Below are 57106 nucleotides of genomic sequence, written 5' to 3' on the forward strand. Positions count from 1 at the left end.
TGCCGTCGAGGTCGCTCTGGATGAAGACGTAGCGAGGCTGCTCCTTGGGCAATCTGCTGATGGCACTGGGGAGGTCGGTCTCGAAGGTAAGGCTTTTAGGAGACTGAATGCGCAGGCTTTCGATAAGATCGAGTGCACGTTCATCACTGGCTATGAAGAAGATCTCAGCCATTCAATACCCATTACTTCTGAAGGAGGTGAGTAGATCATGCCTGGAAAACCTGATGTAGCCGTACAGCTTGAATCTGAAGTGTTGGACGCTGTTTGTTTTTAATATAAAAATAAGCAAACGTCAAAATTATTTTAGACTAATACGCTGAGTAAGTGCTCATGAGGCTAGCATTTTTGATTAGCAGTAGGGCGATAAAACTGTATGGCATTTGTGCAGAGAACTTTGCGGGCAAGATCTATGTCGAGCGTGTCGATTATGAGAGTGAGGTCCTGGTCGCGGTAGGGGCGCGGCGCACGGGTGGAAGGGAGGTCGGTGCCGAACATGAGGGCGTCGGGGTTGGCGCGGCAGATGTCGCGCACGGCGCCGGCCACGTCGAAATCGACCCTGCCGAAGCCGGTTGCTTTCACGTGGACCCCGCGCTCCACCAGCGCCAGCAGGTCGGGCAGCCCGCTTGCGGAGAGCCCGAGGTGGTCGATGCTGACCGCGGGGAGCTTGGCCAGGACGGGTGCCAGTTCCGGAAGTTCCCGGGCGTCGACGTAAAGCTCGACGTGCCAGCCGGCAAGTTCGTGGACCCGGCGTGCCATCAGGTCCAGGTGCTCCACCTTTTCGGACCCGCCGCGCTTGATGTTGAAGCGCACCGCGCGTACCCCCAGCCCGTTCAGTCGCAGCACCTCTTCGTCGCTCACGTCCGCCGGCAGTTGGGTCACTCCCACGAAGCGCGGTCCCAGCGCGGCCAGCGCGTCCTCCAGGTAGGACTGATCCAGGGCCTGGAACGAGCCGGAGACGATGGCGCCACCGGCGAGGTTCATCGTCTCCGTGCGGCGCAGGTAATCATGGCAGGTGAAGTCGTCGGGGAGAAAACCCTGGTTTTCCACCAGGGGAAAGCGGCGGTCGATGATGTGGAAGTGGCTGTCGAAGACGGGAAGGTCCATCTGCTGCCTCCTCCGGCGCTCTCAGTGGCGCCGGCTTGCATCCTGGTTGGGACCGATCTGGAGACTCGCCTTGGCGATGAAGATCTCGCGCAGGAAGCAGACCAGCCCGGACACCATGAGGATCATACCAACGATGAAAAAAAGTGCGACCGGAAGCGAGATGTCGTAGCGCAGGTAGTCACCTATGAAGAGCATGGCGATGACGGTGCAGACCAGGACCGCGGTGGCGGTGCACAAAAAGATGGCGTGGCCGATCAGGTCGGCGCGGCGCTTGAGCACGGCGAGGGCGGCATGCAACCGCGGGAGTGCGTCGGGCTCGGCGTGCTCCAGCTTGGACTCGTGGAATCGGGCGCGGTCGATGACGCGCGCCAGCCGGTTGGTCATCACGCTCAGCATGGTGCCGATGGCGGTGAGCAGGAAGACCGGGGCGACCGAGAGCTGGATGACGTGGGCCATGGTGCCGATGGTTTGAGAATCGCGCAGCATCAATGTATCTCCTTGTGGATCCTCTTCAGGTCTCGAAGCGCTGTTCCAGTTCCGTTCTGAACTGGTCCATGTCGATCCCCTTCAACCTGATCAGGTCCTTCATCACGGGATCGAGCATGGCATTGGCGGTGTTGAGCGCCGCCCTCTTGGTGCGGATTTCCCGCAGCGCCCGGTCACGCCCCTCGCTGGTCAGCAATAGGTCGGAGCGCTCGTTGTAGAAGCGGTGGATCAGGAAGTTCCTTGCCCTGAGCGCCTTTCTGAGCGCGTGCACCGACTCGTCGGTGAAGCCCACCTTCTGTTTGATCTCCTCCATGAGGCGCCCCATGGTCTGGGCCCCCAGCGACTCCATCGAGCCCCGGAACTCCTCCTCGGTCAGGTCGCCGTCGCTCAGGTCGATCAGCAGCGTAACGATGAAGGAGATGTACAGTTCGATTCTCTGGCAGTCCTGGACCGCGGCCCCCATTTCCAGGTAGATGGGGTTCAGTGCTGTGAGGTCGATTCTGGTTTCCTGCATGGCGGCACCTTCTGGCGTGCTCCGGCCGGGAGCGGTCGGGTGATGAATCCAATAACACAATTCTTGAGCGCCATAAACAGGTATTTGCGGGGTGCCATGCGGGATGCCATGCGGGGGGGCTTGTGAGTGAGCGAGTGGCAGCCTCCATGTCCCCTCTCCCTTTGGGAGAGGGTGCCCGAAGGGCGGGTGAGGGTGAACTTGCGGCCTCACCCACCCCCCGTCCCCCTCCGTCAAGGGAAGGTGGACGGCCACTGCACCCGCCAAACCGGGCAACCCCGTGGGCGTCCAAGCGCCGCCCGTGCCCCACGTCCTCCCCTTTGCGAAGGGTAGACAGAGGGGATTTGATCCCTGGCGCAGCTAGTATAGGCCGGCCGAATTTCCGCGGCTGGTGCCGCGCACCAGCGACGGCGCCCGGGTAACTGCTTGAACCTCCACGATATTTCATGTGTCTTGCCGCTGCCGCATCCTCATGTGCACCCTTTCGTTCCCCCTTTCAGGGACGACGGGGGAGACCTGCGCTGCACAATGCCGCGTGGTCACTATGCTTTTTTATGTGCGAGAGAAAAAAACTCTGCTATAATCACTCGGTTTTCATTAACCTTGCCAGCCCCGGATGCTTATCCGGGGATGCATATAAAAGAAGACACGACCGGCCGCTGCCGGCGTGAAAACAAACTGGGCGCGGAAGGTGCCTCGGTCCCTAGATGACCGGCCCCGCAGCCTCAAAGGAAAGGGAACAGCGAATATATGTCAAAGAAGATGCTGATCAATGCGCTTCACGCTGAAGAAGCGCGGGTGGCGATCGTCGAAGATGGCCGCCTGGTGGACCTGGATGTCGAAATCGCCGGCAATGAACAAACGCGCGGCAATATCTACAAGGGGGTGGTGGTCCGCGTTGAGCCGGGCCTGCAGGCCGCCTTCGTGGATATCGGGCTCAAGAAGCTCGGTTTCCTGCAGATGGGGGAGCTGCACCCGGAGAACTGGAAGTGGCGTGAGGACATTCCCGAGGAGCAGCGCCACCGCCGTCCGCGCATCCAGGAGGTGCTGAGAAGGGGGCAGGAGCTGATCGTCCAGGTGGAGAAGGGGGAGCGCGACAACAAGGGCTCGGCCCTCACCACCTACATCTCCCTGCCGGGTCGCTACATGGTGCTGATGCCGGGGAGCGACTCTGCCGGCATCTCCCGCAAGGTGGAAGCGGAAGGGGAGCGCAAAAAACTCAAGGAAATCATCGCCGAGATGACCATCCCGGAAGGGTACGGCTACATCATCCGCACCGAGGCGATGGGACGCACCCGCGAGGAGCTGCAGAAGGACCTGGACAGCCTGGTCGCCCTGTACGAGGGGATCAGGGAGCAAGGGACGGTAATGAAGGGCGCCGGCATGGTCTACCAGGAGTCCGCGCTCATCATCCGCACCATACGCGACTACTTCTCCGCCGACATCGACGAGGTTCTGGTCGACAGCAAGGACGTCTTCAAGGACGTGCGCGACGCGCTCAAGGAGATCGACCCGGCCTTCGAGAAGCTGGTCAAGATGCACCAGGAGAAGCGTCCCATCTTCTCCCGCTACCAGTTGGAAGAGCAGATCGACCTGATCTACGAGAAGAAGGTGCCGCTGAAATCCGGCGGGTCCATCTTCATCGAACCCACCGAGGCACTCGTTTCCATCGACGTCAACTCGGGCAAGTCCACCGGCGAGAAAGGGGTCGAGGACACCGCCTTCAAGACCAACCTCGAGGCAGCCGAGGAGGCGGCGCGCCAGTTGCGCCTGCGCGACCTGGGCGGGCTCATCGTCATCGACTTCATCGACATGCGTGACAGAAAGCACAACGCCGAGGTGGAGAAGACCCTCAAGAGCGCGCTCAAGGCGGACAAGGCGCGGGTGAACGTGGCGCGCATCTCGGAGTTCGGGCTCCTGGAGATGTCCCGCCAGCGCATCCGCCAGACCCTGAACCAGGCCAGCACGCTGGAATGTCCCCACTGCGACGGCCGTGGCAAGGTGAAGTCGGTCGAGGCCATGGCCCTTTCCTTCCTGAGGAAGGTGCACGCCGCTGCCGCCAAGGGGACCGTCGGCGAGGTGATCGGCAGCCTGCCGCTCGAGGTCGCCTACTATCTCTTGAACCGCAAGCGCCACGAGCTTTCCCAGATCGAGAACGACTACGACATCGAGGTCACGGTGAAGGGGAAACCCTCCTACCTGTTGAACCAGATGGAGCTGGAACTGGTCAAGCGTGAGAAGCTGCCGCAGGAGGAACTGCCCCAGGAAAAACCGCAGGGGAAGGCGCCGGCCAAGGAAGAGCAGGGCGCCGAGTCCGCCGACGGGCGCAAGAAAAAGAAGAAAGGGAAGAAGGCCCAGGAGCCGGAGGCCGCGGTGCATGCCGCCGAAGCTGCTCCGGTCGCTGCACTCGCTTCGGTCGTCGAAGAGACTGCCGGCGCAGTGGACGCGGCGACGCCGGAGGCTGAGCCGGAGGAGCACAAGAAAAAGCGCAGGCGCAAGCGCAAGCGCGGCAAGGGCGGGGCTGCCGAGGCGGGGGGCGAGCACGCCGCTCCGGAGGCGACGGCCGAAGTCGCAGGCGCAGCCCCGGCCGAGGTTTCCGAGCCGAGTGCCGTAACGGAGCAGCCCGCGGCGCAGGGCGCCGAGCAGGCGCATCCTGAAGGCGGCGAAGAAGTGAAGAAGAAGCGCCGCCGCAAGAGACGGCGCGGCAAAGGGGGGCACGACGCCCACGCGGCAGAGCTGGCGCAGGGCGAGGTTCCGCAGGCGGTAACCGCCGCGCCGGTGGAGGCCGCACCGGTTGCCGAGGCCTCTGCCCCGGCAGCAGATGGGGCCGAGAAGAAGCCTGCCCGCAAGAGACGTGGGCGCGGCAAGGGAGCCGCAGCCGAGGGCGCGCCCGAGGCGGTGGTTGCCGGCGTAGCGGCTAACAGCGCCCAGGCCGAGGCGCCTGCCGTGCAGCAGTCCCTGCCGGGTGAGGCCGCGCCTGCTGAGGCAGGAAAGCCCGAGAAGAAAGCCCGTGCTCCGCGTAAGGCAAAGGAGGCCGCTGCAGCAGCCGAAGCACCGGCGGCCCCGGCGGCACCCGCCGCACCGGTTGTCGAGCCTGCCGCGGCCGAGAAGAAGCCGGCCCCGGCGAAAAAGAGAAAGAGCGCCAAGCCTGCGGCAGCAGAGGCGCCGGCAGCGGCTCCCGTCGTAGCAGTCGCGGCCGCGCCGACTGCGGACCCTAAGGCCGCCAAACCTGCCAGGAAACCAAAGGGAGCCAAGGCAGCGCAAGAGACGGAGCCCAAGGGAGCCAAGGCCGAACCGGCCCAGGCGTCCGCAGAGCCTAAAAAAGCCAAGGCCGCCAAGGAGCCGAAGCAGCCTAAAGCTGCCAAGGCACCCAGGGCGCCCAAGGAATCCGGCGCGGGCGCCCCTGCTGCCGAGGCAAAGCCTGCCGAGGCGGCCCCGGCCAAGGACAAGGCTCCCGCCAAGCGCGCCAGGAAAGCGGCTGAGCCAGCCTCCGTGGCCGAGGAGAAGCCCAAGAAGCCGCGGGCTCCGCGCAAGAAGAAAGAAGAGACGCCTGCCTAGATCATGAGGATGCAATGAGGACACTCCTGTTCGCCGTCATCGTCCTTTGCTGTGCCCTCCCTGCCGCGGCGGGAACGCTGGAAGAGCTGACACCGTATTTTTCTACGCAGTACTTCACCTGGCAGGAGCGCATCAACGGCAGGAGACTCTTGAAAGAGGAAGGGCCCTTGTTCTCGGCAGGGGTCCGGGTGGGTGCTGTCACCGATACCGCTTTCACCCTGAGAGCCAAGGGGGAACTGTTCGGGTCCGAAGTCCGCTACCGCGGCGAGACGCAGGCACCCGATCCGGCCCCGATACATACCAGGGTCACCTACCTCGGCACCAACGGTGAAGCGGACTTCGGCTACCGGTTGCGCTCCGTGGCCGGCGACCTGGAGCCCTTCGGCGGCATCGGCTACCGCTACTGGCTGAGGGACCTGCAGGACTCCAGCACCGCCGATGGCACCCGGGTCTACGGCTATACCGAGCAATGGACCATGGGGTACGCCCGGGTGGGAGCCCGCACCGCAACCACTGCGGCCGGGATGAAGCTGACCGCCTGCGGCGGCGCGAAATATCCCTTCTACGTGGGCAACACCGTCGACTTCGCCGGCAGCGGCGAAACCACCTTCCGCCCCAAGGGGAGGTGGAGCGGGTTTGCCGAGGCCGGCGCCCGCTATCGCTCCTTGAGCATGAACCTCTTTTACGAGGGGTTCCGTTTCCACCAGTCCGATCTCAAGATGGTGCAGGGGACCGCGTACTTCCAGCCCGACTCCTCCTCCGATATCTTCGGGGTCAAGGTGGGGTGGACCTTCTAACTTCCGACACTACGGTTTCTTCATGGAGCAGGCACTCTACATAGCCCTTCTGGGCGCGCTCGGCTGCTTGTCGCGCTATTTTCTCTCCGGTTTCGTGTACCGGGTCTGCGGCAACGCCTTTCCCTACGGCACCCTGGCGGTCAATGTAATCGGCGCTTTCCTGATCGGGCTCATCATGGAGTTCTCCATCAGGAGCGCCCTCGTCCCCCCCACGCTGCGCTTCGCCCTCACCGTGGGCTTCCTCGGCGGGCTTACCACCTTCTCCACCTTCAGCCTGGAAACCTTCCGCCTTATCGAGGAGGGAGCGTTGCTGCTTGCCTTTGCCAACATCATGCTGAGCGTGCTTTCCTGCCTTGTCTGCACCTGGCTCGGCATCATGGTGGCGCGCTGGCTTTAAAACTTTTTCTCCCAAGGAGCGACATATGAAGGACAGGGACATGAGCCAGGAGAGTGACCGGAAAGGGATGCTGGGCGAGCAGGTGCTGCTCAGGATCTTCATTGGAGAGCGGGACAAGTACAAGCACATACCGCTCTACGAGGCGCTGGTGGAACTGTTCCGCACCGAGGGCTTCGCCGGCGCCACCGTCCTGCGCGGCGTGGCCGGTTTCGGGGCGCACAGCATGTACCACACCGACCGGCTGCTGCGGCTCTCCACCGACCTCCCCATGGTCATCGAGGTGGTCGACGAGCGGGTGCGCGTGGAGGCGGTCCTCCCCACCGTCGAGACCATGATGGACGGCGGCATGATCACCCTGGAGAAGGTACAGGTCTGGCGCTACGCCAAGAAACGCTCGGCTTGAAACGACGAACCCATCTGCTACACTCTCACCTTGTTCATGAAAAGGAGCGGATAGATGGGCATATTAGAAAATCTGACCCCCCAGTGGATCGAGAGCCAGTACGAGCTGTGGAAAGAGGACCCGCAGCAGCTTTCCGAAGAATGGCGCGCTTTCTTCACCGGCTTTGAACTGGCGGAGGCGCGTCCCGCCGGCGCCGCGGTAGCCGCCGAGGGCGATGAGGCGCTGAAGCAGTCCGGAGTCCAGTCTCTCATTTACCGTTACCGGGACATCGGTCACCTCCTCGCCTGTACCGATCCTCTTTCCCCCTGCAAGATCGAGCATCCTCTGCTCTCCCTTTCCGCCTTCGGGTTGGAACCCGCCGACTTCGACAAGACCTTCGTCACCAGGCGTTTCATGAGACGAAGCGCCACCCTGAAGGAGATCCTGCAGGTGATGCGCAGCACCTACTGCGGCTCGGTCGGTGTCGAATTCATGTACCTCCAGGACCCGGACGAGCGTCAATGGCTCATCGACCGCATGGAGCCCGGCGGCAACCGCGGCTTCTTCACCCCCGACCAGCGGCTCTTACTGCTTAAGAAACTGAAGGAAGCGGCCCTTTTCGAGCGGGAGTTGCACAAGAGATTCCCGGGGCAGACCAGGTTCTCCCTCGAAGGGGGCGACATCCTGATACCGATGCTGGATGCCGCCGTGACCAAAGCCGCCTCGCTCGGCGTCACCGACGTCGTCTTCGGCATGCCGCATCGCGGCCGCCTCAACGTCCTGTGCAACATCTTCGGGATGCCCTACGAGAACATGTTCGCGGAGTTCGCCGACAACGCCGAGTACGGCGTGGTGGGGGAGGGGGACGTCAAGTACCACAAGGGCTTCTCGGTGGACCTCCCCGTTGAAGGGGGCGGGACCGTGCATCTCACCCTCACCTCCAACCCGAGCCACCTCGAGGCCATCGACCCGGTGGTGCAAGGGAAATGCCGCGCCCGCCAGGACCGCATCGGCGAGGAAGGGGAAGGGCGGGTGCTGCCGCTGCTCATCCACGGCGATGCCGCCTTCTCAGGCCAGGGAGTGGTTGCCGAGACGTTGAACCTCTCGCAGTTGGCCGGTTACCGGACCGGCGGGACGCTCCACATCGTGCTCAACAACCAGATCGGTTTCACCACCAGCGCCGCCGATGCCCGTTCCAGCCACTACGCCACCGACGTCGCCAAAATGGTCCAGGCGCCGGTGTTCCACGTCTACGGCGACGATGCCGAGGCCGTGGTGCACGTCACCGAGCTCGCCGTCGCCTATCGTGACCGTTACCGCAAGGACGTGGTGGTCGAGGTAATCTGCTACCGCAGGCACGGGCACAACGAAGGGGACGAGCCCTACTTCACCCAGCCGCTCATGTACCAGCAGATCAAGCTCCGCCCGCAACTGCACTCGCTCTACGAGATGGAACTCCTGGGCGATGGGTTCCCCGAGGAGGAGCTGAAGGCGATCGAGAACGAGGTGGTGCAGCGCCTGACACAGGCGGGCGAGCGGCAGGCCGCACCGGTCGAGTCGGCGTTCCTGGCCCGCTGGAGCGGGATGAAGCCGGGAGTGGCCAAGGTTGCCGTCCCCACCGCCGTGGCCGCCGCGACTCTCCTGGAGCTCTCCGAACAGCTCTCCCGCATCCCCGATGATTTCCAGCCGCATCCCAAAGTGGCCGCCGTGCTGCAGAAGCGCCGTGATGCCGTGATCAAGGGCGGCCCGCTCGACTGGGGCAACGTCGAGACTCTCGCCTACGCCTCGCTTCTATCCACCGGCGTCTCGGTCCGGCTTTCCGGCCAGGACGTGCGCCGCGGCACCTTCAGCCACCGTCACTCCACGCTCTTCGACCAGCAGACCGGCGAGGCCTACCTGCCGTTTTGCAGCGTACTGGACAAGGGGGCGCGCTTCTGCGCCTTCGACAGCATGCTGGCCGAGTTCTCGGTGCTTGGTTTCGAGTACGGCTACTCGCTGGAGGCCCCCGATGCGCTCACCATCTGGGAGGCCCAGTACGGCGACTTCGTCAATGGCGCGCAGGTCATCATCGACCAGTTCCTGGTGAGCGGCGAGGCCAAGTGGGAGCGCTCCAGCGGCCTGGTCCTCATGCTGCCGCACGGTTACGAAGGGCAGGGGGCTGAACACTCCAGCGCCCGCATCGAGCGCTTCTTGGAACTCGCCGCGGCCGGGAACATCCAGGTGGTCTACCCCACCACCCCCGCCCAGCTCTTCCACGTGCTGCGCCGGCAGATGCTGCAACCCTTCCGCAAGCCGCTGGTCCTCTTCACTCCCAAGAGCCTGCTGCGCCATCCCGACTGCGTCTCCCGTCTGGAGGAACTCAGTGCCGGCACCTTCCGCGAGGTGATCGCGGAGCCTGCCGTGGGCGAGTCGGTGCGCCAGGTGCTGCTCTGCAGCGGCAAGATCTACTACGACCTGTTGGGGCGGATCAGGAAGGACCAGTTGCAGGGGCATGCCCTGCTTAGGATCGAGCAGCTCTATCCGCTTCCCGTCGAGCAGTTGCGGGACGAGTTGCAGCGCTATCCCTCCGGTGCCCGTTTCACCTGGGTCCAGGAGGAACCGCGCAACATGGGGGCGTGGCGTTTCATTCACGAGTCCCTCATCGAGCTTTTGGGGGCGGTGCCGAGGTACGTCGGCCGTCCCGATGCCGCAGCGCCCGCCTCCGGCTCGCACCGCCTGGACCGCGTCGAGCAGGAGCGCATCGTGGATGAAGCTTTAACAATCTGAAACACGTTCAAGGTTCAACGTTCAACGTCACCCGGCATAGTCACGGGGCGAGCCTCCCCGTTACGGCGCCTCCTGCTGTTGGAACACGTCGGGAGAATGCGGAACGAAGAGGAAAGGCAAGTCGAACGTTGAACGTTGAACGTTGAACGGCTTTTAAGAGAAGGGAGAAGCGCATGGAAATCAAGGTACCCGCGGTTGGCGAGTCGGTGTACGAGGCGGTGATCGCCAGGTGGCTCAAGAAAAGTGGGGACGTCGTCTCCAGGGACGAGGCCCTCTGCGAGATCGAGACCGACAAGATCACCCTCGAAGTCACCTCGGAGGCGGACGGCGTACTGAACATCACCGCGGCGGAAGGCGAGACGGTGAAGATCGGTGCCGTCATCGGCACCATCGACGCCCGCGGCCAGGGGGCTGAGCCCGCGCAGGGAGGGGGCGACAGCGCCGCTGCCGCCAAACCTGCCGCGAAGCCTGCCGCCAAGGCCGAGGCGAAACCGGGGACGGCCGCTCCCATGTCTCCCTCGGGAAGAAAGCTGGCGCGCGAGCTGGGGGTCGAGCCGGGCGCCGTCCAGGGGAGCGGACGCGGCGGACGCATCACCAACGAGGATGTGCTCAAGGCTCAAGGCGCAAAGGCAGAGGTCGCCGAGCCTCCCAAAGCTCCGGCGGTGCCGATTGCCCCGGCCGCACCCGCCGCGGCTCCGAAACCCGCCGAGCAGGCCAAGCCGGCCCAGCCGCCCAAGGCCGCCGTGCCGCCGGCAGATGAGTCCGGGCGCGTACTGCGCAAGCCGATGTCGCAGATCAGGAAGCGCATTGCCGAGCGCCTGGTCTCGGTGCGCCAGCACACCGCCATGCTCACCACCTTCAACGAGGTGGATATGAGCGAGGTGATCAAGCTCAGGAAAAAGCACGGCGAGCACTTCCAGAAGCGCCACAACGTGAAGCTCGGTTTCATGTCCCTCTTTGTGCGCGCCTGCTGCGCCGCCTTGCAGGAGTTCCCGGACGTCAACGCCAGCATCGACGGCGACGACATCGTCTACCACAACTACTGCGACGTCGGTATCGCGGTGGGGAGCGAGCGCGGGCTGGTGGTGCCGGTATTGCGCAACGCCGAGAAGCTGAGCCTGGCGCAGATCGAGCAGGCCATCGCCGGCTTTGCGGAAAAGGTGCGCAGCAACCGTATCGCCCTTGCCGACCTCGAAGGAGGAACCTTCACCATCTCCAACGGCGGCATCTACGGCTCCATGCTTTCCACCCCCATTCTCAACCCGCCCCAGTCCGGCGTGCTCGGCATGCACAACATCCAGGAGCGCGCGGTGGTGGTGGATGGCCAGGTGGTGGTTCGGCCCATGATGTACGTCGCCCTTTCTTACGATCACCGCATCGTCGACGGCCAGGGCGCCGTCGGCTTCCTGAAGCGGGTCAAGGAGTACATCGAGGACCCGGAGGAAATGCTGCTGGAGTGCTGAGCCGGCATTAGCCGCGGCCCCTCCCCAACCCTCCCCCTCCGGGGGCGGGAGCCGTTCTTTGCTCTGCGAGAACGGCGGGTCCATTCTCTCCTCCCCCCGGAGGGGGGTGGCCGGGAGGGGGGCTCCCATGCAAACCCACGCCGCACGCAACACTTGGAGGGAAAAGATGTCTGAAGAAACTTTCGATCTCATCGTCATCGGCGCCGGCCCCGGCGGTTACGTCGCCGCCATCAGGGGGGCGCAGCTCGGTATGAAGGTGGCCGTGGTGGAAAAGCGCGGCTCCATGGGTGGCGTCTGCCTGAACGAAGGGTGCATCCCCAGCAAGGCCCTTCTCGACTCCAGCGAACTCTATCACCTGGCCAAGGACCGCTTCGCCGTCCACGGCATAGAGGTGCAGCCGCCGGCCTTGAACCTCGGCCAGATGATGGCCCGCAAGGAAGACGTGGTCAAAAAACTCACCGACGGCATCGCCTTCCTGTTCAAGAAAAACAAGATCGTCAGCTTCCTCGGCACCGCCGCCATGCTCTCCCCCGAAAACGGCACCCACCGGGTGGAAGTGAAAGGCGAGGAGACCAGGGTGGTCAGCGCCAGGAAGGTCATCCTTGCCACCGGCAGCGAAGCGGTGCAGGTCCCGACCATGCCCTTCGACGGCGACTCCGTGGTCAGCGCCCGCGAGGCGCTCTCTTTCCCGGCGGTGCCTGAGCACCTCCTGGTGGTTGGTGGCGGCTACATCGGCCTGGAACTCGGCTCGGTCTGGCTGCGCCTGGGCGCCAAGGTGACCGTGGTGGAACTTCTCCCCAGGCTGGTCGCCGGCAGCGACGGTCAGGTGGCCGAGGCCCTCTTGCGTTCACTGAAGAAGCAGGGGATGACCTTCATGCTGGGCGCCAAGGTGGCCGGCGTGGAAAAGAAGGAGGGCAAGCTCGTGGCGCGCGTCGAGGCCGAGGGGGGCACCCAGGAGATCGCCTGCGACAAGGTGCTCGTGGCGGTGGGGCGCAGGCCGCTGACGGCCGGCTTGAACCTCGAAGGGCTGGGCATCGCCATGGACGGCAGCCGCATCCGCGTCGATGCAGACTACGCCACCAACGTCGCCGGGATCTACGCCATCGGTGACCTGATCGCCGGTCCCATGCTGGCGCACAAGGCGATGGAGGAGGGGGCGGTCTGCGTGGAACGGATGCACGGCGAGCCGAGCCAGGTCGATTACGGCTGCATCCCCGGCGTCTGCTACACCTGGCCCGAGGCGGCCTCGGTGGGCAAGACCGAGGAGGCCCTCAAGGAAGAGGGGATCGCCTACAAGACCGGCAAGTTCAGCTTCATCGCCAACGGCCGCGCCAAGTGCATGGACGAGACCGAAGGGTTTGTCAAGCTGCTCACCGAGGCGGAAGGTGGGCGGCTGCTCGGCGTGCACATCCTGGGGCCGCGCGCCTCGGACATGATCGCCGAGGCGGTCACCGTGATGGCTTTCGGCGGCAGCGGTGAAGACATCGCCCTTACCGTGCACGGCCATCCCACCCTCTCCGAGGTGATGAAGGAGGCGGCGCTCGACCTGGACAAGCGCGCCATCCACGGCTGACATGGTCGTTCGCGATGTCGGCTTGATCGAGTACCGGGAGGCGCTCGCGCTGCAGGAGAGCCTGGTCCACGAGGTACAACAAGGAGGGGCGGAGACGCTGCTCCTCCTCGAACATCATCCCGTCTATACCATCGGCGCCGGAGGCAATTCCGGCAACGTGCTCGACCCGGGGATAGAGGCGCACCGCGTCAACCGCGGCGGCGACGTCACCTACCACGGGCCCGGGCAACTGGTGGGCTATCCCATACTCGACCTGGGGCGGCGCGGGCGCGACCTGCACCGCTACCTTCGTTTTTTGGAACTGTTCCTGGTGGAGCTGTGCGGCAGCTTGGACGTGGCAGGCTTCACCGTTCCGGGCAAGACCGGCGTCTGGACCGCAGCGGGGAAGATCGCCGCCATCGGCGTCGGCGTCAGGCACTGGGTCTCCATGCACGGCTTCTCGCTCAACGTAGCTGCAGACGTGTCAGCTTTTGGTAATATCAACCCCTGCGGCATGCCCGAGTGCCGCATCACCTCACTCACCCTCGAGCGTCGGCAGGAGATCACCGTAAAGGAACTGAAAGCCTTGGCCGGAGAACGATTCGCAGCGCTGCTCGAATCGCACCTGCCACGCAGTTAACCGTTGCAGTTGCTCGCAAGGAGGCTCCCGTGTCCGAAACCGATTGCCGAGTCCCTGTTGAGAAGCTCCGCTGGGTCTGCGACCCCGCCCTCTTCAATTTCAAGACCACCGAAGAGATAGCCGGCCTGGAAGGAAACATCCGCCAGGACCGGGCCCTGGCCGCCATCGAGTTCGGCCTGGGCATGTCCAACAACGGCTTCAACATCTACCTCGCCGGCGACCCCGGCACCGGCAGGACCTCCACCATCCGGCAGATACTGAAGAAGTTCGTCAAGGATACCTGCCCCCCCAGCGACTGGTGCTACGTCAACAACTTCCACACCCCCGACGCGCCTTTGGCCATCGCCCTCCCCGCCGGGATGGGGCGCGGCTTCGCGGCTGACATGCGCGAGCTTTTGGACTACATGCGCGCCAACGTCCCCACCGCCCTGGAGAGCAAGGAGTACGAGACCAACCGCGTCTCCATCATCGAGCGCTTCCAGGAGAAAAACGGCGAGATCTTCTCCGACCTGGAACAGGAGGCGGGGGAGAAGGGATTCGCACTGCAGCGCACCGTCTCCGGCCTGGTGATCGTGCCACAAAAGGACGATCGCAACTTCACCCAGGAGGAGTACGAGACGCTCGAGAAGGACGAGCGGGAAAAGCTGGACACGGTGGGGCGCGAGCTGACCGAGAAGTTGAACGACGCGCTGCGCCAGGTGCGCGACAACGAGAAGGCGCTCAGGGACGCCCTGGCGCAGTTGGACCGGGAGCTGGGGCTCTCGGCGGTGGGCCACCACCTGAACCCGCTCAAGGAGAAGTACCAGGGGTTCGGCAAGATCCAGCAGTACCTGGAGGACGTCCAAGAGGACCTGCTCCTGAACCTGGAGGATTTCAAGCCGCAGGTCGCGCCGCCGCAGATCCCCGGGCTCAAGATCCCGAAGCAGGAGCCCACCTTCGAACGCTACGAGGTCAACGTGCTGGTGGAGAACAACCCGGACAACGGCGCCCCCGTCGTCTTCGAGTCCAACCCCACCTACAACAACCTGTTCGGCCGCATAGAGAACGTCATGCAGATGGGGGGAATGGCCACCACCAACTTCACCCTGATCAAGCCCGGCGCCCTGCACCGCGCCAACGGCGGCTACCTGATCCTGGACGCCCGCGAGGTGATGATCAACCCCTTCGCCTGGGAATCGCTCAAGCGCTGCATCAGGAACATGGAGATCAAGATCGAGGACGTCCTCGAGCAGTACCGCTTCATGACCGTGGTCTCGCTCAAGCCGGAGCCGATCCCGCTCAACGCCAAGATCATCATGATCGGCTCGCTCTGGATCTACTACCTGCTCTACTACCTGGAGCCCGACTACAGAAAGTTCTTCAAGGTGAAGGCGGACTTCGACAGCCAGATCAACCGTACCCCCGAGGTGATGCAGGATTACGCCCTGTTCGTCGCCGCCCACTGCTGTAAGGAGGGGCTGCTCCCCTTCGATCCCACCGGCGTCGCCGCGCTCCTGGAGCACGCCTCGCGCCTGGTGGAGGACCAGGACCGGCTCTCCTCCCAGTTCATGGAGCTCTCGGACCTGATCCGCGAGTCGAGCTTCTGGGCCACCAAGGAAGGCGCGCAGGTCGTGGACCGCAGCTGGGTGAAGCGGGCCATCCAAGAGAAGACCTACCGCTCCAACCGTATCGAGGAACGGATCCACGAGTACCTGGCCCAGGGGGTCATCCTGTGCGACACCAAGGGGAGCGTGGTGGGGCAGATCAACGGCCTCTCCGTGATCACCATGGGGGACTACACCTTCGGCAGGCCCTCGCGCCTCACTGTCCGTGTTTCCCAGGGGCGCGCCGGCATGGTCAACATCGAGCGCGAGGTGAAGCTCTCCGGCCCGATCCACGACAAGGGGGTGCTGATCCTGACCGGTTACCTGGCCGGCAAGTTCGGGCAGGAACAGCCGCTCTCCTTCTCCGCCCACATCTGCTTCGAGCAGTCCTACGAAGGGGTCGAAGGGGACAGCGCCTCCTCGGCGGAACTCTACGGGCTCCTCTCCGCCTTCTCCGGCCTTCCCGTCAAGCAGGGGATCGCCGTCACCGGCAGCGTGAACCAGCACGGGCAGATCCAGCCCATCGGCGGCGTGAACTACAAGATCGAAGGGTTCTTCGCGGTCTGCAAGGCCAAGGGGCTGACCGGGGACCAGGGCGTGGTCATCCCCAAGATCAACGAGCACAACCTGATGCTGAGCGACGAGGTGGTGCAGGCGGTCTCCGAAGGGATGTTCCACATCTGGAGCGTATCGCAGGTCGAGGAGGGGATCGAGATCCTGACCGGCGTGCCGGCCGGCAGGGCAGGCGACGACGGCAGCTATCCCGAGGGGACGGTCAACTTCCTGGTGCAGAAGAAGCTCAAGACCATGCTGGACAGCATGCGCAAGCTGCTGTCGCAGGACAAGGAGGGGAAAGAGGAGCCGGTGAAGCTGCTGGAATAGCCAGGGCGCTTAAGCTCCTCCCCCCGGAGGGGGGAGGCTGGGAGGGGGGAAGCCTGCTGGGCCGAGGTTGGATCCCCCTCCCTGGCCCTCCCCCTCCGGGGGAGGGGACGAGGCTAAAACTGTTGTAACCTTTTCATCTTTTTGCTACCTTCCGAGGGCCGCGACCGCGGCCCTTGCCATTTCCGCACCGCCGCAAAGAGGTGACCTCTTGTCCAGACGCTGTTTCCTGATCGTGAATCCCACCTCCGGGACCTACTCGCAGCAAAAAGTCGAACGCATCATGACCGGACTCACCGAGCGCGGCCTCGCCCCGGAGCTCCTCCCCACCCAAAGCGCCGCCGACCCGGCCCGCTTCGCCGCGCGCATCTGCGCCGAAGAGAGCGAGCCCTTCATCGTGGTGGCCGGCGGTGACGGCACCATCAACGGCGTGCTGAACGGCCTGGCCCCGGGAGCAGCCACCCTCGGCGTGGTCCCCCTGGGCACCTCCAACGTGCTTGCGCGCGAGCTGGAGATCGAGTCCGTGGACGATGCCCTGGACCGCCTGGCCCGGGGCGAGACGCGCCCCATTTCCGTCGGCGAGATCGTGCGCGGCGGGGAGCGCAGGCGTTTCCTGCTCATGGCCGGCGCCGGCTTCGACGGCGCCGTGGTGCGCGACGTGCGCCTCTCCGAGAAAAGGACGCTGGGGAAGGGGGCCTACGTGCTGTCGGCGCTGCGCACCTTCTGGAACTGGGACGGCTCGCAACTGTCGGTGAGCGGAGGCGGCCGGAGCGTCTCCTGCCACGGCGTCATCGTCTGCAACGCCTCCAAGTACGGCGGCAACTTCGTGCTCGCCCCGGAGGCCGACCTGTTCGCCCCCGGCTTCCAGGTGCTCTGCATCTCCGGGGGGCGGATGGCCTACCTGGGGCTCGCCCTGGGACTTTTAAACGGCACCGCCGTCTTCAGCAGCCACGTCACCTCCTTCTGCGCCGCCTCCCTGGAGATCACCGGGGACAAAGCCGTGCAACTGGACGGTGACTACGTCTGTCCCACACCCCTTGCCATCCGGAGCGTGCCGGACCTGGTGCAACTGGTGGTGTGATAACCCATACCCGACTTTTTCCGTTGACAAAGGCGAGCCGATATTTATTAATGTGCGAGTCTGACCCGTTCGGCATCATCCCGCGTGAAACACCTTTCAATACCTGAGTGGGGAGAGTGGCGTGGCTAAACCTAAGATCCTATTGGTGGACGATACCAAGCTGATTCTGGAACTGGAGAAGAGCTTTCTCAAGGTTTCCAATGTCGACGTCATCACTGCAGGCGACGGCGTCGCGGCGCTGGAGCTGGTCCGCAAGGATGCTCCCGACCTGATCTTCATGGACGTGAACATGCCGCTCATGGACGGCATCACCTGCTGCAGGCTCCTGAAGAGCGATCCCTTCCTTTCCGCCATCCCCGTCGTCATGCTCACCACCCTCGGCAACGACGAGGACCGCCAGCGCGCACACGAGGCCGGCTGCAACGACTTCCTCACCAAGCCCGTCGACCGCCGCCTCTTCCTCGACATGGCCCGCAAGTACACCGACGCCGTGGACCGTCGTGATCCGCGCATTCCCTGCCAAATCCCGGTGCTGTTCCTGCTGGACGGCAGCCCGGTCGGTGCGCATGCCCTCGACATCGGCGACGGCGGCCTCTTCCTAGCCAGCCGTGAGGAGGTGCAGCCCGACCAGGAACTGAGACTCGCCCTTTTTCTGGAGACCGAGCAGGCGCCGCTTTTGGAGCTGAAGGGGAGGGTGGCCTGGGTGAACCGGGAGGGGAAACGGGTGCATGCCGGTCTTCCCACCGGGTTCGGGGTGGAGTTGATTGAGCCGGCGCAGTGGCAAGCCGACGAGCTGAAGAGATTTATCGAAGCCGCCCGCAGCGCCCAGCCTTAACCTTAGTCTTAATCTCAGTCTTAATCTGCTTCTCTACAGCGCGGCCAAAAGCGCCAGCCGGAACCAGAGCCAGGTCAGCAGGGCGGCCCCCAGGTCGCCCCCCTTGTTGTCGATGAGCCGCCCCAGGACGCGGTCGTGAAGGTCCAGAAATTTCCCCCCTCTCCCTGCCTCCCGTATGCCACCGGTCACCACATCCAGGAAGAAAGGAATCTGCCAGGCGTTGCCCCGGACGTAGGCGCCGGTGCGGTACCACAAGCGGCGTCGCTCCCCTGCGTCGAGGCTGCCGATCGCCTGGTGCAGCGGCTCCAGGAAAGGGCCCAGTTTCAGCTTTCCGGTGGCATCCTGGCTGCGGTAGCTGGCCTGCAGGCAGCGGACCAGGGAAAGCTGCCCGGTGTGGGCCAGGTTCATCAGTATGGCGTTGAGGGTTTGCCTGGGGAGGAGCCCTTCGGCGAGGAAGCGCCGGGGCGACGTGGTGATGCTGGCCGGCAGGAGGAGCCAGCGTCCCTCCCGTCGTACCCGCTCGGCCAGGAAGGTGTCCTCCATGAGCGGCAGCGAGGTGTCGAACGGGCCGACCTGCGCGAAGAAGTCGCGCCGGATCAGGAAGCCCTGGTCGCCGTGGGTGCATCCGGGGCGGTCCAGGGCGGCCTTGGCGCCGTAATATCGGTAAGGTAGCGGGATGGTGCCGGGGAAGCCGAAGCGGAGGGCGAAGCGCCCGGCGACCCGTTCGCCGGCGCCCAGGGCAGCACCGAGAGCGTCCAGCGCTTTCCGGAGTGCCAAGGGATCGTCGAAGCCCGAATCGATGTGCAGGAAAAGAAGCGTCTCGGCGCGGGCCGCGTCTGCGCCCCGGTTCAACTGCCCCCCTCTGCCCTTGGTCCCCTCGATGATGGTGAGCGGGAAGGGGAGCCCGGCGCGCATCTGCTGTGCGATTTGAAGACTGCGGTCGCTGGAAGCGCCGTCCGAGAGGATCACCTCCAGACGGACCCCCTGCTGCCGGGCGAGTGCCGTGAGGAAGGAAGCTACGTTCCCCTCCTCGTTATAGACCGGCACTACGACCGACAGTTCGGGGTACGACTCATAGGGCAAGGGTATCCGCCTTCTGCACGAGGTTGGGGAGGTCGGGCTTGGTAAGGATGTCGCTCGCCCCCAGGTTGCGCCATTTCATCTTGTTGTCGTCGCTGGCCAGAGACGAGAATATCACCACCGGCAGTTCCCCGAGGTCGGTCTCCTTCCTGATCAGCGCGGTGAGATGCAGACCGTCCATGCGGGGCATCTCGATGTCCGTGATCACCATGCTCAGCAGTTCCTTGAGCGGCTGCCCGCTCTCAGCACATTTCTGGCGTACCGCCTGCACGTGTTCCCACGCTTCCTCGCCGTTCTCCGCTTCCACCACCTGGTAACCCGCTTCCCTAAGCGACCCGCACATGGTCCTCCTGATGAAGGCCGAGTCGTCGGCGACCAGGATGGTCCTGGTGCTCCGCTTCAGGGCGGAGTTGGCCAGCATCAGGTCCTCGCTCGGTGCCGCCAGCGCCATGGTCGAGGAGAGCTCCCCGATGATTTTTTCGAAGTCGAGGATCAGGATGATCCGGTCCTCCATTTTCACCACGCCGGTGATGTTGGCGTCGTGGATCGCCTTGACGGGGGGCTCCACGTTTTCCCAGGAGATGCGGTAGATGCGGGAGACCGAGTGCACCTGGATGCCGACCACGATCCTGTTGAACTCGAGCACGATGACCCGGTCCGCCGGGATCCCTTCCGTGTTCTTGTTCAGCGAGCGGGAGAGGTCGATCAGGGTGATCACCTGGTCGCGCAGTTTGATCATGCCGCTGACGCAGGGGTGGGAATTCACCACCTTGCGGGTTTCGGGCAGTCTGATGATCTCGCGCACCTTGGCCACGTTGACGCCGAAGTAGCAGGGGACCACGTTCCCCTTGCCGTCCACCTCGTCGATCCTGAATTCGACTATTTCCAGTTCGTTGGTGCCGCTTTCCAGCAGAATCTTGTTGTTCGGTTCCATACGCCCCCCGATTGTTTATTGCCGTTGCTTCTCATTACATCGGCAGCCGGAGGGAAATCATGAGACAAAAACTGCGAAGCGGAGACGCCGGAAACCTTCTCTTCGCGCCTCTGCACTCCGGGTTGGAGCCCCTGATTACAGACTTAACGCAAAGGCGCCAAGGCGCGAAGACGCAGAGAGATTCTCTTTACTGGAACAGACAAGGGCTTTACCTGCCGCTTTTTCTTTGCGTCTCCGCGGCTCCGCGCCTTTGCGTTAAAGCTTTTGATTGTCACTTACCTGCCCGCACATCGACGCGATTGTCGTAGAAGGTGCTGCCGCCGCCCAGGTCGGTCAGGCGCTGCGAGGTGAGGGCGTTCACCGAGCGCTCGCCCGGCGCATAAGCCAGCCACCACACCCCCTCGGCCACCACCACGCCCCGCGGCACCTTGGACGTTACCTGCAGCCGGAAAGTGACCTCACCTAGCTCGTTCCAGGCCACCACCTCCGCGCCGTCGGCAAGCCCCTTATCCGCCGCGTCCGCCGGGTTCATCTTGAGCTGCATCCCCCCCTGGCTCTGCCGCAGTTCCTCCCGCTCGTAGAAGGTGGCGTTCAGCGCGTAGGGGGTGGGCGCGGTCATGAGCCGGAAGGGGAGTTCGCCCTGCTCCTCGTGGGTGGCCAGGTAGCGCGGCAGCCTCTCGGGGAGTCGCTCGTTCAGGATCTCGATCTTGCCCGACGGGGTCAGTACCCCTCCCGGCCGTGGCGCCAGGGTCACCGGACGTCCGTCGGCAAGTGCAGCCTCGTCGATTCCCGCCCGCAGCGGCTTGGGCACCGCGAGCAGCCGGTCGATCATCTGGTCCGCGCTGAGGGTGAAGATCTCCTCCTCGAAGCCCATCGCCTGGGCCAGAAGGGAGAAAACCTCCCAGTTGGGCTTGCTCTCCCCCACCGGATCGACCACCGCCTGCGCACGCTGGATGCAGTAGGTGCCGTAGGAGCGGTAGATGTCGCTGTGTTCCAGCGAGGAGGTGGCCGGGAGCACGATGTCGGCGTAGCGCGCCGTGTCGGTCAGGAAGCGCTCGTGCACCACGGTGAAGAGGTCATCCCGGGACAGCCCCTTGAGCACGGCGTTCTGGTCCGGAGTTACCGCGGCCGGATTGGAGTGGTACACGTAGAGTCCCATGACCCGCGGGTTGTCGACCTGGTTCAGTGCGGCACCCAACTGGTTCATGTTGATGAGCCGGGTCTGCCCCGGGATCAGGTCCTCCCTGGTCAGGATCTCCATCGGGAACGCAGCCCCGGTCGCAGTGTCGGGGAAGCACCCGGCGCCGTCTTTGCCGTAGGCGCCGACCAGGGCCGGCAGGCAGCAGATCGAGCGCACCGTCATGGCGCCGTTACCGTAGCGCGACAGCCCGCTCCCCAGGCGGATAAAGGGAGCCTTGGCCGCAGCAAAGGCGCGTGCCATGGCCACGATGGTGTCCGGCTCAAGCCCGATGATCCCGGCACAACGCTCCGGAGTCATCTCCGGGAGCACCTCGGCCGCCAGTTCCTCGAAACCGAGCACCTGTTGCGCAAGAAACTCCCGGTCGACAAGTCCCTCACGCGCGATGACGTGCATCATTCCCAGGGCCAGCGCACCGTCGCTGCCCGGGCGCACCAGGAAGGTGCGGTCGGCCACCGAGGCGGTCGGGGTCTCGTAGGTGTCGATGAGCCAGATCTGCCCCCCCTTTTGCCGCACCTCGTGCGCCTGGTTCAAAAAGTGGATGCTGGTCGCGGCGGCGTTGATCCCCCACAGGATCAGGAGGTCGCTCCTGCCGGCCGATTCCGGCGGCGGGGTCGCCGTCTTGCCCATCACCGCCTCCCATCCCGCCCCCTTGGCGGGAGAGCAGATGGTGCGGTCCAGCCGGGACGCGCCCATGCGGTGGAAGAAGGGATGCCCTGCGTTTCTCTGCACGATACCCATGGTCCCCGCGTAGGAGTAGGGGAGGATCGCCTCCCCCCCGTGCGCCGAGATGATGGCGCGCCAGCGCTGCGCTATGGTGGCGATGGCCTCGTCCCAGGAGATGGGCGCGAATTCGCCGCTCCCCTTGGCGCCGGTCCTCTTGAGCGGCGTCGTCAGGCGCAGCGGCGAGTGGACGCTTTTCTCGTAGTGGCGCATCTTGGGACAGAGGGTGCCGCGGCTGAAGGGGTGCAGGGGGTCGCCCTGCACCGCGACGGCCTTGCCGTTTTCCACCTGCACCAGCATGCTGCAGGTGTCCGGACAGTCGAAGGGGCAGACCGATCTCCTGGTGACGACGTTCATCTATTGATCTCCTCGTGTAGGTGGAAAGCTGTGGGGAAGCGTTGCTGCGGCTCTTCTTTTTAAATCTATTTGCAGGGGGAGATCAACAGAAAAGGAAGGGGAAGGAGGCTGCGCCCCGGCAACCGGAGCGCAGCCCGAAAAGGCGTACGGCTACTTCTTGTGGCACTTGGCGCAGTTGCCTGCGGGCTTGAAGGCCTTCTTGCCGTTGTGGCACTCACCACAGTACTTCCCGGCATTGATGTCGGCCATCTTCATCTGGGTGGAACCCTTCTTCATCTTGAAGATCTTGGTGTGGCACTCGTTGCACTTGAGCCCCTTGCCGGCGTGGTCATCCCCCTTGAAGGTGACTTTGCCCATCGAGGTCGGCCATTCCACGGTCTTGCCGGCGGAAACCGCCATGGCCTGTGCCGCTGTCATTACCACCACCATCGCCGCCGCTGCTATCGCCATTCTCTTCATAGTCACTCCTCATTCATTAGTAAAAAAGCCTCTACTGTGATAGCACAGCTCCCCGCAATGTCAAGGCACCCCTCCGGTTGGCTGGGTAAAATCGGAAACGCTCTTTCGCATTCAAGGACTTGCAATTCAGCGCGGCTGCAGTTTAATGGGATAGTCCCCTCATTCTCTTATTAAAATATCATCCGGATTCGGCATGGAAGACGATTACAGCGAATACCGCCAGGTTCTCGCGCCGGGCATGCGCATCGAGATCGGCATCCCGCTCTCCGGCGGCGGCGTGTTCCGGGACTGGGGCGTCATCAGCGAGTCGGGGGGCGACCTGCTGCAGCTGCAGATCTCCCGCGACGTGCTTCCGGCCAACGTGCGGGTGGACATCGGCTTCATCCTCGATGTCAGCGTCTACCTCGGTAAGGACAGCTATACCTGCAGCGGCATCGTCACCGACCGGCTCGGCGAGCGGGTGCTGCAGATACGGCTTTTCGGCCGGTTCACCCTGCGCGAGCGGCGCCAGTTCTTCAGGACCGACATGGCGTTGCGGGTCCGCTACGACATCGTGGACGAGTCGAGCCGCAAAGAGGTGGAACGGGATTGGGAGGTACGCAAGGAGCGCGAGCAGATGAAGTTCCAGGGGTACGACGACTTCGTCATCGCCGCCCAGATGGCGCGCTTCAAGCCGGCCACGGACATCGTCTGGCGCGACCTGCTCCGGGCCCAGCTGAACCTGGGCGGAGGCGGCATCTGCCTGCGCATGCCCACCACGGCCCGGCCGGACCAGTTGGTGAACATGGAGCTGTACCTGCCGCTGGAGCCGCCGCGGCTGGTGCATGCCGTCGGCCAGGTGATCCACGTCAAGCCCCCTCTTACGCAGCGTGACGGTTCCAGCCGCTACGATGTCGGCATGGAATTCCTTTTCCTGGACGAGCGGGACCGCGACTTGATCTTCAAGCAGATCTCGTCGGTCCAGATCGCCCACCTGCGCCGGGTAGCCGACAAGCGGGACATGGATGAGCCCTCCGATGCTCCTCCGGTTGCGCTGTCCCGCAGGCAGTACCTGGTCCGGGCCCTCTGGGTGCTGGTTGCCCTGATCCTCGCTTACGCCCTGGGCCGCTACTTCATCTCCTACAGCCAAGCTCCCCCCGAAAACGAGATCCAGAAGACCTACGAAGAATCCATCCGCAAGTACCGCCACCTGGACAAGCAGCCCTGATCTGCTGCTATCGTGTTGCCTTGGAGTGCAAACTCTACTATGATGCCCCTCCGCGGCAGCCCGTCTGCCGTCGGGAAGTATCGCATGGTGAGGAGTGCAGATGACCAACATGATCAGTGCCGAAGGGCGTAAACGATTGCAGGAACGCTACGACTTTCTCTGGGAGACCGAGCGGCCGCGCATGGTGAAGAACATGGCCGACGCCGCTGCCGAAGGGGACCGTTCCGAGAACGCGGAGTACATCTATTCAAAGAAGAGGCTACGTGAGATCGACCGCGAGCTGAAGCATCTGGGTGACCGCCTCAAGGTGCTCAAGGTGGTCTACCCGCCGCTGAACCCGACCTCGGTCAGCTTCGGCTGCTGGGTCACCTACGAGGACGAGGAGGGGGAGGAACGCTGCTATCAGCTGGTAGGACCCGACGAGTTCGATGTGAGCCTTGGAAAGATCAGTATCGACTCTCCGGTCGGCAAGGCGCTGCTCGGCAAGAAGGTCGACGACGAGCTTACCATCAGGAGACCGGCGGGCGACCTTACCGTCACCGTGATCTCCATCACCTCAAAGAAACCGTGAGTAGTCTGAGTCAAAGGGGGCAGCTCTGCCTCGAAAACGGTTTGACCTTCTTTGGTGAGCGGTTATAGTGTAGCAGGCTCATCTCCGAAGCGATCTCCACTGAATGAAGCACCATCCAAGGATACATGTCAGACATCAAGATCCTGATAGTCGTAAAAGATAGTGAAGCCGGTGACGCCTATGCCCATGCCGTAACTGAAATCGGCGTTGCCTGTGACGTAGCGCGCTCCTTTGTGGAGATGTCGCAGATGGCGACGGACAACCGCTACAACGGCTTCCTCGTCGATATCCTGACATTGGTGCGCTGCAGCAAGGAAGAGAAGGTGATCGCCTATGAGTGTATCAACCTCTTTCCGGTGCTGCGGGTGAAGTGGGAGGCGAGGCACAAAAAGATAAAGCTGAGCCCGCTGGAGCAAAGTTTCTCGCCCGACACCGATTCGGCCCTGCGTTTCTTCATCGAAAACCGCTGCCGGAACTTCCCTGCCCGCTCCTTGCGCCGCTCGCCGCGCCGGTCCATCAACCTGAACCTCTACTACAGCACCGATCCCGGCTTTCCGCCCGATAACACCTACAAGTCCTTCACCATCAACCTCGGCAGCCACGGGCTGTTCCTGCACACCATGCAAGACTTCCTGCAGGGGGACACCATCTGGATCCGCTTCCTAGAGTTCGCCGACCAGACCCCGATGCGGGCCACCGTGCGCTGGTCCCAGCCTTGGGGCGTGACCCGCTGCATCCCCGGAGCAGGGGTTATGTTCGAAACTTTGACCAAGAAACAGGAACAGGAGCTCGCCAAGCTGCTCGATCTCTGAGTCACTTCCAGGAAATCCGCATGTGCACCCTGCTACTTGCCTACCGGGCCCACCCCCAATACCGGCTCGTCATCGCCGCCAACCGTGACGAGTACTACCAGCGCCCGACACAGCCCGCCCATTTCTGGCAAGACACCCCGCACATCTTCGCCGGGCGCGACCTGGTGCACGGCGGCACGTGGCTTGGTGTCACCGCGACCGGCCGTATCGCCGCGCTCACCAATTACCGCGATCCCAGCGATCTGCACCGGCACGGCCCTTCGTCGCGCGGTCAACTGGTGAGGGATTTTCTGGTGCAGGAGGCGGGTGGCGAAGAGTACCTGGCGCAACTGCGGGGGGGCGGCATCCCCTATGGCGGCTATAACCTCCTGGTCGGGGACAGCGAGCGACTCTTCTGCTACTCCAACAAGAGCGACCGGGTGCTCCCCATCGAGCCGGGAATCCACGGCCTCAGCAACCACCTGCTGGATACGCCCTGGCCCAAGGTGCGTTGCGGCAAGGACGGGCTGGCCCGTATCTTGTCCCGAGAAGAATTTGAAGTTGAAGAATTGTTTGCGCTCCTCGCCGACCGGGCGCACCCTCCGGACCAGGAGTTGCCGGATACCGGTGTGGGGCTCGAGCTGGAGCGGATGCTGTCGCCCATCTTCATCACCAGTCCCCAGTACGGCACCCGCTCTTCCACCGTGTTGCTGGTGGATAACGCAGGGAAGGCCACGTTCATCGAGCGCAGTTTCGAGGGGGGAGTGGCCACCGACAGGCAGGCGCAATTCCAGTGGTAAGAGCGCCCCCCTCGCCCTCCGGGAGAGGGCCGGGGTGAGGGCGCCTGTGCGATGGTATGAGGATGCCTGTCGCTTGAAAAGCAAAAGGGGCGAACCATGATGGTTCGCCCCTTCTGTTTGTTGATACGGCGGAGGGTTGGCTTCCGTAGGGGCGAATAATCATTCGCTCGACTGCCGGTGCAAGTTCCCAGGTTGCCGGCACCCCCGCGTCCCCGCCCCCGGAGGGGGAGGGACAGGGAGGGGGCTACTGGTACTGGATATACAGCGGCTTCGGGTTCAGCATCAGCACCTCTTTCGGGGTGAGCAGTGCGTCGCCCTTCTTGGTGTCGTTGTGGTAGAAGAGCTTGAACCCGGTGAACTCGACCGGTTCGGCCACGACGTAGTCCTTGTAGGAGTCGCGCTTGAGCCAGGGAGCGCCCCAGCCGTCCATGTTCATCACGATCTGCACCTCGGGGCGCAGCTGGATGTTTTTGGAGTTGGTCACGCCGTTTCTGGTGAAGCGGTGCACGATAAACACCTTCGGCGGCAGGTTGTACTTTTTGACCAGCTCCTTCAGGTAGTTGGAGGCATAGTTGATGTCCGCCGCGTCGTAGGTGCCGATCTTGGTGCCCGGCTTCTTGCCGCTCTTGATCAGGTTGAACTCCGGATCGATGCCCAGGTGCACGTCGGGGTTCTTGAGGATCCACTCGAAGCGCGGCAGCACGTTGCGGATGTTGTCGTGCCCGGTCTGGATGTCGATGAACATGACGGCGTTGATCGACTTAGCCCAGCCGTAGACCTCGTTGATGACGTTGTCGGGCATAATCATGCGGTAGAGACCCGCCTTGCCCGGCTCTCCCTGGGCTACGACCGCGATCAGGTGCAGCGCGGGCTGTACCGGGTGGGAGGGATCGGCCGCCTGCCACTTGGCAGCTTCACGCTTCAGACGCTGCAGCATGTCGTCTTTCTGGTACTCGCCCAGCGCACCCATCTTCTTAGAACGGGGGTTGCCGTAGTAGGCGACGATTCTCTTCTGGGGCAGGATCGAACCCGGCAGCGGCGCGGGATATTTCACCGGCCAACCCTTCTTGGCTGCGAAGTCCGGGTCCTCACCGGCGCGATAGGTCACTTTGGGTGCGGCGGCCTCTTTACCCTTGGCCCCCTTACCTTTCCCCTTTTTCCCCGCGCTGGAGTGCGCGTCGAACTTGGCGGCGTTCGGGGCGGTGCCATTGGGGGCAGCCGCTTCGGTGCCCGGTGCGGCGGGTGTCGCCGGGGTGGCCGCTGCAGGAGTTGCAGTGGCAGGGGCGGTCGCCGCCGGGAGGCTGGTTGCCGGGGCGGTCTGCGCCGACGAAGGGTGTCCTTGCACGGTTGCGGCGCCTGCCGTGGTGGCGGCTGCCTTTTTATCCTTGCATCCCATGAGTGCCAGCGGCAGTGCCAGCAGGGCGACCAGCATGAGGGCGCGGTGGTTCGGGTACAGGTGCTTCACGTTGAAGTTCTCCTTGTATGGTGGTGCAGCCTGGACCGGCCTCGACCGTGCGGACATATCGGTGCGGACGGCGCCTGGCGTGCTTTTGTTTTGCTGATTGTGCGGAGTCTGGTTTTGGCGGTTACTGGGGAGATATCGGGGCGGGCTTTAGTGCCGTACACCTGTGACAAAACCGACAAGCTCGTCCGTACTTATACCCTTTTTGCGTTTGCGGTGTCAACAACCAGTGGCCTGTTTTGGTGAGAAAGGTTTTAGATTGGGCGCGCGCCGGACTGTTTGAGCCGATTTTTTTCGTTTATTCAAAGAATTGTTCCTATTTAGCGGCACTATGGCGTTGACGATAGCTCTTTGCCGGTGGTATGCTCGGCGGTCGAAAATAGGTCCGACCTTTTCACCGGTCGGCGGCGATAGATTACGGTTTGGCAGTACCAGCAGCAGAAATTCAATTCAATGTAAACCGGAGGTATCTGTGCGCAAGAAGATCGGTATTCTGTTGGCTCTCTCGTTGTCTGTTTTGTCTGCGGCCACCGCTTTTGCAGCGGCTCCCGCCAAGCCGGTGACGATCGGCATCTCCAAGATCGTTTCCCACCCGGCGCTGGATGCGGTTGTGAAGGGCATTCAGGATGAACTGAAGGACTCAAAGATCAACGCAACCTTCGACGTGCAGAACGCCAACGGCGACATCAACACCGCGGCGTCCATCGCCACCAAGTTCCAGAGCCAGAAGGTCGACCTTGCCGTCGGCGTCGCCACCCCGACCGCCCAGGCGCTGGTGAACACTCTGAAAGGAATCCCGATCGTCTTCTCCGCCGTTACCGACCCGGTCAAGGCGGGCCTGGTTCCCTCCCTCGCCAAGGGCGGCAAGAACGTCACCGGCGTTTCCGACATGACCCCGGTGAAGCAGCAGATCGAGATGCTGCTCAAGATCAAGCCGAAGACCAAGCGTATCGGCCATATCTACACCAGCTCCGAGGAGAACGCAGTGGTGCTGGCCGGCATGGTGAAGCAGGTCTGCAAGGAGAAGCACCTCGAGTTTGTTGAGACCACCGTTACCAAGTCCGCCGAAGTGAAGCAGGCTGCCCAGACCATCGCCAACCGCGTCGATGCCATCTACATCTCCACCGACAACACTGTCGTTTCCGCCATGAGCGCCGTTGCCGAGGTGGCAGCCAAGGCCAAGATTCCGGTCATGTCCGCAGACCCGAGCTCCTCCGAGACCTACGACGTCCTCGCCGCCTGGGGCTTCGACTACTACAAGATGGGCCGCGCCACCGGCAAGATGATCATCGAGATCCTGAAAGGGAAGAAGCCGGAGCAGATCCCGACCCGCTTCATGACCAAGGCCAGCGACGTCGACCTGCTCATCAACCTCGACGTAGCCAAGAAGCTCGGCCTGACCGTCCCGGCTGACATCGTCAAGGCCGCCAAGACTGTCCGCCAGAACGGCAAGATCACCAAGAAGTAAGTAAAGGCAGTAAACCATTGGCCACGGAGAAAATCTGAGCAAATCTGAGAGAACCCGAAAGCCTGAAGGTTTTAAACCAGACTATGGTTTTGGCCTTTCTCCGAAGTTCTCAGATTTTCTCCGTGGCCAATGGTTTTGAATCTGTTTCAAGAAGGGTAAACGGTTCCTCTATGATCGAAGGTATTTTTGTCGAAGGATTGATCTATGGCATCATGGTCCTGGGCGTGTTCATCTCGTTCAGGATTCTTGATTTTCCGGACCTGACGGTTGACGGGTCCTTCCCCCTGGGGGCCGCACTCATGGTGCAGTGCCTCCTCTCCGGCATGAACGGTTGGGTCGCGCTCCTGGTCGCCTTTGCCGGGGGCGTGCTGGCCGGCGTGGTCACCGCCCTCATCCATAACCACCTGAGGGTGCCCAACCTCCTGGCCGGTATCCTCACCATGACCATGCTCTACTCGATCAACATCCGCATCCTGGGCAACCGCGCCAACGTTCCCATCCTGGACCAGCCGACCATCCTCAAGCAGGTCACCGAGAAGTTCACCGGCATCATCCCGGACGAGTACATCCTGCTGGTGTTCTTCCTGGTCGTGGCCCTGGTGGTGAAGGTGCTGCTCGACCTCTTCTTCCGCACCGACCTCGGCATGACCCTGGGCGCCATGGGGAACAACGAGCAGATGGTCATCTCCCAGGGGGTGAACCCCAAGACCTTGAAGACCATCGGCGTCGGCCTCTCCAACGGCCTGGTCGCCATCTCCGGCGCCTTCGCCGCCCAGTACTTGGGCTTTGCCGACGTGGGCTTGGGGCAGGGGATCATCGTTTCCGGCCTCGCCTCGGTCATGATCGGCGAATTCCTGATGCTGAAGAGTAACCGGATCGGTGTCCTCACCTTCTGTGCGCTGGCCGGCTCCATCTGCTTCTACGCGGTCATGTACGTCGGGCGCTTCTACGGCTACGTGATCCACATGACCCCGAGCGACCTCAACCTCATCAAGGGCGTGCTGATCATCGTCCTGCTCATCATGACCCAGGCCAAGAAACTGAAGGTCCCGTTTAAGGTGGCAAAATGATCGAACTCAAGAACGTTTCCATCGTCTTCGGTCAGGGGACCGTCAATGAGAACAAGGCCCTGAACAACATCAACCTCAAGGTGAAGGAAGGCGACTTCATCACCATCATCGGCTCCAACGGCGCCGGCAAATCGACCCTGTTCAACACCATCGCCGGGACCTATCTCCCCAGTGAAGGGCAGATTTTTGCCAACGACAAGAACGTGACCCGCGACCCGGAGTACAAGAGGGCAAAGTACATCGGCAGAATCTTCCAGAACCCGCTGCTCGGAACCGCCGGCAACATGAGTCTGGAAGACAACATGACCATCACCCACAAGAAGGGGATGAAGTGGTTGCGCCGCAGCCTGAACAACAAGACCCGCGAGATCTTCAGGCAGGAACTGGTGCAGCTCAGGATGGGCCTTGAGCACCGCATGAAGGAGAACTTGGTCATGTTCTCCGGCGGTCAGCGCCAGGCGCTCACCCTGCTCATGATGGTTCTTTCCAAGCCGTCGCTGATCCTGCTCGATGAGCACACCGCGGCGCTGGACCCGAAGAACGCCGAGATCGTGCTGGAATTGACCAACAAGTTCATCAGCGAGTATAAGCTGACCGGCATGATGATCACCCACAACATGACCCACGCCATCGAGTTCGGCAACCGCCTGCTCATGATGGACGGCGGCGAGATCATCTTCGATATCGAAGGCGAGGCCAAGAAAGCCCTCACCGTCGAGAAGCTGATCCAGAAGTTCCACCAACTGCGTCACAAGACCTTCGAGAACGACAGGACCCTCCTCGCCGAAGACTAGTCGGCGGGAAAGAGAAGAGGCACCGGAAGGCCCGGCGGACAGATCCGCCGGGCTTTTTTTGTTTAAAGGGAAAAGGCTCCAACGCTAAGGCACCAAGCCGCAGAGACGCAGGGGAAGGCGAAATCAAAGTCTTTGGTGTTTTTGGGTCTCCTCAACGGGATTTTCTTAGCGCCTATGCGGCTTGGCGTCTTTGCGTTAAAGCTTTTGGTTTTGTATCTCCACGGAGGTTTCTTTGCGTCATTGCGGCTTTGCGTTAAATTACCAGTGTTTTGCCTTATCTCGTCTACATAATCATTGACACATCTCTGTCGCGAGGTGTATTAAAAGACACTTTTTTATCAATAACCGCAGTAGAAGGACTGAGAGAAGCCATGATAAAGATCGATTTCGAGAAGATGGGTGGACTGATCCCTGCTGTTATCCAGGACAACGAGAGCGGGGAAGTATTGATGGTTGCGTTCATGGACGAGAAGACCCTGAACCTGACCCTGGAAACCGGCAAGACCTGGTTCTTCAGCCGCACCAGGAACAAGTACTGGATGAAGGGCGAGGAATCCGGCAACACCCAGGAAGTGGTCGAGGTGCTGACCGACTGCGATGCCGACACCGTGGTGATCAAGGTGAAGCAGAACGGCCCCGCCGCCTGCCACACCGGCAACAGGAGCTGCTTCTACGTCAAGTACGAGAACGGCACTTGGGTCGAGCACTCCAACCCGCTCTTTGATCCCAACGAGGTCTATAAGAAATAACCTGAAAAGCCACGGAGCCAACGCTCGCGTGGCTTTTTTATTTTCTCCCCTCTCCTCCCGGGAGAGGGTGGCCGAAGGCCGGGTGAGGGCGACGCCACGAAGGTAACCATTCCCCCCGTCCGGTTCTAATTGGTTTTCATCTTAATCTGAACTTTCAGCCTGGAGGAACTATGGAAAAGTTGAAGCTCGGCATCCCGAAGGGGAGCCTTGAAAACGCCACCGTCGACCTGTTCAAGAAAGCCGGCTGGCAGATATCGATCTCGTCGCGCAGCTACTTCCCCGGTATCGACGACGATGAGATAAAGTGCTCCCTGATCCGTCCGCAGGAGATGGGCAAGTACGTCGAGCGCGGCACCATCGACGTCGGCATCGCCGGCCGCGACTGGATCCGCGAGAACGAGTCCGATGTCATCGAAGTCTGCGAGATGGTCTACTCCAAGGTATCCCGGCGTCCCGCCCGGTGGGTGCTGGTGGTCAACGGCAACTCCAAGATCCAGGGGCCGGAAGACCTGCACGGCGCCACCATCTCCACCGAGCTGGTTGGTTTCACCAAGCGTTACTTCGCCGAGCGGAACATCCCGGTCAACGTCGAGTTCTCCTGGGGCGCCACCGAAGCGAAGGTCGTCGAAGGCCTCTGCGACGCCATCGTCGAAGTGACCGAGACCGGTTCCACCATCAAGGCCAACGGCTTGAGGATAGTCACCGAATTGATGGAGTCCGTTCCCGTCATGGTGGTCAACAAGGCTGCCTGGGAAGATCCGTGGAAGCGCGCCAAGATCGAGCAGATTGCCACCCTGCTGCAGTCCTCGCTGCGTGCCGAGGGGATGGTCGGTCTCAAGATGAACGCGCCGAAAGAGAAGGTAGCCGAGATCACCGCCGTCATCCCGAGTCTCAAGAGCCCGACCGTCGCCAACCACTACAACTCCGACTGGGTATCCATCGAAAGCATCATGCCCGAACAAGAAGTCCGCCGCATCGTCCCCGAACTCATCAAACTCGGCGCCGAAGGCATCGTCGAGTACTCGCTCAACAAGATAATCTAGAGCTCCTTGACCAGCACACCTGCTTCGGGGTGCCGGTTTGAATCTTCACGCTTCGATTATTAAAAAGGCCCTTGGTGTTTGCCAAGGGCCTTTTGCTTACCCGGTCCGGGAAAAAGTTCTTGCAGCTTGTTACGCTTATTAGAGCCGAAGTACCGACTGGGGCGCTTGCCAAAGTTATCGGTGGTGATATGCTGCTGGCTTGGAGGTTTCTAATCTAGTGTGGAGGTTATGCCATGCCCTTCAGCAACGTACCACATGCGGACATGATCGGTAAGTCAGCGGCAATTGCGCAGGCCTTAACTCCTGAGTTGCACGCGTACTTGGTATCCCTGTTCCCCACCCCGGCGAGTATTACCGAGCTCTATCTGAAATACGAGACAAGCTTCGCTGCATCACTCAAAGGAGATCCTGAAAAGGTCAAGGCGTGCGAGGCGGACAGGGAGGCACTTGATCAAGCGATCGGCTTGTTATTTGGGCTTGGTAAAGCGGCCCATCGCAAAGATCCCACCATTCTCGGCCAGCTTGGCTTTGGTACAGCTAAGAAGCCGGCAGGTACGGGAAAGCCAGTAGGAAAACCCGTGGGGTTCCATCTTAGTTTCGGCAACGATGGTAAGCCGTGGGTCGCATTAACAAGGATCAGCAGTGCAAAAGGATATGAAGTGTGGACCTGTAATGGTGACCCTGGCAATGAACAAAATTGGAAATTCCTGGTCTGGTCGACTACCTGTAAGAAAATATTGCTAAGCGGGATAAACCGGTCGGTGCCAAACTTCCTCAGGGTCAGGGGCAAGCGTGGTGATATCGTAGGTCCTTGGTCTAACTGGATAGCGCTGGATCCTGTCTAATGTTTATCGCCCCCTTCGCGTTCGTGAGGGGGGCGAAGCTTCCCTCACATCATACCCCTTCTGAAGCACCGTGTTCCTCTGTTAGAACTTCACCTCTTGGCCTTAGTAGTCAGACTTCCCTCGTAAAGTTGCCACTTCATGCCGCTAAAACCTCACTTGGAAACTTGAAGTGCATCTTTTCATCGTGGAATGGTCACTTCAAGACCCGAAGTGTCGATTTCAGGCGCAGAAATGTTACTTTGGGGGCTGAAGTGCCGACTTCCAGGGCGAAATGATCATCTCCGGGGGGAGGTGCCTGATCTTCACTTTGCAGTCGATCGCGCCGGCATACTTGCGGAGCAGGCAGATAGATTAGTTCTCATTTTGCAGGCCGACGACGTCTTCTCCCGCCAGCATACGTCGCAGAGGATCGAGGAGAGCTTCATCTGGAATTTTTTGGTAATTGTCCATGCTAATTATCTCCTCCCACTTCATAAGATGGCTCACTTCATGGGTGATGTCTTTCACTCGCATCGAGGAGGTCTCTTCGGAGTACTCCATGTAGTACCAGGTGCTGGGAACATCGGTGCATATGAACGTGCTCAAGCTGAACTGGTTGCTAAACTCGTTGGTCTCCAAGTTATAAAAAACCCCACGTCCCGTCTTGTAGGTCATGAGTACAGTTCCGGTTTCCGGGCAGATTCCGCGCACCGAATGCCCGTAGGACATCCCCAGGCAGATGGAGTGGGTGTAATCCTGGATCAGGTCCCACTTGTAGTCGCAAGCTTTTAGCCTTGGGCCGTGGACCAAGTAGATAAGCCGGTTGCGCTGATCTATGCCGAACACGTGCCAGGGCAAATGGAATTTCGGGGCCATCCTCAGGTTACGGCTGGTTAGCCACATGGCCGTCTTGGTACCGACTGCGAAATGGTCGGGGGCGGAAGACGCCCGTGTGATTCCCTGTATCTCCTCCATGCGAAGGTTGCACTCCGGACCACTGTTTCTGCCCAGGCCAAGGGTCATCCTGCCTAGGCACAGGATCTTCTCCTTGACCGGGTCCTTCAATACATAGAAATATTCGGTCTCCTTGCAGGAGGAAAGAAAGGCTCGGGCGACTTGAGTGTCCTCCGGGAGGCACAGGGCCTGGGTGAAGTCGATGAGCGCGGTGAACCTGCTTTCTCTACCTTTCATGATGGCGCGCCAGTACCTGTTGGTGCCACGTTCGTGAAACAAAAAGAGGTGCTGGTCGGCAATGTCGTCGATGAGTCCCAACCCCGAGAAGTTTTCGCTTTGAAGCCGCCATGCTGTCATCTCTACGAAATCGATCAGGATGACGGATGTCTCACTTTCACCCAGAAAAACATGACGGTCGGTGGAGCCGACACGTTGCAGCCCTGGATGCTCTCTGGCCACATCAACTTCCATGTCAGGAGAGTACACCAGGGGCACCGGTTCGACTTCGATCCGCATCAAGGCGTCCACCTCAGCGTCGACTGCGGCAAGGGCTGACGGCTCAGTGACCATTTCTCTCAGCGAGCTCGCCCGTGCCGTTTGGCCTGTCATCCGCGCTTGTCGATACTCCTCCAAAAGGACCTCTGTGTCCTTGCTCGGTTTCAGTTGCTCCAGCAGATCATCTATGGCTGCTGCATATGCGGCACGGCTCTCTCCGGGGAGGATGTCGATGGCTGCGCGGGCGGCGTTGCAATGGGCGAGGCTTTCTTGATAGCTGAGGGCACCGCCTCGAACGTCCGTTAGCAGCCTGTCCGCCTCAACGGTTGCCGCAGCCTGCTGTGCTGCGACTACGCGATGATACATCGAGTTGAAGCAGGGGACGGCGCGGAACACAGGCCTCACTTTCTGCAACATCGGCAGAGCCTCGCGGTCGCGCCCCGCATCAAAAAGTTTTTTCGCTTCGATGTAGGTAATCCATGCCTCCTGGGCATCATGGCGTGAGGTCCTTTCCAGTTGCTTGTTGCGGTAGAGCACCTCGAACAGCGGCGACAGCGCTATGACGTCGTGGTATTCCCGGACTGCGTCCTCTTGGCGCGACAGCCACATTACTTCGTCGTAGCACTCCGGCCACTTTTCATCCCGCAGCGCCTGCCTCAAGGTCCGTAGCCGTTGCTCGATGAACTCGTGCCTCTCCTTCTCCTTCTCAACCTGTAACAGAGTGTTGATCCTCGCACGGCTGCGCTTATCACGCTCAAGCAGCCTTCCCAGCAGTCTCTGTCTCTCTTTCCCGTTGCTGCTGCTCTCAAACGCCTGCCACAGCGTGATCAGTTCACCCTGCTCCTTCATGGCTTCAACGAGGGCGATAATCCTCCGTGCCTTGGGGAGGTTTTTGGCCTCTTCCAGAGCCTGGCGTGATAAGGTCACGGCTTGGTCCCATTCTCCTTGTGAAAAAGCGGATTCGGCCTGCTGAAGTACCGGCTCTGCCTTGCGGGTCAGCAGCTGTTCGACTTCCCTCCGGAGTTCGTCGAACTCCGCTATCAGTCCGTCCTTTGTCTCGGCTAACCTGAGAAGTTCCCGAGCGAATCGGGCAGTACCATCCCTCAGCGCCAAACGCGCGTAAGCGACCAGGGCCTCCTTTCCCAGCTCGGAGGGATGTAGAGAGTCAAAAACAGCGCCGGCTTCAGCCGGCATGGCATTGCTGTGGTAGGCAAGGGCAAGCAGTTCACGGAGCCGTTTGTCTTTCAGCACATGGGGCGGCTGCGCAAGCAACGTATCGATGGCGGTCTGGTAGGCGCCGACATGCTGATGCAGCAACATGATGGCGCTGCACAGTGCCGATACGTCATCGGGGTTGATGGCACGAATCCCAGCAACTTCCTGCTCCGCAGTGATGTAGTCATACTCTTCTAGACACTGTTGAGCGCGCCTCAATGAATCCCTTGGTGAGAGCGCCGATCCCGCCGGCATCTTCTGCCTCCGTTTCTCCGTAACGGGCTTTCTACCGACTTCCTCCCCCGGAATTGAAACGTTTTCGAGGGCAGGTGCCGACAGTGCACCTAGGTCGGCATGGCATGCGTCCACCGAAGGGAGGAACAGGTGCTTGATAAGTACGACATTGGGAGAACACGGGTGAGGAACAAGCTGAAACGCTTCTCCATAATGCTCCAGAAGGAGGTTTTGTAACTGGCTCTTGAGCCGGTATCCCTCTTTTTTGTCCGGGTCGGGTAGGCAAAGCCGGGTGGGATTTACCTTCTTTATGGCAGAGATGATCCGCTCTGAGGAAGGGGTGACTACTGAACGTAAAAGGACTTCAGCATTTGCTACATCCTGTTGCCAGTCCATATCTGCACCACCTTTGTGGGGATGAAGGGCATTGCTTGAAAAGTGTACTTGTATTGTTGGTATTTTCAAATAATATGCAAGGGCAGCTTGGGGTAGGGCTGGATCTGGCCATTTATCGCCGAGGCCGTTAACATATCAGGTGAGGTTCGCCGGTTAAAACTGAACTGAGGGAGGCGCTATGACGAACACTATCACTCTTCATCGCGTGGTTCGTGCGACACCTGAGAAGATCTACCGTGCTTTTATGGATACGGACGCCCTGGTGAAGTGGCTACCACCGAACGGATTCACTGCAAAGGTCCATCAGATGGACGCAAAGGTCGGTGGGACCTACAAGATGTCGTTCACCAATTTCTCCACGGGGCAGACCCATTCCTTCGGAGGCACCTACTTGGAACTGGTGCCGCACGAACGGATACGCTACACGGACGCTTTCGACGATCCGAATCTACCTGGAGAGATACAGACGACGATAACTCTGCGCCGGGTGTCGTGCGGAACTGAATTGAAGATCGTGCAGGAGGGCGTTCCTGAAGCCATTCCTGCCGAAGCCTGCTATCTCGGCTGGCAGGAGTCGCTGGCCCTGCTGGAGATGCTGGTCGAGGCGGACGTTTCTTAAGGTATGAGAGGAGGGACTTGTGCTAACTGATGACGGTCGCCCTGGGCATTCAAAGATGCCCAGGGCGACCGGTGTTGGGGGAGGGGACGGTCGGGTGCCGGTGTGACTATGTTCTTCTTTCGTGAGCCTTCTTCCCGTGCACCCGCTCGTAGGCGCGGCAGAAGGGGCAGACGTCTTCTTCGATGCGGGTGACGAAATCGTAGACGAGGCCCTTCTGATGATAACGGGCATGAAGGCACACGGGGCAGAGTTCACATATCTTTGCCATGGCATTGTCCAGTGCTGTCGGGTTTTCGGTTCCTGGCATGTTACGGGTTCCTTCCATTTTCAATCTGGGATGAGGATGGTCGAGCCGGTAGTCCGGCGTGCCTCCAATTCGCGGTGAGCCTGCGCAGCATCCTTCAGCGGGAAACTACGATTTATCTCTATCTTCACCTTGCCGGAGGTGACCATCTCAAAGAGTTCTGCGGATGCCTCTTCAAGTTCGGACCGCTTGGCGATGTAGGTGGCGAGCCCGGTTCGGGTCAGGTACAGCGAGCCGAGCTGGGAGAGGAGCAGCAGGTCGACCGGAGGGACCGGACCGGAGGCGTTGCCGAAGCTCACCATCAGGCCGCGGGGACGCAGGCATTTGAGCGAGGTCTCGAAGGTGTCCTTGCCCACGGAATCGTAGACCACAGCAGCCCCATCTCCGCCCGTGATCTCCTGCACCCTCTCCAGGATGTTTTCGGTGCGGTAGTTGATGCAGTAGTCGGCGCCGTGCTGCCGCGCCAGCTCGCACTTTTCTTCCGAACCGGCAGTGCCAATGACCTTGGCGCCGAGCGCCCGCAGCCATTGGCAGGCGATGGTGCCGACGCCTCCGGCGGCGGCATGGAAGACCACGGTCTCTCCGGCCTGTACCCGGTAGGTCCTCCTGACCAGGTACTGTACGGTCAGTCCCTTGAGCATCATTCCGGCGGCCTGCTCGAAGGAGACGGCATCAGGGAGCAGGCAGAGCCGGTCCGCCTTGATGACACGTGATTCGCAGTAGCCGCCGCCGGACGTGCCCGCGTAGGCGACGCGGTCGCCTGTCTTAAACAGCGTGACCCCCTCGCCGACCGCCTCGACCACGCCGGCTCCTTCATTGCCGGCAATGGCGGGCAGCGGCATCTTGTACAGTCCGCTGCGCTGGTACACGTCCACGAAGTTCACCCCGACCGCCTTGTGCCGGACCCGCACCTCGCCCGGTCCCGGTTCCGGCACCGTCACATCCGTCCACTTCAGTACCTCGGGGCCTCCAAATTCTTCGAAGCAGATTGCTTTGGGCATGATTGACTCCTGGTAAAAGATGTCTGTGCTCAGAAACACGTGAGCAGAAAATCAAGCGCGGCAATGATTTCAGTGCGTGAATTTTTCAAAGTTCCTACTTTGGCGCCAAGCAGCCCCATGTGGATACCCGACAACTCGGCCGTGGACATAAAGACGGTCGTCCCTTGTATCTCAAACTTCGGGTTGAGAAGGGGGATGGGACGGGGGAGTACCGTAGCGGGAACAAGTGGAACAACAACACGTGTGGCTAGTTTGTTGAGCAGATCGGGTTGCACGTCCAAGAGATACGGCACCGAGGTTCTCGAATGCTCTTCTGGATTCTCGTACACGTCGAACTGTGCCGTCAGAACCGTCTCCGGCCATCACCAAAGGTTCCGTGGGTAGTGACACGGCGGTTGTAATCATCGATGGCGTCTTTGTTTTCCTCGTTCCAGTTCTGACAGTAGTCTTCTCTGAGCATTTCTGCGAGCCTGGCCTCCAAGGTCTTGGAAAGGTTGATGCGCCGCTCTTTTGCCTGACGCAACAGGTCACTGTTGATACTGAGGTTGGTCGACTTTTTGGGTGCATCCGGGTCAAAGAGATTCACTTGCATAACTGCCTCCTGCGCATGATTGATGCGCATAACATCATACCGCCATTCAATACCGCCATCAAACATTCTCTTGGGCTTTCCTGCTCCACCGTCACCAGGAAAGGCCCCCTGCCGGGCCGGCCTTATACGCGTGCAGCCTCGACCACATCCCCCTCTTCATATTACTCTCAAGCTCGACTCCAATTTGGCCGAAAGTAGATGCAGCAGCAGTGTTTGTTCGTTTAGCTGCTACGGAAGCATCGAATCAATAGAGAAGGGGGGCCTACTATGAAAAGCAGCAGGTTCAGCATCAAGGTGAAGGTTCTGGCTGGGGCGTCGCTCGTGGTCATGTTGCTTGCCGTGGTGTTGATCGGCATTGCGCGGCGCGCCATTCTCAGTACCAACGAGACCGGTTACGAGATCCTGAAGTCGAAAACCATCGAGTCCCGCAAGCAGGAGTTGAAGAGCGAGATCTCCGTTGCACTGGGCATCATCGACTCCGTCTACAACGAGGCCAAGGCGTCGGGGGGCGACATGGAGGCGGCGAAGAAGCGCGCCCTCGAGTTGCTGCGCCCGGTGAGGTTCTTCGAGAACAAGAGCGGGTACTTCATGGTGCATGCCCTGGAAGGGGAGCATGCCCGCGCGATCCTGGTCCCGGTGAAGGCCGAGCTCGAGGGGAAGGACATCACCGACCTGAAGGACAAAAAGGACAAGATGTTCGTGCGCGAGTTTGTCAAAACGGCGCGCTCGGGCGGCGGGTTCGTGGAGTATGCCTTCCCGAAGACGCCTGACGGTCCGCCGCTGCAAAAGCTCACCTACATCGGTCACTTCGCCCCCTGGGACTGGGAGGTCGGCACCGGCGTCTACACCGATGACCTGGAAGCGGAGGCCGCCAAGATCAGGGCGCAGGGCGTCCAGCACGCCAACCTGCAGTTCTCCTGGATGCTCGGCGCCGCTGTGCTGGTCCTCATCCTCAGCGTCGCAACTCTCGGCTTCGGCATTGGCCTTGCGCTTAAGCCGCTGCGCAGCATCGTGGAGATGGCCCGGGAGCTGGCCCAGGGGGAGGGGGACCTGACCAGGAGGCTACCGGTCCAGGCCCAGGACGAAGTCGGCAAACTCTCGGAAGCCTTCAACCTGTTCATCGAGAAGATCCAGGTGATCATGCAGGAGGTGGTGGCGCAAAGCAGGGACGTCGGCAGCTCCAGCGAACGTCTCTCCGGCATATCGGACGGCATCGCCGCCGACATCGACGACCTGGCTGCCAAGTCGGCATCGGTGGCCACGGCAAGCGAAGAGATGGCGGCCACCACCAACGATATCGCTGCCAATTGCATGAGCGCCGCCGAGGGGGCCAAGCTGGCCAGCAGCAAGGCGACCACGGGTGCCGCCATCCTCGACAAGACCCTGGAGTCGATGCACCGGCTCGCCGAACAGGTCACCGCTTCGGCGCAGACGGTCGAGGGGTTGGGAGCCCGGTCGGATCAGATCGGAGCCATCATCAGCACCATCGAGGATATCGCGGACCAGACCAACCTACTCGCCCTCAATGCCGCCATAGAAGCCGCGCGGGCCGGCGAGCAGGGACGGGGCTTCGCGGTGGTCGCGGACGAGGTGCGCGCGCTTGCCGAACGTACCGCCCGCGCCACCCGCGAGATTGGCGAGATGATCAAGGGGATCCAGTCCGAGACCAAGGCGGCCGTTGCCGTGATGGAGGCAGGCGTGCGCGAGGTCGAGGTCGGCAGTGAGGAGGCGGCGCGTTCCGGAACCGCCCTGAAGGAGATCCTGGACCAGGTGGACCGCGTCACGGAACAGGTGAATCAGATCGCCACCGCCGCCGAGGAGCAAAGTGCGGCTACCGGCGAGATCGCAGCCAACGTGCAGCAGGTAAACCATGGGTTGCAGGAAGGGGCACGGAGTCTGCGGGACTCTTCGCGCCTGGCCTGCGGCATGAAGGAGCGATCCGACGACTTGAACCGCGTCATAGGGAAGTTCCGGCTCTCCTAGGGGCATGACCTGCCGCCATTGAGACGACGCAAAAAAAGGCCGCCCCTGCCGGGACGGCCTTTTCTCGTCTATGCTTGCTGCCACGGAGGCAGCGGGAGCTGGCGAAGATTTCGCGGTTCTGCCCCCTCCCCCCGCGACAATGGGTTACGAAACCATCTCGCAGTCGTCTTCGGGCCAGCTGTCCAGGCTACCGTCGGGAAGTTCCACCTGCACGGTGTCCCCCTCGATGGTGCAGCCGTAGCTCAGGCCGATCTCACCGGTCTTGGTGTTCTTCACCTGGACCCGCTGCTCCTTCCTCTCCGTCGTGTCACATATCTCTGAATGTACCCTTTTCATGGTAACCTCCTGAGTTCTGCATTAATGATAGCAGCGCCGTTTCCCGCTGCAACTAGAGAACTGAAGCGATCTCCGGCGACGCGGTGTCCTTGAACTGCTCGAAGTTCTTGCGGAACATCCCGACGAGCTTTTGCGCCGCCGCGTCGTAGGCTGCCTTGTCGCTCCAGGCGTTTCTCGCGTTCAGGATCTCCGCCGGGACCCCGGGACAGCTGGTGGGGATGTCCAGGCCGAAAACCGGATCTTTGACGAAGCTTCCCGCGCTGAGCGTCCCGTCCAGCGCCGCGTTCACCAGTGCGCGCGAGTAGGCGATCTTCATCCTCGCCCCCACGCCGGGCCCGCCGCCGCTCCAACCGGTGTTCACCAGCCAGCAGTCGACCTTGTTCGACCCGATCTTCTTGCCGAGAAGGTCGGCGTACAGGGACGGCCTGAGCGCCATGAAAGGAGCGCCGAAGCAGGCGGAGAAGGTGGCCTGCGGCTCGGTCACCCCGGCCTCGGTCCCGGCCACCTTGGCGGTGTAACCGGACAGGAAGTGGTACATGGCCTGCTCGGCGGTCAGCCGCGCGATCGGCGGCAGCACGCCAAAGGCGTCGCAGGTGAGCATGATCACGTTGCTCGGGTGCCCGCCGGTCCCGCCGGGGATGATGTTGGGGATGTGGGTGATGGGGTAGGAGGCGCGCGTGTTCTCGGTGAATGAGGCGTCGTCGAGGTCGATGCGGCGCGAGATTGTGTCGATAGCGACGTTCTCCAGGATGGTGCCGAACCTCCTGGTGCACTGGTAGATCTCGGGCTCGCTTTCGCTGGAGAGGTTGATCACCTTGGCGTAGCACCCTCCCTCGAAGTTGAAGACGCCGTCCTCGTCCCAGCCGTGCTCGTCGTCGCCGATCAAAAGGCGGTTGGGTGCGGCGGAGAGCGTGGTCTTGCCGGTGCCGGAAAGGCCGAAGAAGATGGCGACGTCGCCGTCGGGTCCGGTGTTGGCCGAGCAGTGCATGGACATCACCTGCTTTTGCGGCAAGAGGTAGTTGAGCACGGTGAAGATCGACTTCTTGATCTCGCCGGCGTAGCTGGTGCCGCCGATGATCACCATCTTCCTGGCGAAGTTGATGATGATGAAGGCCTCCGAGTTGGTGCCGTCGACGCTGGGCTGGGCATGGAAGGCGGGGAGGTCGATGACGGTGAACTGGGTCTCGTGGCTGAGCAGTTCTTCCTGTGTCGCGCGCAGGAACATGTTGCGGGCGAACAGGGAGTGCCAGGCGCGCTCGGTGATGATGCGCACCGGGATGCGGTGGTCCGGGCTTGCCCCGGCGAAGCAGTCCTGGACGAACAGGTCACGTCCCTGCATGTAGTTGCACATCTTCTGGTACAGCGCGTCGAACTTGTCTGCCGGGAAGGGGCGGTTCACCTTGCCCCAGTTGATGTGCGCGCTCGAGGAGGGCTCGTCGACGATGAACTTGTCGTTGGCCGCGCGCCCGGTGTAGTGCCCGGTCTTTACCGCGAGGGCGCCCAGGTGCGAGATGAGCCCCTCGCCGCGGCGCACCACCTGTTCGTAGAGGACGGAGGTGGGGGAGGTCCAGTAGATCAGATTCGCGTTGTGAATGCCATGCTGCTCGAGTCCATTGCCCCTGGTGATATCGTTTAATCTCACTGCTCCCTCCCTCTCTCATTGGATCTGCGCCAAGCTAAAAAGATATCAGGGGCAGGTAGCTTTGCAACCGACGCGGCAAAGCAAAAGAGCCCCGGTCATTAAGACCGGGGCTCTTTCTTGTTTCATTTAAATTACGCGTTGCGTGCTAGTCGTTGAACCCTTCCGCGGAGGCCGGGTTGTACTGCTCCCAGTGCTCCGGCGAACGCCACAGGCCGGAAAGGATCATCTCGCGGATGTGGAGGAACTCTTTCGGGAGACGGTCGTACATCTTCACGAACAGCTCCTCGTGGGAGAGGATCTCTTCCTTCCAGACATCGCGGTCGATGGACATGAGTTCCTGGTACTGGTCACGGGAGACGTTGTTGAGACCGGTCCAGTCGATGTCCTCGTAGCGCGGCATCCACCCCAGCGGGCTCTCCACGGAGGCGCCGCGGCCATTGGCGCGGTCGGCGATCCACTTGAGAATGCGCATGTTCTCGCCGAAGCCCGGCCAGAGGAACTTGCCGTTGGCGTCTTTACGGAACCAGTTGACCGAGAAGATGCGCGGCGGGTTCGGGGTGGTGCGCCCGACCTGCAGCCAGTGGTTGAAGTAGTCGGCGACGTGGTAACCGGTGAAGGGAAGCATCGCGAACGGGTCGCGACGGACATTGCCGATGGCGCCCACTGCGGCTGCGGTGGTCTCGCTACCCATGGTGGCGGCGAGGTAGACGCCGTAGCTCCAGTTGAAGGACTGGTACACCAGCGGGATCACGTTGTTGCGGCGGCCGCCGAACACGAATGCCTTCATGGGCACGCCCTTCGGATCTTCCCAGGCCGGGTCGATGGAGGGGCACTGGGAAGCCGGGGAGGTGAAGCGGGAGTTCGGGTGCGCGGCATTGCGGCCGCAGCCCGGGGTCCACTCGTTGCCCTGCCAGTCGGTCAGCTTGGCCGGCAGCTCGTCGGTCATCCCTTCCCACCAGACGTCGCCGTCCGGGGTGAGCGCCACGTTGGTGAAGATGGTGTTCTTGGCGCAGGAGTGCATCGCGTTCGGGTTGGACTTGAACGAGGTGCCCGGGGCCACGCCGAAGAAGCCCGCTTCCGGGTTGATGGCGTAGAGCTGGCCGTCGGGACCGGGCTTGATCCAGGCGATGTCGTCGCCAACGGTGGAGATCTTGTAGCCGCTCTTGGCGAAGTGGTCGGGCGGGACCAGCATGGAGAGGTTGGTCTTGCCGCAGGCGCTCGGGAAGGCGGCGCCCAGGTAGGTCTTCTCACCTTCCGGGGTCTCGATGCCGAGGATCAGCATGTGCTCGGCCAGCCACCCCTCGTCCTTGGCGATCTTGGAAGCGATCCTGAGCGCCAGGCACTTCTTGCCCAGAAGGGCGTTGCCGCCGTAGCCGGAGCCGAAGGACCAGATGGAGCGCTCCTCCGGGAAGTGGACGATGTACTTCTCCTTGTTGCACGGCCAGGGCACGTCTTTCTGACCGGCGGCCAGCGGTGCGCCGACCGAGTGCAGGCAGGGGACGAACTCGCCGTTCTCACCCAGGATGTCGACGACCTTCTTGCCCATGCGGGTCATGATCTTCATGTTGACCGCGACGTAGGGGGAGTCGGAGATCTCGACGCCGATTTTGGCGATGTTGGAGCCCAGCGGACCCATGGAGAAGGGGATGACGTACATGGTGCGACCCTTCATGCAGCCGGTGAAGAGGCCGGTCAGGGTCTTCTTCATCTCCTTGGGGTGCACCCAGTTGTTGGTCGGGCCGGCATCCTGCTTGGCGATGGAGCAGATGAAGGTGCGGTCCTCGACGCGGGCGACGTCGCCGGGGTCGGACAGGGCCAGGTAGCTGTTCGGGCGCTTCTCCGGGTTCAGCTTACGGAAGGTGCCGCCTTTGACCAGCAGTTCGCAGAGGCTGTCGTACTCCGCCTCGCTGCCGTCGCACCAGTGGATCTGGTCCGGCTGGCACATCTCGGCCACTTCTTTAACCCAGGCCAGCAGCTGCTTGTTCTTCACTTCGTAATTCATGGATATTCCCTCCTTTGGGTATTGCTTCATCGCATTTTTAGAAGAGACCAAACCCTCCGCGGTGCTGCTAATCTCACAGGTTTCCATAGTTGTCCTCTCTGCCGTGGCGGCGGTGGACCGGAATGAACCGAGGGGGAGCCCTGCTGGGCCGCTCGATGCGGATCCGGCCTACGGTTGATGTTTCGTTAGCGTCGGTTAGATGGGTTTATGTTGCCGTGCCTTTGTGATTTTTGGACGTCGTACGCGGGGTGCTGGGAAGTGAGGCCCTCGCCCTGAGTGACGATTCGCTCTGTGAGATCGTGGCGTGTGCTCTATGAAAGACAGTCACCAACTGATGTCATCGAACGACTCTCTGCTCTCCTCTCTGAGCCAGAATTTTAATTATTGTAAAATAACATATGCGCTTTTAAAAGCAAGAGCAAAAGTATACACAAGCTCAATTGACACGCAGTCTCAGTCTGTTAGACTTTTGCCGGACTTCGCGCTCTTTTGTTACCTCAGCCGAGACAGTCCCGCTCAACATTAGAAAGACTGTGACTCTTCGCCGGCCTCCTGGTCGGCCTTACCATGCAAGACAGGGGGTATTCAATGGAGCCTTACATCTGCACCGTCTGCCAATACGTCTACGACCCCTACCTGGGGGACCCGGAGAACGGGGTGCCTCCCGGAACCCCCTTCACCGACCTTCCCGACGACTGGGTCTGTCCCATCTGCGGGGTCGGCAAGGAGGCCTTCGAGCCGGAGTAGGAGATGTAAAAAGGGGGGGAGCCCAGTTGCTCCCCCCCTTCGCCTTTAGAGACCCTGCAGCAGTCCCTCCAATTCGGTTGTGATCTGTTTGAGATCTTCCAGCTTCATGTCGCCCATGTGGGCAACGCGGAAGGTCTTCCCTTTCAGTTTCCCGTAGCCGTCATCGAACGCAATACCGCGCTCGCCCAGCTGTTTCTTGATCAGTGCCAGGTCCACGCCGCGGTCGTTGGTGGCGCAGGTGAGGGTGACCGAGCGGTACGGTTCGGCCGGCAGGATGCCGAAGCCGTGCTGCGCCACCCAGGCGCGCATGAAGTCCGCCATCTCCTGGTGGCGCTGCCAGCGCTGCTCGAGTCCCTCTGCGAAGATGCGCTGCAGCTGGAGCTCCATGGCGTAGATGAGCGAGATGCATGGCGTGGACGGGGTGTTGTCCTTCTCGTCGGCCGCCAGGAACTCGAGGAAGTCGAAGTAGTAGCCGCGACCCGGGACGGTCTTGGCGCGCTCCAGCGCACGCTCACTGGCAGTGAACACGGCCAGGCCCGGCGGCAGCGCGAACGCCTTCTGCACCCCGAAGACGCAGCAGTCGATGCCGATTTCGTCGATGGGGATGTTGAGGGCGCTCATGGAAGAGACGGTGTCGATGATGGAGACCACGTCCGGGTACTTTTTGAGCACCTCGCCGATCTCGGGGAGCGGGCTCATGGTGCCGGTGGAGGTCTCGTTGTGGATCAGGGTGATGGCGTCGTACTTGCCGGTAGCAAGTGCCGCGTCCACCATCTCGGGGGTGATGGGCTGCCCCCACTCGGCCTTGAAGGCGTCGGCCTCCTTGCCGCAGGAGAGGGTCACCTTGTGCCATTTGTCGGAAAAGGCGCCGTTGCAGAAGTTGGCGCAGCGCTTGCCGACCAGGTTCCGTACCGCACCTTCCATGGCGCCGAAGGCGCTCGAGGTGGAGAGGAACACCTTCTCTTTGGTGGACATGAGCTGCTTCAGTTTGTCGGTCACGCCCTTGTGCAGGCGCGCGTACTCCGGCATGCGGTGGCCGATCATCGGCGTCCCCATGGCCTCGAGGATTTCAGGGCTCACCTCGATCGGTCCGGGGATGTACAGCTTCTTATGCATGTGGGCTCCGTATCCAACTTTTTTTGCCGGCAGCGTGCGGCTGGGGAGGGGGTGGGGAAGGGGCGCGGCGCCTAGGTACGAGCCGGTCCGCGAGCCTGCTGCAGGCGGATCGTCAACCTAGCAGATTACGCCGTCGATGTCAATTCTCACGTCCTGATTTGTAACACAAAATAGGAGGGCAGGCGGCGCGGGCTGTGGCTTGCCGAGGGTGATTACATGGATGGGGGGAACAGCCTCTCGCTGCGCCACACTCTTACGATGCGCACAGCGTTTCTATCGAGGCGGTAAACGATGCGAAAGGGAGGTAAGACGACCTCTCTTAGGTAGGTGAGTCCGAATTCGGGAACCACGCGTCCGCTGTCGGGAAACGAGGTGAGCCGCTCCACCGACTTAATGATTTCCTTAACGAGCCTTTCTCCTACGTCCGGCACATGCTGCTCTCTATGCCACGTGCGGATCTCCTCTAAGTCATCGACTGCCGAGATGGCAAATGAGACGGAGAATTTCCGCGGCATATCACACCAGCCCGAGCCGCTTCTTCACCTCCGCAAGATCCAGTTCCCGCCCCTGTTCCAGGTCCATGAGCCCCTGCACCACCCCGCGCAGAAAGGCGCGCTCCTCGGTCTCTGCTTCATAGTCTTTCAGGGATTGGACGACGGCTACCCCGCGCCCCCTGCTGGTCAGGAGGATGGGGCGGTGAGTTTTGTCGGTCTGACTGATCACCCGACCTGGACTGACCTTCAGATCGCTTAACCGGACAATGTCTTCTGCAAATTTCGCGCGTGTCATAGAGATTCCTCCAGAAAGGACAGGACGGATGATAGCACCTGGAAAGGCCCTTTTCAAGGAGACCTTACCTGTAAAGGCTCGCGGCTCCCGACCTCTCGGCGGGGCGATCTGGTTGAGATGCACGTCCCTGATGCGACTCCCGCTCCAGTGCTTCGCTCGGTAAAGTCGCGCCATATTGTATATGTTGCGTATTGCTCGGCAAAATGTTACACATACCGGTTAGCTGTCAAATACATTAAAACGGAAAGCTGCGCCATTTTAATCGTTTAGAAATTGGCCACCTTTCTGCCGGAAAACCATGAAACCTATTATTGCCATCGTCGGACGCCCCAACGTGGGTAAGTCCACCCTCTTCAACAGGCTGGTCGGGCGCCGTAAGGCGATGGTCGACGACATGCCCGGGGTGACCCGGGACCGTAACTACGCCGAGGTGAACCGTTTCGACCTCCCCTTCATCCTGGTCGATACCGGCGGCTTCGAGCCGGAAACCTCGGACAAGCTTCTGCAGCAGATGCGCGAGCAGTCCCGCTTTGCCATGGAGGAGGCTGATCTCATCCTCTTCGTCATGGACGCGCGCGGCGGGCTCACCCCCGCTGACCGGGACGTGGTCGAGATGCTCAGGCGCATCAACAAGCCGGTCTTCTACATTATCAACAAGGTGGACGGCGAGAAGCAGGAGGCCGATGCCGGCGACTTCTACTCGCTGGGGGTGGACCACATCCACACCATCTCCGCCGAGCACAACCGCGGCGTGGGCGACCTGATGGACGAGGTGCTGGCCGCACTCCCCTACAACCGGGACAAGGACGAGGACGAGGAGATCACCAAGATCGCCGTGGTCGGGCGCCCCAACGTGGGCAAGTCCACCCTGGTGAACCGCCTGTTGGGCTACGAGCGCGTGGTGGCCAACCCCACCGCCGGCACCACCCGCGACGCTGTCGACACCCGCTTCACGGTGAACAAGAAGCCGTACCTGTTGATCGACACCGCCGGTATCCGCAGGAAAGGTAAGACGGTCCAGAAGATCGAGAAGTATTCGGTGGTGGACGCCTTGCGCTCCATCGACCGCGCCGACGTGGTGCTGATCGTCCTCAATGCCGAGGACGGCGTCACCGAGCAGGACACCAAGATCGCCGGCTACGCCTACGAGGCGGGGCGCGGCTGCATCTTCGTGGTGAACAAGTGGGACACGGTGCAAAAGGACAACTCCACCATCGGGAAGTTCACCGAGGAAATCCGCCGCAACTTCAAGTACCTCCCCTTTGCGCCGATCCTGTTCGTGTCGGCCCAGAGCGGGCAGCGTACCGGCAAGATCGTGGCCGAGGTGGACTTGGTGATGGAGCAGTACTGCAAGAGGGTGAGCACCGGTGAGTTGAACCGCATCTTCAACCAGGCCGTGGATGAGAACCACGCACCGCTGGACGGCGGCAGGCGGGTGAAATTTTACTATGCGACGCAGGTGGGAGTGAAACCTCCTTCCTTTGTCGTCTTCACCAATCGTCCGGAGGGGATTCATTTTTCCTATGAGCGGTACATCATGAATCGTTTTAGAGAGGCGTTCGGCTTCAGCGGGACTCCTTTAAAGCTTATTTTCCGAGGCAGAGACAAGAAAGATACCTAAATCATTCTTTACTTGGCCGATACGATGGTTTAGTATGATGCCTATTTTTAACCCACCCCCTACCAACAGCGAGCGGCATCAATGAGTCTAGTCGGCAATTTGGAAGATCTCGGCTTAGGCGAGATCCTGCAGATCGTAAGCCTGAGCAGGAGGTCCGGCGTGCTCGCCCTGCAAAGCAGGGGGAGAGAAGCGCGGGTGATCTTCCGCAACGGGCAGGTGATCCGCGCCACATCCTCGACCTTCCAGCAGAACCTGGGCGAGGTGCTGATCCAGCAGGGTGTCATTGACCTGGGGATCCTAAAGCGCGCGCTGAGCATACAGGCCGACGAGGGGTACACCCAGCTTCTGGGCGTCATCATGGTGGAGCGTTTTAACGTGAGCGCCGATGCCATCGAGGCGGTGGTGCGCGAGCAGATCGAAAACGTGGTCTACTCGTTGTTCGCCTGGGCCGAAGGGACCTTCGAGTTCGAGCTGCAAGAAGTCGGTGACTCCGACCACGCCAGGCTGGACCCGGTGCAGTTCATGCTCAAGCAGGGGCTCAATCCGCAGTACCTGGCCATGGAAGGCTCCCGCATCATCGACGAGCAGCGCCACCGCGGTGAGGGGGAGGACGACCACGGCACCCACCACGAGGAATCGGTCGACTTCGCTTTCGATCTGCTGCAGGAGCCGTCCGCTGCCGCTCCGGCCACTCCATCTTCCACGCCCGATATCCCCACATCCCCCCCGAAAGCGCACGCAGAGGCTTCCCCCATTCCGGCCGCCGCGGCCATCACCTCTGCATCCGGCGAGGGCAAGCCGGTGGTGCTGGTCGATGACGATCCGGCCACGCTCGCGGTCCTGACCGCGCTCCTCTCGGATATGGAGTATCGGGTGGAGGCCATGGAGCGGGGGGAGGACGCGCTGATCCGGGTCGATTCGCTCTACCGCGACGGCGTGCGCCCGACGGTACTGGTCGACCTGATCATGCCGCGCATGGACGGGACCGGCATCCTGGGCGGTCTCGAGCTCATGGAACTGGTGCGCAACAATTTCCCGGAACTGCCGCTCTTGGGGCTTTCCGATTTTGAAAACGACGAGGCGCAGCGCAAGATGCGCGGCCTGGGCATTCCGCTTTTGATGAAGCCGCTCAAAAGCGAGGTCGAAGAGGTGCGCGACGCCTTCGCTCCGAGGCTCACTGCAGCCCTGGAAAGCCTGGCGGCCGGTGAGGAAGCCGCCTTTAACAGCGTCAACATCGGCGACGAGCTGAGGCTGGAGATGGGCGAGGAGCCGGCGCTTTTTGCGCCGCAGCTGCACCAGAGCACCGGCATTTCGCAGTTGCGTGGCATGCTCGAGGAGCTGAACAACCCGCAACTGGGCGGGGGGATCATCCTGCTGGTGCTGCGCTTTGCCGCCGAATTCGTCAACCGCGCCGTGGTGCTCCTGGTCAAGAAGGAAACCGTGCAGGGGCTGGGGCAGTTCGGCCTCCAGGACGGTGACGGCGGTGCCGACGCACGTGTTCGCAAACTCACCATTCCCAGGGGGGAGCCGTCGCTCTTCACCGAGGTGCTCGAGACACGGTATCCGGTGAAAGGGACGGTCGACGCCTCGGTGTGGACCCACTACTTCCTGGAGCAGTTGGGGGGCGGGCGTCCCGCCGAGTATTTTGTTGGACCGATAGTGAGCGAAGGCAAGGTGGTCGCCATCCTCTACGGGGACAACCTCCCCGAGGACAAGCCCATCGGCGACACCGATTCGCTGGAGATATTCCTGTGTCAGGCCGGCATAGCTATGGAAAAGGCCCTGTTGCAGCGCAGGCTGCAGGAGCAGGGACGGGGAGAAATGTGACGTGAAGAGGATACTGATAGCGGAAGATTCCAACACCATGCGTTCCATGCTGGTTTCCACCATAGACGAGCTGGAAAAATATACTATCGTCGAGGCCGCCAGTGGCTTCGAAGCGTTGCGTCTTTTGCCGCGTGAGCAGGTGGACCTGATCATCACCGACATCAACATGCCCGATATCAACGGGCTTGAGCTGATCAGCTACGTGCGCAACAACCCCAACTACCAGTCCATTCCGCTGTTCATCGTCTCCACCGAGAGCGGCGAGAAGGATCTCGAGAAGGGGCTGGCTCTGGGCGCCAACGAGTACCTGGTGAAACCCTTCGACCCGGTGAAGCTGCAGGAACTGGTCTGCAAGTATCTGGGGGACTAAACGGCCGAACGGCCGTTCAAGGTTCAACGTTCGGTTCGACGTTGAGCTAAGCCTTGGCAGCACCGGCGCAGTGACGGCGCGGTCACCAATGAACTGATTCGAGAAATGCCGTAGCAAAACGTTGAACATTGAACATTGAACGTCTTTTGCCTTTTGAAAGAGAGTCTATGAGCGTCGAGGATAACATTGGAAAAGCGTTGAAGGACTTTTTGGCCGAGGCCGAAGAGATCCTGGACCAGCTGAGTCTTGACCTGGTCTCCTTGAGTGACTGCGCCGACGGCGGGGAATGCAGCCCGGACCTGGTCAACTCCGTGTTCCGCGGCGCCCACTCCCTCAAGGGACTGGCGGGCATGTTCGGCCTCTCGGATATCGCGGAACTGGGCCACCACCTGGAGAACCTGCTCGATGCCCTCAGGCTGGGCAAGGTTGAGCTGGACCAGGCCGTGGTGAGCACCCTGTTCGAGTCCACCGAACTGCTGGCGCACCTGGTGCGCAACGCCGGTGAGACCGGGGGCGAAGGTGCCGACCTTTCCGGCGCCATGCAACGCATCAACGATTGCCTGACCCGCGGCCCCAAGGCAAACCAGGACTCCCCCCTGGCCCGGCTCAACATCCCCGAGCGGGTGCTCTCCTCGATGACCGAGTACGAAGAGCACCGCCTGCTGGAAAACGTGAAGAAGGGGCGCCACATCCATTCCATCCGGGTGTCGCTCCTTCTGGCGAGCTTCGACTCGGACCTCATGGAGTTGACCGACACCCTGAAGCAGGCGGGCGAGGTGATCAGCACCCTTCCCTCCGCTTCCAGCGGCCTGGACGCCGGCATCGACTTCGAGATCCTGTTCGGCTCGGAGCTTCCCGCGGGCGCACTGATGCCCATCATCGACCGTGAGCACCTGACCATCTTCACCTTCGGCGAAACGGCCGGGGAGCAGGCGGCGGGGAGTGGCGCGGAGGCGGCGGCACCGGTCGCGGAACCGGGCGGCGCGGAAGGCGATTTCCAGGCTCCGGCGGCGGGTGACGGCGGCGCCATCAGCGCCAAGAGCATGAGCCGGACCGTCCGCGTCGACATCGGCAAGCTCGACCTGCTGATGAACATCGTGGGCGAACTGGTGCTCTCCCACTCCATGATCGCCGACGTCGCGGCCCGGATGCGCCGGGACGGGCTCATCGTTCCCTCCCAGGAGCTGAACAAGGCGGCCAAGGGGCTCGAGAAAAAGCTCTCGGAACTGCAGAAGGGGGTCATGGAAATCAGGATGATCCCGGTCGGGCAGCTCTTCGACAAGATGACCCGCATCATCCGCAAGATCGCGCGCGAGCAGGGGAAGAAGGTCGAGCTGAAGCTCTACGGCGCGGACACGGAACTGGACAAGCTGATTATCGAGGACATCTCCGATCCGGTCATGCACATCGTGAGAAACAGCATCGACCACGGCATCGAGACCCCCGAGGAGCGCCTCGCCGCGGGCAAGGACGAAAAGGGGACCATCACCCTTTCCTCGTACCAGAAGGGCAACCACGTCGTGATCCAGATCGACGACGACGGCGGCGGCATCGACGTGGCGCGCGTGAAACAAAAGGCGGTGAAGCTGGGCATCATCTCCTCGGTCGACGAGGTGACCGACCGCGAGGCGCTCGACTTCATCTTCCGCCCCGGCTTCTCCACCACCGAAACCGTGAGCGAGATCTCCGGCCGCGGCGTGGGCATGGACGTGGTCCGCACCAACATCGCCGCGCTCTCGGGTCTCATCGACGTCGAGAACTTCCCGGGGCAGGGGGCGCGCTTCATCATCACCCTCCCCATTACGCTGGCCATCATCAAGGCGCTGATCATCTCCACCGCGGGGCGCACCTACGCGCTTCCCATCACCTCGGTGCTGGAGAGCATCCTCGTGGAGCAGAAGGAGATCAGGACCATCGAGCGCAAGGAGGTGATCCAGCTGCGTGAGTCGACCCTCCCGCTGTTGCGGCTTTCCGAGTTCTTCGAACTGAAGGGTGGGGAGGCGGCGCCGGAGAGTTGCTACGTGGTCGTGGTGGGGGTCGCCGAGAAACGGCTGGGGCTCGTGGTAGACGATCTCATCGGGCAGCAGGATATCGTCATCAAGTCCATCGGCGACACCTTCGCCGGTTTCCGGGGCATCTCGGGTGCTGCGGACCTGGGCGACCAGCGCACCATCCTGGTGCTCGATGTCGGTAGCGTCATCGCCGAGGCCACTCGAGGGAGTGCCTGATGTACAAGGAATTTTATGGCCTCACCGAGAAGCCCTTCAGCAAGACTCCCGATCCCCGCTTTCTGTACATGAGCTCGGGGCACCAGGAGGCGCTGGCGCGGCTCGAGTATGCGGTCGAGGAGAGCGAGATCGCCCTTCTCACCGGCGACATCGGTTGCGGCAAGACCACCATCTCGCGCGCCCTCATGGACCGGATGGGGGACAGTTACCACTTCATGTTCGTGTTCAACCCGCGCCTGACCGCCGACGAGCTTTTGCGGGTGATCGCGTCGGGGCTGCAGGTGAACGAGCCGTCCTTGCAGAAGGACCAGCTCCTGAAGGAGATCACCACCGCGCTGTACCGGCTGCACGGCGAGGGGCGGGTACCGGTGGTGGTGATCGACGAGGCCCAGATGATCCCGGACCGGGAGCTCTTCGACGAGCTGCGTCTCTTGACCAACTTCCAGCTCGACGACCGCAACCTGGTGAGTGTGATCATCATGGGGCAGCCCGAGCTGCGCGAGATGCTCGCCTCCCCGGTGTACGAGCCGTTTAGGCAGCGCATTTCGCTCAACTTCCACCTGGCCCCCCTGGGGCTGGAGGAGACGCTGGAGTACCTCGACTTCAGGATCGTGGCGGCCGGCGGCGAGCCGGGTCTGTTTTCGCCGGATGCCGTGCAGAGGATCTACGAGCTTTCCGGAGGGGTGCCGCGTCGGATCAACGCCGTCGCCACCAACGCGCTGTTGATCGGCTACGGCAGGGACGCCGCCCTGATCGACGCCTCCATAATCGAAGAGACCGCGGCGGAGCTGCTGGCTTAACCCCCGTTAGGGGCGGTTCAACGTTCAACGTTCGACCGCCTGGCCCTCTCCGCCATCCTCACGGTGGCGGCCTGTCCTGCCGCTACGGGGGTGAGCAGTAAAAGCATTACGTGCTGCCAGGAAGACTGGGGCTGTCGGCATGAGACGTCTATCGAACGTTGAAGGTTGAACGTTGAACGGCTTTTCAAGTTTTGAGGTTTCGATGAATCTTGCAGAGATCAGAAAGAAGGCTTCCCGCGGAGAGGCACAGGGCGCAACCGCTCGCGAAGCGGCGCCGCAGCAGGGGGGGCAGGAGCCCCGGGCCGAGTCCTCGCCTGCGCCGGTGGAGCCGCAGGCGCCGCCCGAGGTGACGGTAGCCGCCGAGGAGTTCTCCGTCCCCGAACCGTTCGTTGACGAGCCCTTCGTGCTCGAGCCCGTGGATCCCGACCCGCTGCCGCGTGCCTCTGCCCCGGCCTGGCAGGCCGAGCAGTTCGACCCGCCCTACCTGTACCAGGACGAGCCCGACGAGTTCGACCCGGTGGCTGTCATCCTCCGGGGACGCGAGTCCGCCTCCTTCGAGGCGGAGACCTCGCAGCAGGAGGTGGTGGACGCGGCCAGCGTCGAGCTGCTCTGCTTCCGCGTGGCGAGCGAGGAATACGCCATCAGCATCATGGACATCAAGGAGATCATCAAGCCGCGCGAGGTGACCGAGGTGCCCCGGGTTCCTTCCTTCGTGCGCGGCATCCTCTCCCTGCGCGGCAACATCATCCCCGTCTTCGACATGAAGAACAGGCTGGGGCTTGCCGACGGCGCCGTCTCGGAGCGAGAGCGCATCGTGGTGGTCAAGCGCCAGGGGGGCTACGCCGGCGTCCTGGTGGACGAGGTGGTGCAGGTGGTCCGGATCGCCGAGGGGGGCATCGAACCTCCGCCGGTGGTCCTCGAGGGGATCGATCGCGAGTTCGTGCTGGGTATCGGCCGGGTCGGCGGCAGGATGCTGATCCTGCTCGACATGGAAAAAGTATTGGATGTAGGTCTCTTGTAGAGGCGGGGTGCAGGAGGGATGAGCATGGAGAAGAACAGGATCCTCGTGGTCGAGGATGAAGAGAGCCTACTGAAGCTGGAGAGCATCCTCTTCACCTCGAAGGGGTACCAGGTCACCGGGGTACGCGGCGGCAACGACGCGCTGAAGGCGATCGCGCAGGATGCGCCGGACCTCGTGGTCCTGGACCTCATGCTGCCGGACATGGACGGCTTCGAAGTCTGCCGCTGCATCAAGGAAAACCCCGCCACCAGCGCGATTCCCGTGGTGATGCTGACGGCGAAGAAGAGCAGCCGCGACCTCGAGCACGGCCGCCAGGTCGGCGCCGACGCCTACATCACCAAGCCCTTCAAGTCGGTCAAGGTGCTGGAAGTGATCGAGGGGCTGCTGGGCAACAGCGGCGCCGCAGGGGGGGACGCAGTCTGATGACCGAGGAACTCCAGGAAATTCAGGTGGCCTGCCTGCGCATGGACGAGGGGCTCTACGCCGTCGACATCATGCGCATCAGGGAGATCATCAGGGTCCCCAAGCTCGCCCCGCTGCCCCGGGCACTCCCCTTCGTGGAGGGGGTGATCAACCTGCGCGGCTCGGTGATCCCGGTGGTGGATCTGCGCAAGCGCTTCGGGCTTCCCGCCGCAGAAAACAAGGAGAGCGCGCGCCTGCTGATCCTCTCCATCTCTGGGCAACCCCTGGCCCTCATGGTGGACGAAGTGACCGAGATGATAACCATTCCGCTGCGCGAGCTCAAGGCACCGCCGCGCGGGGTGCGCATAGTGGGGGGCGAGTACATGGTGGGGCTGTGCCTGGTGCGTGACGTGCCGGTGATGCTGCTCAACATCGACGCTCTGCTCACCTTCCAGGAGAAGGCCCAGTTGGGCTACCTTACCCCCCAGGGGGAGACCACTTCCACGAAAAAGAGCCCAGCATGCTGATAGTCTGTCCCAACTGTAAAAAGCGATTCAATGTCGTCGTGAGCTCTTCCGACGAGCCGAAGAAACTGCGCTGCTCGAGCTGCAAGGCCGTGTTCCGGCTGGTGCGCAAGAGCGAGCGTCCGGCGGCACCGCAGACCAGGGTAAAGGTCGTGGTCGCCAACGAGAGCGCTGCCTTCTGCAAGGCGGTGGAGAAGGTCCTCGCTGCCGAGCCCTTCGAACTGTACCTGTGCACCGACGGCAAGGAGGCGCTTGAGACCGTGCAGCGCGTGCAGCCCGGCGTGCTGCTCCTGGACGTGGCGCTTCCCACCATGTTCGGATTCG

Annotated in this window: 53 protein-coding genes (2 of these 53 cut by a window edge); 33 read left to right on the forward strand and 20 right to left on the reverse strand. The window is 61.9% G+C overall.

The window, feature by feature from the left end; genetic code table 11:
* The 4 genes from JFN91_RS11775 to JFN91_RS11790 form a co-directional block, all read right to left on the reverse strand.
* A protein-coding gene (locus tag JFN91_RS11775; protein WP_199389383.1) for a hypothetical protein crosses the window boundary here: on the reverse strand, positions 1-172 show its beginning. The gene continues 1331 nt to the left of window position 1, outside the view; 172 of the gene's 1503 nt are visible here — the first part of the coding sequence; the start codon lies at positions 170-172; the stop codon falls past the left edge of the window.
* 164 nt (positions 173-336) lie between these two features.
* Positions 337-1104, reverse strand: coding sequence for an amidohydrolase family protein (locus tag JFN91_RS11780; RefSeq protein WP_199389384.1), 768 nt, complete (start codon positions 1102-1104; stop codon positions 337-339).
* 21 nt (positions 1105-1125) lie between these two features.
* Positions 1126-1590, reverse strand: coding sequence for a DUF2721 domain-containing protein (locus JFN91_RS11785; protein ID WP_199389385.1), 465 nt, complete (start codon positions 1588-1590; stop codon positions 1126-1128).
* Positions 1591-1615: 25 nt separating this feature from the next.
* Positions 1616-2104: a hypothetical protein gene (locus JFN91_RS11790; RefSeq protein WP_199389386.1), complete on the reverse strand. Its 489-nt coding sequence runs from the start codon at positions 2102-2104 to the stop codon at positions 1616-1618.
* Between the two features lie 747 nt (positions 2105-2851).
* Here JFN91_RS11790 and JFN91_RS11795 point away from each other — a divergent pair.
* From JFN91_RS11795 to JFN91_RS11845, 11 genes are all read left to right on the forward strand, one after another.
* Complete coding sequence (locus JFN91_RS11795) at positions 2852-5659, forward strand: Rne/Rng family ribonuclease (RefSeq protein WP_199389387.1); 2808 nt, start codon at positions 2852-2854, stop codon at positions 5657-5659.
* A 14-nt stretch (positions 5660-5673) separates the two neighbouring features.
* Complete coding sequence (locus JFN91_RS11800; protein WP_199389388.1) at positions 5674-6456, forward strand: hypothetical protein; 783 nt, start codon at positions 5674-5676, stop codon at positions 6454-6456.
* A gap of 22 nt (positions 6457-6478) precedes the next feature.
* Entirely contained in the window at positions 6479-6853 is a 375-nt protein-coding gene (gene crcB, locus JFN91_RS11805; protein WP_199389389.1) for a fluoride efflux transporter CrcB, read from the forward strand.
* A gap of 25 nt (positions 6854-6878) precedes the next feature.
* Complete coding sequence (locus JFN91_RS11810; protein WP_199389390.1) at positions 6879-7256, forward strand: DUF190 domain-containing protein; 378 nt, start codon at positions 6879-6881, stop codon at positions 7254-7256.
* Between the two features lie 54 nt (positions 7257-7310).
* Positions 7311-10001: a 2-oxoglutarate dehydrogenase E1 component gene (locus tag JFN91_RS11815; protein ID WP_199389391.1), complete on the forward strand. Its 2691-nt coding sequence runs from the start codon at positions 7311-7313 to the stop codon at positions 9999-10001.
* A gap of 173 nt (positions 10002-10174) precedes the next feature.
* Positions 10175-11464, forward strand: coding sequence for a 2-oxoglutarate dehydrogenase complex dihydrolipoyllysine-residue succinyltransferase (odhB, locus tag JFN91_RS11820; RefSeq protein ID WP_199389392.1), 1290 nt, complete (start codon positions 10175-10177; stop codon positions 11462-11464).
* Positions 11465-11630: 166 nt separating this feature from the next.
* Positions 11631-13037 carry a dihydrolipoyl dehydrogenase gene (gene lpdA, locus JFN91_RS11825; RefSeq protein WP_199389393.1) on the forward strand — a complete coding sequence of 469 codons (1407 nt, stop codon included), beginning with the start codon at positions 11631-11633 and terminating at the stop codon, positions 13035-13037.
* 1 nt (position 13038) lies between these two features.
* A complete protein-coding gene (gene lipB / locus JFN91_RS11830; RefSeq protein ID WP_199389394.1) occupies positions 13039-13656 on the forward strand; it encodes a lipoyl(octanoyl) transferase LipB in 618 nt (205 codons plus the stop codon).
* A gap of 29 nt (positions 13657-13685) precedes the next feature.
* Positions 13686-16121: a Lon protease family protein gene (locus tag JFN91_RS11835; RefSeq protein WP_199389395.1), complete on the forward strand. Its 2436-nt coding sequence runs from the start codon at positions 13686-13688 to the stop codon at positions 16119-16121.
* A 208-nt stretch (positions 16122-16329) separates the two neighbouring features.
* Positions 16330-17199, forward strand: coding sequence for a diacylglycerol/lipid kinase family protein (locus JFN91_RS11840; protein WP_199389396.1), 870 nt, complete (start codon positions 16330-16332; stop codon positions 17197-17199).
* Between the two features lie 121 nt (positions 17200-17320).
* Complete coding sequence (locus JFN91_RS11845) at positions 17321-18034, forward strand: response regulator (protein WP_199389397.1); 714 nt, start codon at positions 17321-17323, stop codon at positions 18032-18034.
* A 33-nt stretch (positions 18035-18067) separates the two neighbouring features.
* Here the strand turns inward: JFN91_RS11845 and JFN91_RS11850 are convergent, their stop codons facing one another.
* From JFN91_RS11850 to JFN91_RS11865, 4 genes are all read right to left on the reverse strand, one after another.
* The gene (locus tag JFN91_RS11850) at positions 18068-19117 is read right to left on the reverse strand and encodes a TIGR04283 family arsenosugar biosynthesis glycosyltransferase (RefSeq protein ID WP_199389398.1); all 1050 of its coding nucleotides are present in this window, start codon (positions 19115-19117) and stop codon (positions 18068-18070) included.
* Positions 19107-20048, reverse strand: a complete 942-nt coding sequence (locus JFN91_RS11855; RefSeq protein WP_199389399.1) for a chemotaxis protein CheV — start codon at positions 20046-20048, stop codon at positions 19107-19109. The genes JFN91_RS11850 and JFN91_RS11855 overlap by 11 nt, the downstream gene beginning before the upstream one ends.
* Positions 20049-20319: 271 nt before the next feature.
* Complete coding sequence (locus tag JFN91_RS11860; protein ID WP_199389400.1) at positions 20320-22326, reverse strand: molybdopterin oxidoreductase family protein; 2007 nt, start codon at positions 22324-22326, stop codon at positions 20320-20322.
* Positions 22327-22476: 150 nt separating this feature from the next.
* Positions 22477-22785 carry a cytochrome c3 family protein gene (locus JFN91_RS11865; RefSeq protein WP_199389401.1) on the reverse strand — a complete coding sequence of 103 codons (309 nt, stop codon included), beginning with the start codon at positions 22783-22785 and terminating at the stop codon, positions 22477-22479.
* A 193-nt stretch (positions 22786-22978) separates the two neighbouring features.
* On the opposite strand from JFN91_RS11865, the gene JFN91_RS11870 reads away from it, so the two are divergent.
* From JFN91_RS11870 to JFN91_RS11885, 4 genes are all read left to right on the forward strand, one after another.
* Positions 22979-23992: a PilZ-like domain-containing protein gene (locus tag JFN91_RS11870; protein ID WP_199389402.1), complete on the forward strand. Its 1014-nt coding sequence runs from the start codon at positions 22979-22981 to the stop codon at positions 23990-23992.
* A gap of 100 nt (positions 23993-24092) precedes the next feature.
* A complete protein-coding gene (locus tag JFN91_RS11875; RefSeq protein ID WP_199389403.1) occupies positions 24093-24563 on the forward strand; it encodes a GreA/GreB family elongation factor in 471 nt (156 codons plus the stop codon).
* Positions 24564-24688: 125 nt separating this feature from the next.
* Positions 24689-25375 carry a PilZ domain-containing protein gene (locus tag JFN91_RS11880; protein ID WP_199389404.1) on the forward strand — a complete coding sequence of 229 codons (687 nt, stop codon included), beginning with the start codon at positions 24689-24691 and terminating at the stop codon, positions 25373-25375.
* A 20-nt stretch (positions 25376-25395) separates the two neighbouring features.
* The gene (locus JFN91_RS11885) at positions 25396-26154 is read left to right on the forward strand and encodes an NRDE family protein (RefSeq protein WP_199389405.1); all 759 of its coding nucleotides are present in this window, start codon (positions 25396-25398) and stop codon (positions 26152-26154) included.
* A 244-nt stretch (positions 26155-26398) separates the two neighbouring features.
* Here the strand turns inward: JFN91_RS11885 and JFN91_RS11890 are convergent, their stop codons facing one another.
* Positions 26399-27619, reverse strand: a complete 1221-nt coding sequence (locus JFN91_RS11890; protein ID WP_407932179.1) for a hypothetical protein — start codon at positions 27617-27619, stop codon at positions 26399-26401.
* A gap of 469 nt (positions 27620-28088) precedes the next feature.
* Between JFN91_RS11890 and JFN91_RS11895 the strand changes: the two genes are divergently transcribed.
* The 6 genes from JFN91_RS11895 to JFN91_RS11920 all read left to right on the forward strand — a co-directional run bounded on the left by JFN91_RS11895 (position 28089) and on the right by JFN91_RS11920 (position 33585).
* Positions 28089-29084, forward strand: coding sequence for an ABC transporter substrate-binding protein (locus JFN91_RS11895; protein WP_199389406.1), 996 nt, complete (start codon positions 28089-28091; stop codon positions 29082-29084).
* Between the two features lie 170 nt (positions 29085-29254).
* A complete protein-coding gene (locus JFN91_RS11900) occupies positions 29255-30154 on the forward strand; it encodes an ABC transporter permease (protein WP_199389407.1) in 900 nt (299 codons plus the stop codon).
* Entirely contained in the window at positions 30151-30948 is a 798-nt protein-coding gene (locus tag JFN91_RS11905; protein ID WP_199389408.1) for an ABC transporter ATP-binding protein, read from the forward strand. Before JFN91_RS11900 ends, JFN91_RS11905 begins: the two co-directional genes overlap by 4 nt.
* A 371-nt stretch (positions 30949-31319) precedes the next feature.
* A complete protein-coding gene (gene hisI / locus JFN91_RS11910) occupies positions 31320-31697 on the forward strand; it encodes a phosphoribosyl-AMP cyclohydrolase (RefSeq protein WP_199389409.1) in 378 nt (125 codons plus the stop codon).
* A 170-nt stretch (positions 31698-31867) separates the two neighbouring features.
* Positions 31868-32740 carry an ATP phosphoribosyltransferase gene (hisG, locus tag JFN91_RS11915; RefSeq protein ID WP_183345762.1) on the forward strand — a complete coding sequence of 291 codons (873 nt, stop codon included), beginning with the start codon at positions 31868-31870 and terminating at the stop codon, positions 32738-32740.
* Positions 32741-32973: 233 nt separating this feature from the next.
* The gene (locus JFN91_RS11920; RefSeq protein WP_199389410.1) at positions 32974-33585 is read left to right on the forward strand and encodes a hypothetical protein; all 612 of its coding nucleotides are present in this window, start codon (positions 32974-32976) and stop codon (positions 33583-33585) included.
* A 351-nt stretch (positions 33586-33936) separates the two neighbouring features.
* Here the strand turns inward: JFN91_RS11920 and JFN91_RS11925 are convergent, their stop codons facing one another.
* Positions 33937-36858: a tetratricopeptide repeat protein gene (locus JFN91_RS11925; protein ID WP_199389411.1), complete on the reverse strand. Its 2922-nt coding sequence runs from the start codon at positions 36856-36858 to the stop codon at positions 33937-33939.
* Between the two features lie 178 nt (positions 36859-37036).
* On the opposite strand from JFN91_RS11925, the gene JFN91_RS11930 reads away from it, so the two are divergent.
* On the forward strand, positions 37037-37477 hold the full coding sequence (locus tag JFN91_RS11930; protein ID WP_199389412.1) for an SRPBCC family protein: 441 nt from the start codon (positions 37037-37039) through the stop codon (positions 37475-37477).
* Positions 37478-37583: 106 nt separating this feature from the next.
* On the opposite strand, the gene JFN91_RS11935 is transcribed toward JFN91_RS11930, so the two are convergent.
* From JFN91_RS11935 to JFN91_RS11950, 4 genes are read right to left on the reverse strand one after another with little or no spacing between them, the layout of a single operon-like run.
* On the reverse strand, positions 37584-37784 hold the full coding sequence (locus tag JFN91_RS11935; RefSeq protein ID WP_199389413.1) for a hypothetical protein: 201 nt from the start codon (positions 37782-37784) through the stop codon (positions 37584-37586).
* Positions 37785-37804: 20 nt separating this feature from the next.
* A complete protein-coding gene (locus JFN91_RS11940) occupies positions 37805-38782 on the reverse strand; it encodes a quinone oxidoreductase family protein (RefSeq protein ID WP_199389414.1) in 978 nt (325 codons plus the stop codon).
* A 29-nt stretch (positions 38783-38811) separates the two neighbouring features.
* Positions 38812-39111 (reverse strand): CcdB family protein, encoded by a 300-nt coding sequence (locus JFN91_RS11945; RefSeq protein ID WP_328746862.1) that lies wholly within the window; start codon positions 39109-39111, stop codon positions 38812-38814.
* Positions 39112-39125: 14 nt separating this feature from the next.
* Positions 39126-39374 carry a type II toxin-antitoxin system CcdA family antitoxin gene (locus JFN91_RS11950; RefSeq protein WP_199389415.1) on the reverse strand — a complete coding sequence of 83 codons (249 nt, stop codon included), beginning with the start codon at positions 39372-39374 and terminating at the stop codon, positions 39126-39128.
* 267 nt (positions 39375-39641) lie between these two features.
* Here JFN91_RS11950 and JFN91_RS11955 point away from each other — a divergent pair, with 267 nt between their 5' ends.
* The gene (locus tag JFN91_RS11955) at positions 39642-41357 is read left to right on the forward strand and encodes a methyl-accepting chemotaxis protein (RefSeq protein WP_199389416.1); all 1716 of its coding nucleotides are present in this window, start codon (positions 39642-39644) and stop codon (positions 41355-41357) included.
* A 144-nt stretch (positions 41358-41501) separates the two neighbouring features.
* On the opposite strand, the gene JFN91_RS11960 is transcribed toward JFN91_RS11955, so the two are convergent.
* The 3 genes from JFN91_RS11960 to JFN91_RS11970 all read right to left on the reverse strand — a co-directional run bounded on the left by JFN91_RS11960 (position 41502) and on the right by JFN91_RS11970 (position 45367).
* Positions 41502-41693, reverse strand: a complete 192-nt coding sequence (locus JFN91_RS11960; RefSeq protein ID WP_199389417.1) for a hypothetical protein — start codon at positions 41691-41693, stop codon at positions 41502-41504.
* Between the two features lie 52 nt (positions 41694-41745).
* Positions 41746-43335, reverse strand: coding sequence for a phosphoenolpyruvate carboxykinase (ATP) (pckA, locus tag JFN91_RS11965; RefSeq protein ID WP_199389418.1), 1590 nt, complete (start codon positions 43333-43335; stop codon positions 41746-41748).
* A 145-nt stretch (positions 43336-43480) separates the two neighbouring features.
* Positions 43481-45367, reverse strand: coding sequence for a phosphoenolpyruvate carboxykinase (GTP) (locus JFN91_RS11970; protein ID WP_199389419.1), 1887 nt, complete (start codon positions 45365-45367; stop codon positions 43481-43483).
* 558 nt (positions 45368-45925) lie between these two features.
* Here JFN91_RS11970 and rd point away from each other — a divergent pair.
* Positions 45926-46084, forward strand: a complete 159-nt coding sequence (rd, locus tag JFN91_RS11975) for a rubredoxin (protein ID WP_183345780.1) — start codon at positions 45926-45928, stop codon at positions 46082-46084.
* A gap of 45 nt (positions 46085-46129) precedes the next feature.
* Here the strand turns inward: rd and JFN91_RS11980 are convergent, their stop codons facing one another.
* From JFN91_RS11980 to JFN91_RS11990, 3 genes are all read right to left on the reverse strand, one after another.
* Complete coding sequence (locus JFN91_RS11980; RefSeq protein ID WP_199389420.1) at positions 46130-47200, reverse strand: pyridoxal-phosphate-dependent aminotransferase family protein; 1071 nt, start codon at positions 47198-47200, stop codon at positions 46130-46132.
* 212 nt (positions 47201-47412) lie between these two features.
* Complete coding sequence (locus tag JFN91_RS11985; protein WP_199389421.1) at positions 47413-47715, reverse strand: type II toxin-antitoxin system RelE/ParE family toxin; 303 nt, start codon at positions 47713-47715, stop codon at positions 47413-47415.
* Position 47716: 1 nt separating this feature from the next.
* Complete coding sequence (locus JFN91_RS11990) at positions 47717-47989, reverse strand: type II toxin-antitoxin system Phd/YefM family antitoxin (RefSeq protein ID WP_199389422.1); 273 nt, start codon at positions 47987-47989, stop codon at positions 47717-47719.
* A gap of 298 nt (positions 47990-48287) precedes the next feature.
* On the opposite strand from JFN91_RS11990, the gene der reads away from it, so the two are divergent.
* The 9 genes from der to JFN91_RS12035 form a co-directional block, all read left to right on the forward strand.
* The gene (gene der / locus JFN91_RS11995; protein ID WP_199389423.1) at positions 48288-49610 is read left to right on the forward strand and encodes a ribosome biogenesis GTPase Der; all 1323 of its coding nucleotides are present in this window, start codon (positions 48288-48290) and stop codon (positions 49608-49610) included.
* An 81-nt stretch (positions 49611-49691) separates the two neighbouring features.
* Positions 49692-51437, forward strand: coding sequence for a response regulator (locus JFN91_RS12000; protein ID WP_199389424.1), 1746 nt, complete (start codon positions 49692-49694; stop codon positions 51435-51437).
* A 1-nt stretch (position 51438) separates the two neighbouring features.
* Positions 51439-51807, forward strand: a complete 369-nt coding sequence (locus JFN91_RS12005) for a response regulator (RefSeq protein WP_199389425.1) — start codon at positions 51439-51441, stop codon at positions 51805-51807.
* Between the two features lie 167 nt (positions 51808-51974).
* On the forward strand, positions 51975-54035 hold the full coding sequence (locus tag JFN91_RS12010; RefSeq protein ID WP_199389426.1) for a chemotaxis protein CheA: 2061 nt from the start codon (positions 51975-51977) through the stop codon (positions 54033-54035).
* Positions 54035-54835 (forward strand): ExeA family protein, encoded by an 801-nt coding sequence (locus tag JFN91_RS12015; protein ID WP_199389427.1) that lies wholly within the window; start codon positions 54035-54037, stop codon positions 54833-54835. Before JFN91_RS12010 ends, JFN91_RS12015 begins: the two co-directional genes overlap by 1 nt.
* Positions 54836-55037: 202 nt before the next feature.
* Positions 55038-55856 (forward strand): chemotaxis protein CheW, encoded by an 819-nt coding sequence (locus JFN91_RS12020; RefSeq protein WP_199389428.1) that lies wholly within the window; start codon positions 55038-55040, stop codon positions 55854-55856.
* Positions 55857-55880: 24 nt separating this feature from the next.
* On the forward strand, positions 55881-56279 hold the full coding sequence (locus tag JFN91_RS12025; protein WP_199389429.1) for a response regulator transcription factor: 399 nt from the start codon (positions 55881-55883) through the stop codon (positions 56277-56279).
* Entirely contained in the window at positions 56279-56785 is a 507-nt protein-coding gene (locus JFN91_RS12030; protein WP_183345800.1) for a chemotaxis protein CheW, read from the forward strand. The genes JFN91_RS12025 and JFN91_RS12030 overlap by 1 nt, the downstream gene beginning before the upstream one ends.
* Positions 56779-57106, forward strand: the 5' end (the start) of a protein-coding gene (locus JFN91_RS12035; RefSeq protein ID WP_199389430.1) for a response regulator. The gene runs 848 nt beyond the window's last position; 328 of the gene's 1176 nt are visible here — the first part of the coding sequence; it begins with the start codon at positions 56779-56781; the stop codon falls past the right edge of the window. The genes JFN91_RS12030 and JFN91_RS12035 overlap by 7 nt, the downstream gene beginning before the upstream one ends.

Origin of the sequence: Geomonas anaerohicana (assembly GCF_016458305.1) — a bacterium.
GTDB classification, from domain to species: Bacteria; Desulfobacterota; Desulfuromonadia; order Geobacterales; family Geobacteraceae; genus Geomonas; species Geomonas anaerohicana.

What these genes read in the sequence shown, in the direction of transcription:
- JFN91_RS11780 (WP_199389384.1), bottom strand. Translation starts at nt 1,104, where the DNA reads ATGGACCTTCCCGTCTTCGACAGCCACTTCCACATCATCGACCGCCGC.
- JFN91_RS11785 (WP_199389385.1), bottom strand. Translation starts at nt 1,590, where the DNA reads ATGCTGCGCGATTCTCAAACCATCGGCACCATGGCCCACGTCATCCAG.
- JFN91_RS11790 (WP_199389386.1), bottom strand. Translation starts at nt 2,104, where the DNA reads ATGCAGGAAACCAGAATCGACCTCACAGCACTGAACCCCATCTACCTG.
- JFN91_RS11795 (WP_199389387.1), top strand. Translation starts at nt 2,852, where the DNA reads ATGTCAAAGAAGATGCTGATCAATGCGCTTCACGCTGAAGAAGCGCGG.
- JFN91_RS11800 (WP_199389388.1), top strand. Translation starts at nt 5,674, where the DNA reads ATGAGGACACTCCTGTTCGCCGTCATCGTCCTTTGCTGTGCCCTCCCT.
- crcB (WP_199389389.1), top strand. Translation starts at nt 6,479, where the DNA reads ATGGAGCAGGCACTCTACATAGCCCTTCTGGGCGCGCTCGGCTGCTTG.
- JFN91_RS11810 (WP_199389390.1), top strand. Translation starts at nt 6,879, where the DNA reads ATGAAGGACAGGGACATGAGCCAGGAGAGTGACCGGAAAGGGATGCTG.
- JFN91_RS11815 (WP_199389391.1), top strand. Translation starts at nt 7,311, where the DNA reads ATGGGCATATTAGAAAATCTGACCCCCCAGTGGATCGAGAGCCAGTAC.
- odhB (WP_199389392.1), top strand. Translation starts at nt 10,175, where the DNA reads ATGGAAATCAAGGTACCCGCGGTTGGCGAGTCGGTGTACGAGGCGGTG.
- lpdA (WP_199389393.1), top strand. Translation starts at nt 11,631, where the DNA reads ATGTCTGAAGAAACTTTCGATCTCATCGTCATCGGCGCCGGCCCCGGC.
- lipB (WP_199389394.1), top strand. Translation starts at nt 13,039, where the DNA reads ATGGTCGTTCGCGATGTCGGCTTGATCGAGTACCGGGAGGCGCTCGCG.
- JFN91_RS11855 (WP_199389399.1), bottom strand. Translation starts at nt 20,048, where the DNA reads ATGGAACCGAACAACAAGATTCTGCTGGAAAGCGGCACCAACGAACTG.
- JFN91_RS11860 (WP_199389400.1), bottom strand. Translation starts at nt 22,326, where the DNA reads ATGAACGTCGTCACCAGGAGATCGGTCTGCCCCTTCGACTGTCCGGAC.
- JFN91_RS11865 (WP_199389401.1), bottom strand. Translation starts at nt 22,785, where the DNA reads ATGAAGAGAATGGCGATAGCAGCGGCGGCGATGGTGGTGGTAATGACA.
- JFN91_RS11870 (WP_199389402.1), top strand. Translation starts at nt 22,979, where the DNA reads ATGGAAGACGATTACAGCGAATACCGCCAGGTTCTCGCGCCGGGCATG.
- JFN91_RS11875 (WP_199389403.1), top strand. Translation starts at nt 24,093, where the DNA reads ATGACCAACATGATCAGTGCCGAAGGGCGTAAACGATTGCAGGAACGC.
- JFN91_RS11880 (WP_199389404.1), top strand. Translation starts at nt 24,689, where the DNA reads ATGTCAGACATCAAGATCCTGATAGTCGTAAAAGATAGTGAAGCCGGT.
- JFN91_RS11885 (WP_199389405.1), top strand. Translation starts at nt 25,396, where the DNA reads ATGTGCACCCTGCTACTTGCCTACCGGGCCCACCCCCAATACCGGCTC.
- JFN91_RS11900 (WP_199389407.1), top strand. Translation starts at nt 29,255, where the DNA reads ATGATCGAAGGTATTTTTGTCGAAGGATTGATCTATGGCATCATGGTC.
- JFN91_RS11905 (WP_199389408.1), top strand. Translation starts at nt 30,151, where the DNA reads ATGATCGAACTCAAGAACGTTTCCATCGTCTTCGGTCAGGGGACCGTC.
- hisI (WP_199389409.1), top strand. Translation starts at nt 31,320, where the DNA reads ATGATAAAGATCGATTTCGAGAAGATGGGTGGACTGATCCCTGCTGTT.
- hisG (WP_183345762.1), top strand. Translation starts at nt 31,868, where the DNA reads ATGGAAAAGTTGAAGCTCGGCATCCCGAAGGGGAGCCTTGAAAACGCC.
- JFN91_RS11920 (WP_199389410.1), top strand. Translation starts at nt 32,974, where the DNA reads ATGCCCTTCAGCAACGTACCACATGCGGACATGATCGGTAAGTCAGCG.
- JFN91_RS11925 (WP_199389411.1), bottom strand. Translation starts at nt 36,858, where the DNA reads ATGGACTGGCAACAGGATGTAGCAAATGCTGAAGTCCTTTTACGTTCA.
- JFN91_RS11930 (WP_199389412.1), top strand. Translation starts at nt 37,037, where the DNA reads ATGACGAACACTATCACTCTTCATCGCGTGGTTCGTGCGACACCTGAG.
- JFN91_RS11935 (WP_199389413.1), bottom strand. Translation starts at nt 37,784, where the DNA reads ATGCCAGGAACCGAAAACCCGACAGCACTGGACAATGCCATGGCAAAG.
- JFN91_RS11940 (WP_199389414.1), bottom strand. Translation starts at nt 38,782, where the DNA reads ATGCCCAAAGCAATCTGCTTCGAAGAATTTGGAGGCCCCGAGGTACTG.
- JFN91_RS11950 (WP_199389415.1), bottom strand. Translation starts at nt 39,374, where the DNA reads ATGCAAGTGAATCTCTTTGACCCGGATGCACCCAAAAAGTCGACCAAC.
- JFN91_RS11955 (WP_199389416.1), top strand. Translation starts at nt 39,642, where the DNA reads ATGAAAAGCAGCAGGTTCAGCATCAAGGTGAAGGTTCTGGCTGGGGCG.
- JFN91_RS11960 (WP_199389417.1), bottom strand. Translation starts at nt 41,693, where the DNA reads ATGAAAAGGGTACATTCAGAGATATGTGACACGACGGAGAGGAAGGAG.
- JFN91_RS11970 (WP_199389419.1), bottom strand. Translation starts at nt 45,367, where the DNA reads ATGAAGCAATACCCAAAGGAGGGAATATCCATGAATTACGAAGTGAAG.
- rd (WP_183345780.1), top strand. Translation starts at nt 45,926, where the DNA reads ATGGAGCCTTACATCTGCACCGTCTGCCAATACGTCTACGACCCCTAC.
- JFN91_RS11980 (WP_199389420.1), bottom strand. Translation starts at nt 47,200, where the DNA reads ATGCATAAGAAGCTGTACATCCCCGGACCGATCGAGGTGAGCCCTGAA.
- JFN91_RS11985 (WP_199389421.1), bottom strand. Translation starts at nt 47,715, where the DNA reads ATGCCGCGGAAATTCTCCGTCTCATTTGCCATCTCGGCAGTCGATGAC.
- JFN91_RS11990 (WP_199389422.1), bottom strand. Translation starts at nt 47,989, where the DNA reads ATGACACGCGCGAAATTTGCAGAAGACATTGTCCGGTTAAGCGATCTG.
- der (WP_199389423.1), top strand. Translation starts at nt 48,288, where the DNA reads ATGAAACCTATTATTGCCATCGTCGGACGCCCCAACGTGGGTAAGTCC.
- JFN91_RS12000 (WP_199389424.1), top strand. Translation starts at nt 49,692, where the DNA reads ATGAGTCTAGTCGGCAATTTGGAAGATCTCGGCTTAGGCGAGATCCTG.
- JFN91_RS12010 (WP_199389426.1), top strand. Translation starts at nt 51,975, where the DNA reads ATGAGCGTCGAGGATAACATTGGAAAAGCGTTGAAGGACTTTTTGGCC.
- JFN91_RS12015 (WP_199389427.1), top strand. Translation starts at nt 54,035, where the DNA reads ATGTACAAGGAATTTTATGGCCTCACCGAGAAGCCCTTCAGCAAGACT.
- JFN91_RS12020 (WP_199389428.1), top strand. Translation starts at nt 55,038, where the DNA reads ATGAATCTTGCAGAGATCAGAAAGAAGGCTTCCCGCGGAGAGGCACAG.
- JFN91_RS12025 (WP_199389429.1), top strand. Translation starts at nt 55,881, where the DNA reads ATGGAGAAGAACAGGATCCTCGTGGTCGAGGATGAAGAGAGCCTACTG.
- JFN91_RS12030 (WP_183345800.1), top strand. Translation starts at nt 56,279, where the DNA reads ATGACCGAGGAACTCCAGGAAATTCAGGTGGCCTGCCTGCGCATGGAC.